Here is a 55,827-nt window from a genome sequence, read left to right on the forward strand (position 1 = left end):
ACAAGATCGAAATGGCCAAGATGGATATGGAACACGACGACCCGAACCGAATCCGTCTCGATGCGGGCGCTTCGGGTGAGGTCGTCTGGACGTTCGCGAATGCTGGTACGTTCGAAGCGGCGTGCCTAATTCCGGGTCACTACGAATCCGGCATGCACCGAGCGGTCTCAGTGGGGGACCAGATGGCTCAGGCTGACGTGGAATACACGAGCGGGACCATCAAGAAGATCGACGCCAAGGCCGGCAAGGTCACAATCATCCACGGCCCGCTGGTCAACCTCGACATGCCCGCGATGACCATGGTGTTCCGCGCCGACGAGGCAATGATGGCCAAGATGTCCGAAGGTCAGGACATCGAATTCGTCGCAGACCGCGTGAAGGGAAAACTGACCGTCACACAGATGAAGTGATGACAGTTAGTGGGGCCGGGGCAATCACCCCGGCCCCAACTTTTTGAGGCGTTACTCTGCAAGCAAGAATATCTCGTAAAATCAAGCGCTACGGAGGTAGCCGAGCATGATGAATTTCCTGAAAACCTGCACCACCGCCCTTATGCTCGTCTTTCCGGCTTTCTCAGTGAACGCTTCCAGTGGCAAAGGCCAGCAACCTCATGCGCGGGCCTTCGAAGTGCCTGGCCATAATCCGATCGGGAAACCCGGCGATGGCTCCACTTTCGACAGGTCGATCGAAATATCCATCAGGGAGACAGAAAGCGGATACATGCTTTTCGAGCCGGACGCGATCCAGATTGAAAAGGGATCGGTCGTTCGGTTTTTGATCGGCAATACGGGCGCTCTGGATCACGAGTTCTTTCTCGGCTCCTTTGACGAAATTGCGAAACATCAGCAGTGGATGCGCGAACACCCCGATATGCAACATGATCGCGCCAACTCGGTTTTGATCCCAAGTGGACAAAATGCCGAGCTGGTCTGGGAGTTCTCCGATATGACGAACCTGGAGTTCGTATGCTTGATACCCGGCCACCGGGAAGCGGGCATGTGGGGCGTCATCATCGTGCACGATCACCTTGCGCCGAAATCCAAGGGTTAGAATTTTTGATGTCACTCCTGGACAGGTATCACGTGCTTGTACACAACGTATCTGCCGCGTTCGGGTACGACTACAGCGATGCGACGCCAGACTGGGTTCACCCGTTCATTCATCTGATACTGGTCTTGGCACCAGCGCTGCTGATCACTGTCGGCTCATATCTTGCTATTCGCGGCATTCTCAAGCTTTGGAAGCGCCGTCACACCCCCACGTTCCACCCTGAACCCATACGGGGGCTTGAAGGCAGTCTTTTCAGCACGGTCCTGCGCTACTCCAGAAGGCAGCAGGCATTGATGATTGTAGTCAGCCTCATCGCGATGCCTATTCTATATTTGACCCTCGAACTGCCAAAGCAGATCGTAAACAACGCTTTGGATTCTGATCATTTCCCCGTTGCCGTTTTGGGACGAGACGTCGATCAGGTCGTTTTCCTAATGCTTCTCTGTGGTCTCTACCTTTTGGCGATCATCCTGAATGGGCTAAACAAATATGGCCTTAACGTGTTCAAGGGATATGTAGCTGAGCGTTTTTTGCGGCGCTTCCGGCTGCTGGTCTATCGGCAATGGCGCAGCGATCCCGACTCCCGAAACCAGAGCGAAATCGTCCCTATTCTCGCACAGGAAGTTGAGCCCATAGGTGGCTTCGCGGCAGATGTCCTCACGCTGCCAATCCTACAAGGTGGTACACTGTTGACGATCCTGTTTTTCATGTTCGTTCAGGACCCTGTGTTGGGTGCCGCCGCACTGACCGTGCTGCCAATCCAGCTCGTGCTGCTGCCCAAGCTACAGCGGCGAGTCAACGCCCTTTCACGTACAAGAATCAAGGAAGTCCGACAGCTCGGCAGACAGCTTAGCGAACAGCTGCATGAACGGCAGGTCAATCCGACCGGACTGCTACCGGCCGGAGCGAGTTTTAGAGAGCTTGAGCACGTCCGCAGGAAGATTTTCCGCCTGAAGTTCTTCATCAAGGCCCTCAACAATTTTCTAACCGCGCTGACCCCATTCCTGTTCTACTCATTGGGAGGATATTTCGTCATCGAAGGGCGTATTACACTCGGTGCCCTGGTGGCCGTCCTAGCCGCACACAAAGACTTCTCGGCACCGCTTAAAGAACTCTTCAATTACTATCAGACGCTGGAAGACACGCGGATCCGGTACCACGAAATCACGACCTTTTTCAACAAATCGATCCAGCAATCCGCAATTGTTCAAGCAGACAACACCATGCCGCAGGAGGTCAGTCAATTCGAGCAAGCCCAACTGAGATACCCGGCTTCGTCTCTAAAAAGGCAGGGGGCCATCGCAACATCACGAGAGAGTTTGATAGTATGAAATGGGCAGCGATATTTTTTGCTCTGGTCGCCGTCGCTGCAGCAGTATGGTTCATTGTGCAACCGAGCCACACTCGGACGGGCGCCCAGAGGCAGGACAGCATCGCGCTTCCCGCGGGTGCTCTCGCTACTGTCAAGCTACCAAACAGTTTCACAGAGCAGGAGCAAATCGGCGCAAGCGCTTATGATGCGGTCTGTTCCGCTTGCCATGGCCGAAACGCGCAGGGCCAAGATGGCGTCGCTCCTCCGCTTGTTCACAAGATCTATGAACCCAGCCACCACGGCGACATGGCGTTTGTCCTCGCAGCGCAGAATGGAGTTCGGGCGCACCACTGGGAATTTGGCAACATGCCAGCGGTTGAAGGCGTGACGCGCTCAGACATCCTTGCTATCGTGGCGTACATTCGAGCTTTGCAGCGGGCCAACGGAATTGACTAAGCATTTTCGTCGGTCAAAAGAATGGGAGTTGGCGCACGGTCAATCAGCATTTGGTTTGCCACAGAAAAGCAATAACGGTGGGAAAATTCTGTTCATGATTAAATATTCTGCTGCGTCGACTCTGATCCTTGGTGCATTGTTCGCTTCGTCCACCGCATCATACGCGGAGGAAACCGGATTATTCAGATTGACCGACCGCGGATCACCTGTTGGCATCAATGCTCGCGAACCATCACTCGCACCCTTGTCGGATGGCAGGGTTTTGCTGAGCTGGACCGAAGAAAGCGGAACCGAAGCGGAAGTTCGCATGGCCATCCTCAACGGCAGTGAGTGGTCGGACGTCCGCACAATTAATGTATCGTCAAAGACTTACATCAACTGGGCCGACTTCCCTTCGGTAGTGGCGCTTGCTGGTGGCGGTTTGGCGGCACAATGGCTAGGGTCAGGATGCATTGATTTCAGTTGCGCTGCGTGATTCACGCCTCCGAAAACGGAGCGATGACATGAGCGATCTCTTCTGGCTGACCGACGCGCAGATGGCACGTTTGGCTCCCTTCTTTCCCAAGTCACACGGGAAGCCCCGGGTTGATGACAAGCGAGTGCTGAGCGGGATTATCTTCATCAATCGCAATGGCTTGCGTTGGCGTGACGCTCCTGCTGCATATGGTCCTCACAAAACACTTTACAGCCGCTGGAAGCGTTGGAGCGAAAAGGGGATCTTCGCGCGGATGATGGCCGGACTGGCGGCGGAACACGGTGAGAAGACGACCGTGATGATCGACGCGACACACCTCAAGGCTCACCGAACGGCGACCAGCATGGCCGTCAAAAAGGGGGGCGTGGTCGCCTGATTGGTCGCACCAAGGGCGGCATGAACACCAAGCTGCACGCCATCTGCGACAGTCAGGGACGACCGATCGACCTGTTCGTCACCGCTGGACAGGTCAGCGACTACATCGGCGCACGGGCGCTGCTCGGTGGCCTGCCAAACGTCAAATGGCTACTCGGGGATCGCGGCTATGATGCTGACTGGTTCAGAGAAGCGTTGCAGGACAAGGGGATACGTGCCTGCATCCCAGGACGGAAGAAACGCAAGACGCCGGTCAAATATGACAAGCGGAGATACAAACGGCGTAACCGCATCGAAATCATGTTCGGCAGGCTCAAGGACTGGCGGCGCGTCGCGACCCGCTATGACCGATGCCCCAAGGTGTTCCTCTCAGCCATCGCCCTCGCGGCTCTCGTCATTTACTGGTTATGAATCCTGACCCTAGCGCAAGATTTCACCATAGAAATCTTCCTCTATCACCTCCCTGCGGAAGATTTCCTGGCGGCGCCGGCATAGCCGGTGCCGCCAGCGTTTGGTCGATAATCCAAGAAGAGTTCGCCGGTATCCTTCATGGCGACACTTTGCGGACGAAACCCATCATCGCCCTGACCAGCTTTGCCCGGCTCTGTCGTCTCCAGCACTTGTTGGTAGTCGTAAGCCGCGGCTCGCGCATCATCTCTGATCCGGCCCGACGTTTCGTTCAGACAGTTCAGATAATCCTCGACCTCGCTGAAGTAGCGCCGAAACTCCGCCCGTACCTCAGCACCGGAAAGCCCGGCATCGAGAAGGTGTGCAGCCTCTGGCCTGATAGGCTCGATACACAGTTCTTGGGCCGTCCCAGAAACCGTGAGAGCAGCCACGATGGCCGCCGATAAGATGAGCGGTTTCATCAGCGCCTCCTGCTCCGTTCATTCAGCCCGATCAGGCTTCCCATGATGTTCAAAGAACCGGTCCGCTGCGCCCGCACCATACCGCGCAGATACGCCCCTGCCGAAAGGATGGTGATCTCCGGATCGGCAACCTTGGCATCGGTGATCAGAACACAAAGCATCGCTGCATCCTCCTCAAGCACGCCCACGGCCTCATCCCAGGCAGATTGGTGGATACCCAACTCAGGTAGACGCTTCTGCGCGGCGATCACGAAGGAATGGAAATCCAGCCTGCCGCGCTTCTGTCGCTCGATGTCGAGCCACATCTTCATCTCTTCGGAACAAAGGCCGTACAGACGGTCACAGCCAAGTTTCTGAATGAATTTGGACTTGTGCGCCTCGCTGGCCACCCCATCCTGTCTTTCTAAGCAACGGACGCGGCCGCTAGGCTGCGGCCCAGAAACGGTGGATCGCGTGGGCTTGCCCACGCTCCGCGTATCGTTATGGTCGTTACAAGGTACTTCGTTAGAATCTTGAGTTGTATCTTGTATATGAGAGCGCTCGTTGTCGAGCGATCGATCATGCGTTTCGTGCAGCAAGTTAGACGCAGAAATCGTCAGCGCTTCGGCTTCAGCCTCGTGGTTCTGAAGCTCTTCGAGCGACATCCGATGAAGCGCCTGGCCTGACGGCCACCCTGCGAAATTCTGATGGATGCGCTCGACCTCTGCTGCCAGCCTATGACACCCGACCAGCTCGCGCAGGATACCTTTTAGGTGCCGCTTATGCGAGCTGCGCTGCCCTCGCAGGCGGGCATGAGCCCTGCGATCTGCCTCGATCTCGTCGCGCAGAGACAGAAACTCTTCGACGCGCGCGATCGCCACGCCGAAGAAGACGCCGCAACCGGAGAAGCCGGACCGCGCCCCATTGGCCATGGTCCGCTTCTCGATGAGCCCCGCGCGGACAAGCGCCGCCTCGTGTTGCCGGATACGACAGGCCGTGACGCCACGCTTGTGCGCGATCTCGTTCTGGCTGAGGTAACAGCAGGGTTCATCTACGCCGCACTTGAACGCGCTCGGCCTGGTCGACGCAATCATGGTGCGAAAGGTCATCATCGCGGCAGCACCGACGCCAAGGCAGGAAGCAACCGCGTCCACAAGCGCGACAAAGCCGTCACGCTCCATGCCGCGTGGAAGCGTTGGTTTGACGGCCTCGCACCGTCGGGCAGGCAAAGATTGGGGTACATGCATCTCTTCGTTCCTCGTTCGTCTGAAGCGAGGCGGCGGCAGGCAAACGTCTACAGGTCGCAAAAATGCGTTTTGACTTGCCTGCAAGGTTGGGAAGCTGATAGGCTAAATCATGATTACGGATGATTACGGGCTTGCCGGCCCTAAGTCCCTCAGCCCCCGTGGAAGGTTGCCGCCTTCGCGGGGGTTTTACGCTCTAAAGTCCTTGCTGCTCCTCTTTGTCACGGCCTTCCTGGCCGCATTCTTGCGCCCTTGGCGTACCCAGCATCGGCGATGCCAGCACCTGCGGTGATCAGTAATTCACCTGCTCGTAGCCATAGTTTCCCTGGTAGTCGGTCCACTCGATGAAGACGGCCCTCCGGTAGAGGCTCGGACAGCTTTCGCCCCAACTGGTGAGACCTTCGAATGCGTCCGGCAGTGACGTCACCGACCCGCTGTACCAGCTGAAGTCGCCCTGCACCCCATATGTGCCGACGCGGACCTTTTCGCTTTGGCGACAGTCGCCATCACCGCTTTCTCGTTGCCGGGCATACTCTACGTTGTAGACGCGGATGGAGCGAACGAAGTCATACTCAGCCCCGCTGATGTCGACATCGGCCACGCCGTTGTCATCGGCATAATCCGCGATCAGGGACAGCATCTCGTCCCGCTCCGACCTCGGGGGAAGCACCCCCTCGACAACTGCCGAGAATGGCGGCGGAGCCGAAGGTCTAGGCCTGCCGAACGCCTCATGAAGGAGCGGCAAAGCCCTCTCATCTTCAGGTGGGCGGTAGCCCACGCCCAAGGGGCAATTCCAGATCTGCAGGGGCGGCTCCACCGGCCAGGGCGTGATCCTGCTGATGAAGACAGATCGCGCCTCGTTGCACTCGGTGCTTCCGGGCCAGCCTCCCGCCAGACAGATCAGGATCGCGCAGTCTACTTGGTAAGCTTGCGCAGCGGGAGGTGCCGCCAGGAGTAAGCTCGTACAGGTCAGGGCGGTCGCGGCACCGCGCTTCATCGCGTGTCCAAAATATAACAAACCTTCTGGCTCCCTCGGAACTTCACTCGGCATGTCCCCGCCGTCGCTCCGCTCTCGGGATGGTCACAGCTGGGTGATCATCCTATAGCCGAGGGAGGCAAGGATAGCGCCAAACTTCCAGAGGAAGCGCTATTTGTCAAATACGCTTGATGTCACCTAGGCGCTTGTATCAGCTATAGGCGAATTTATGTCTTTTGGCGCTTTTTTCAAATTTGGGCTTTAACGTTGAAAAAAGTCGTGATTCAAGGATACGCAGCACCTGTCCAGAAAATCCCAACGACAGGTGTCAGCCAATGTGGAACCCACGCGTGATTACGACTGATGCAGTGCAAAACTTCCTCGAGAAGGGTGGCAAGCTCGACTACCGCCCGATTCACACCCCAAAAGGATGGAACTGGGAGCTCTGGGCTGTTCAGACGAACGGCGCGGCCAGCCCGGTCATTTCCTCGAAGACTGGCGAAGCCCGCGTCTTCAAGTCTTCCGACGCGCTGGTCAGCTTCCACATGCGCATCTTCCCCGACGCCGAAGGCGTCTGGGTGCCTGCCCCGAAATCTGGACAAGACGAAGACACCGAGTGATCGCCTCGGCGCTGCGCGCTGGCTGATCCTCCGACCGCTCTGCGGTTCTCTCCTCTCCCTCTCGATCCTTTCCGCATTCACCGTCGGCTCACCGCGCCTTGCGCTGGCTGAGCCCATGAATGCCACCGCGTTCCGGGCCGTCGCCGAAAACTGCGCGCCCGGTGTCGCCCCCTCCATCATGGAAAAGCTCGTCGCCGCCGAAAGCGGCTTCAACCCGTTCGCCATCGGCGTAAACGGACCGGATCGGGCGTCCTATGCGCCGCGCTCCGCCAATGAGGCCGCACAGATCGCCGCCCGCTTGATTGCCGAGGGCAAGTCCATCGACATGGGCCTCGGGCAAATCAACAGCGCCAACCTGTCCTGGCTCGGGCTGACGCCTGCCACCGTGTTCGATGCCTGCCGCAATCTGACGGCGGCGGAAACCGTGCTGCGCGACGGCTATGACCGGGCGCGCGATGCCGGAGCGGACCAAACGCAGGCCCTGTACCAGGCGCTTTCTTCCTACAACACCGGCTCTTTCACGCGTGGTTTCCACAACGGCTATGTGGCCCGCGTGCTGGGAGAGGGGTCCGTGACCGCCCCCTCGTACGACAAGCGGTCACCCTCCCTGAGCGACGACAAGGACAGCGCGAAACGATGGGACGTGTTCGGCGCGGCCACCGGATCGAACGCCTTGGTTTTCCAATAGAAGGACGCAACCATGAAGACCTTTCTGACCCGCCACCGGCGCATCGGCGCCCCGATGTTCCTGGCTGCGGTCCTGACCGCAGCGGCGCAACCCGCCGCTGCCGCAGGCTTCACCGACTTCCTGAACAACATCCTCGACGAGTTCGAAAGCGCCAAGCAGCCCATTGCCCTGATCGCCCTCATGTTCATCGGCGCGGGCTGGCTCTTCAACTTCGTCGACCTGCGCCGCGCCGCCTGGGCCGTTGGCGGTGTCGTCCTGATCTACGCCTCCTCCGAGGTGCTGAGCATGATCACTGGCTGACCGGCAGGAAGGGCACCACATGGAAAAGGTGAAGATGAACGAGGACGTGCTGTTCCTCGCCCTCACGCGCCCGGCGATGATCTTCGGCATCCCTGTCGAAGCCTTTGCCATGTGCTGCGGCATCGGCGGTCTGGCGATGATCGCCGCGGACTCGATCTTCTACCTGCCCATTGCGGTCCCCCTGCTCGGCGTCTCTCGCCTGATCGTCGAGCGCGATCAGAACGCTTTCCAAATCCTGTTTCGCTGGCTGGACACAAATGCCCGGTGCCGGAACCGGAGCCTTTGGGGGGGATCATCGACATCCCCCCTGCGTCTCCGCCGCCTCTACAAGATCGAGGAGATCGACTGATGGGCCTGCTCGACAAGATCAAGACGGAGAACACGGCAGACCGCTACCTTCCCTTCATCCGCCATTCGGACGCGCACACGATCATCACCCGCAACCGGGGTGCCTTCCAGATGCTGAAGCTGGAGGGCGTGTCTTTCCGCACGGCGGATACCCAGCTCATCAACACGCTGCACAACCAGCTCAGCCACGCCCTGCGCAACATCGCCGACGACACCGTCATGGCCTATGTCCATGTGGTCCGGGCCACCGATGACGACTATCCGTCCGGCACCTTCCTCACCGACCTCGCCCGCTGGATCGACGAGAGCTACCGCCGCCGCATCGAGGCCAAGCGCCTCTTCCGCAACGATCTGTATCTGACCGTCTACATGCAGCCCCGCAGCCTGCCCGGTGGTCGGCTGGCGAAGGGCGTCCGTCGTGCCCGAACCAGCCAGATCGAGGTGGACCAGGATCTTCTGGACGATCTCGATGACAAGACCACGCAGCTAACCCGCAGCCTCAGCCGTTTTCGGCCCCGGAAGCTCTCGATCATCAGGGACCATCGCGACCTGCTGATCTCCGAGCCTGCCAGCGTCCTGAAGCAGCTGATCTCTGGCCGATATGAGCCGGTCCCGCTGGTTCACGGGACCATTGGCAATGCGATCTACACTGATCGGGTAATCTTCGGGCGGGAGGCTCTGGAAATCCGCCATGCCGCCGCCAGCACCTATGGCGCGATGTTCGGCATCAAGGAATACCACGCCCGCACCCGCCCGAACATGTTCGACAACTTGCTGACGGCCCCCTTCCGCTTCGTCCTGACCCAGTCCTTCCGCTGCACCGCGAAGAACGAGGCCATGCGCCAGATGACCCTCAAGGAGGGGCGGCTGCGCAACGCGAATGACCCCGCCGTGTCTCAGGCGGACGAGCTGCGCGACGCCCGCGACGACCTGATGTCGGGCGAGTTCGTGATGGGCGAGCATAACCTGTCGCTGACGGTCCTGACCGAGGACGCGAAGGAGCTGAAAGCCCGCGCCGCCGATGCGCATAACCTGCTGTCGGAATCCGGGGCTGTCGTTGCCCGCGAAGACATGGGGCTTGAGCCGCAGTTCTGGGCGCAGCTTCCCGGCAACCACGCGCACCGGGCGCGGGTCGCGATGGTGACCAGCCGCAACTACACGGCCATGTCGCCGCTGCACAATTACCCGACCGGCCACCGGCACGGCAACGAATGGGGCGATGCGGTCAGCAAGCTCCAGACCAGCGCCGGAAGCCCCTTCTACTTCAACTTCCATGTCGGAGATCTCGGCCACACCTTCATCTGCGGCCCCTCCGGCTCCGGCAAGACGGTCGTGCAGACCTTCCTGCTGTCGCAGCTGGAAAAGTTCGGGGCCAAGCGCGTCCTCTTCGACAAGGATTACGGCGCCGAGATCTTCGTCCGCGCCTCGGGCGGCTCCTATCTCGATTTCCAGTCCGGTCGCCCGACCGGCTGCGCCCCGTTCATGGCGATCGAGCTTGATGCCGACGGCCAGGCTTTCATGGTCGAGCTGGTCAAATCCATGCTGGGCGGCGAGCGCGTCACCTTCTCGGCCGAGGACCTCCGGCGGATCGAGATGGCCGTCGCGAGCCTTGCCAACCTGCCGCGCACTGGCCGCACCGTCTCTGCCCTACGCGAATTGCTGGGGTTCGGCGGCGGCGCGGAAGATATCGGCAACCGGCTGGATCGCTGGCTCAGCAACGAACGGCTCGGCTGGGTCTTCGACAACTCCGAAGACACCATCGCCTTCGATGCCGACCTGGTGGGCTTCGACATCACGGCCTTCCTCGACGATCCGGAAATCCGCAACCCGATCATGATGTATCTCATGCGCCGGGTCGAAAACCTGATCACCGGCCAGCGCATCGCGATCTTCATCGACGAGTTCTGGAAGGCCCTGTCCGACCCCTACTTCTCGGACTTCGTGAAGAACAAGCTGAAGGTCATCCGCAAGCAGAACGGCATCATCGTGGCCGGGACGCAGTCAGCCTCTGACGTGGTGAACAGCCCCATTGCCCGCACGATCATCGAGCAATGCGCCAGCCAGATCTTCTTCGGCACCGACCGCGCCAGCCGCAAGGACCTGGTCGACGAGTTCGGCCTGTCCGAACGCGAGTTCCAGATCGTGCGCGACGAGCTGCCCCTCGGCCATTTCCTCATCAAGCAGGCGCAGAACTCGGTGGTCTGCGACCTCGATCTGTCGGGCCTCGATGACGTGCTGACAGTCCTGTCGGGCCGCACCGCCACCAACGCCATCATGCACGCGCTTATGCAGGACCACCCGGCCCCGAAAGACTGGCTCCCCCGCCTGTTCCAGAAAAGGAAGGACCTACGATGACAAGGCTCTCCATGCCCGCCGCTGCGCTGGCGATCTCCCTCTCGACTGCGGCTCATGCCCAAGGCGTGCCCGTGGTCGACACGGCGGCCATCGCCAACGCCAAGGCCGAGTTCGTCAAGGAAATCGCCCAGATGGTCGAAGAGCTGGAGCAGGCCAAGGCGCTCTATGCCTCGATCAACGGCCTGACCGACATGGATTCCATCGTCAGCGCTCTGAACTCGCCCGATGTTCGCGAACTGCTCGGGCCGGATGCCATGCAGATCGCCAGCGACTTCGACATTGATCTCGATGACCTGGGCGATCTGGCAGGCAAGGCGCAGGACGCGGCTGACTTCTCCGCGCTGGATGGGGCCAATATCGACGCCGACGATTTCTACCAGAGCGAGCTGGACCGCATTCGCAACCAGTCGGCCCGCGACACCGCTGTCGGGGATCGGATCGTGTCGCTCTCCGATGACCGGCTGGCGGGGCTTGAGCAACTGCGCAGCAAGATCGGCTCTGTCTCCACCCAGAAGGAGGTGGACGCCCTGAACGCCCGGATCGCGGTGGAACAGGCCATGCTCCAGAACGACACCAACCGCATTCAGGGCCTCGCCATGCTCCAGCAGGCCCAGGCCAAGGTCGAAGAGCAGCGCCAGACCGAAATCGCCGTACAGCGCCGCATGAGGGAAGAGGCCGCTTTCGAACGCCTCTATGGGCCCGACGCATTTTGAAGGAGATCACCATGACGCCCCAGAACCCCATTCTCGCGGCCTTGACCGCCACCGTCCTGCTCATGGGCTGCAAGGAGGAGGAGAACCGGACCGTCGACTATTATTCGTCCAACCCGGAAGAACGCGCTGAGATGCTGGCAACCTGCGAAGTCTCTGATCGGGCATCTGAGGACGCGAATTGCGTCAATGCCGATTTGGCGGAGCAGCAGGCCAAGCGAGACCAGGATCGCGAAGGCTTCCAAAAAACATTCGGGGACCCTTCGTTCGACTGAACCGGGACACGGAAGGACCGCCACCATGCTGCAAGCGCTCTACGACAATTTTGCTGACAGTCTCACCGACAAGATGAACGACATCAGCAGTACCATCTCTTCCGAGCTGACTGCACCGCTGACGGCGGCCCTGACGATCTACCTGTTTCTCTACGGCTGGGCGATCATCCGTGGCTCCATCCACGAACCGCTGATGGATTTCACCCTGCGCGGCGTGAAGCTGGCGATCATCTGGACCCTCGTGTCCAGCGCCGGCGATTACTCGTCCTGGGTCGGGGACACGATCCTCAACGGCATCCCCGATTTCGTGGAAACGCTGACCGGCGGCTCGACCGACCTGCCCTCCGATCCCGTCATGGCGATGGCCGGTAAATTGAGCCTCGAGGTTCAGGAGCATTACGGTTCCGGCCTTGCCGGCTCCATCTACGGATATGTCCTCTCCATCGTTCTGATCCTCATTGCCGTGCCGTTTGCCGCGTTGGCGTTTGTCGTCAGCTTGGTCGTGCACTTTGGACTGGCCTTGATGGCCGCGATTGGTCCGATCTTCATCGCCTTCGCCCTGTTCGACGTCACACGTGGATGGTTCTTCGCCTGGCTTAGCCAGTCGCTGAACTTCACCCTCCTGAAGCTCTTGGTGACGGTTCTCATGATGACGATCACGGCCTTCGTCGGGGACGTCTACACGAACTTCAACATCAACGACGGGGCCGCTTCGATCTCAGCCTTCATGGTCACGATGTTCTGCGGCACGATCTTCTTCTTCCTGCTTCCCTCCATCGCGGCGGCGCTGAGCGCCGGGGCCGGTGCCTCGACCGGCGCCGCGCAGCGCTTCGTGGAGCGGAAGCTTCTGGGAAATGCGGCACCCCGACAGGGAGGCAGCACCCCCCCCGCCAGTGGCTCCGCGACACGACAGAGCTGAGGCGGACAAATCCACCTCTTCCACGATTAGACTCCAAGGTTACGCGATGAAGAAACTTGTCCTCCTGATGGCCGTCCTCAGCATTTCGGCCTGCGCCACGACGACGCCGCTGCCGGATGTGAAAGGCTCGGTCGTCCGCCCTCTGAACCCGACCAAATGGGATTATCAGGCCGCCGTCCTCGATAAGCAGAAGGAAATCGGCGTCACGCCCCAAATCGCGGACACGCGGGAGGGAGACGACGCATGACGGTATCGCAGGATAAGGACCTTGCCGCCTATCTGAAGGAGGCCCGCAGCTTCGATTATGACAGCCGCCTCGCCGCCGAACGCTCCAAGCGGACGGCCTGGATCATCGCCGGGGCCGCCAGCGTCATGGCGCTGACCAGCGTCGCCGCTGTCGGCTTCATGGCTCCGCTCAAGGAAGTGGTGCCCTTCGTCATCCGGGTCGATCAAGCCAGCGGTGTGCCCGAGGTCATGACCCGGCTGAGTGACGGCGAAACCACCTATGACGAGGCCGTCACCCGCTATTTCCTCGCCCGTTATGTCCGCGAGCGCGAAGGCTACACCTATGCCGAACGGGAAGCGATCTTCCACGAGGTGACGCTGATGTCCTCGCCCGAGGAACAGGCACGCTTCTCGACCTATTACAACGGCTCTAACCCCAAGAGCCCGCAATACGCCTATGGCACCGACACCAAGGCCGAGATCAAGATCCGCTCGATCTCCTTCCTGAACGACGGACTGGCACAGGTCCGGTTCTACAAGACCGAGAGCAACGAGCGGGAAAATCTGACGACGCAAAGCCTCTGGGTCTCGACCATCGGCTTCGATTTCGACGCCGATGCGGAGATCAGCACCGAGGATCGTACGATCAACCCCCTGGGCTTCATCGTCAGCACCTATCGGGCCGACCCGGAGGTGACGGAATGATCCTGCGTACAGCCCTCATCACCTGTCTGGCGCTCAGCGCCGCCGCGCCTGCCTTAGCGCTCGACATTCCGAACCCGTCGCGTTCCGACAGCCGCGTCCGCTCTGTCAGCTACAACGAATGGGACGTGGTCCGTGTCGTCGGCACCCTGCGAACCTCCGTACAGGTCGTCTTCTCCCAGACCGAAGAAATCATCGACGTGGGCAGCGGTGACACCGTCGCCTGGGAGATCGTACCGCGCGGCAATATTCTCTACCTCAAGCCGCGCGAGGCCAACCCGCCTACCAACCTCCAGATCGCGACCATGCGCGAGGATGGCACCACCCGGACCTATTCCTTCGAGCTGATCGTCCGGGACGGCGCGATCACCAACAACTCCAAGGATGTCTATTTCCAGATCAGGTTTGCCTATCCGACCGACGAGGCCAACCGCCGTCGCGCCGAAGCCGCAGACCAGAAAGCGCGGGCGCAGGAAGAGGCCGCCAAGGCAAGGCTGGCGGAATCCGTGGCAACCTCCGGCTCGAAGAACTGGCGCTATCTGGTCGCCGGGTCGCATGACCTCCAGCCGTCGCAGGCCTACGACAACGGGGAAATGACGGTTCTGTCCTTCTCGCGGATGAACCGGATGCCCTCGGTCTTTGTCGTGGACAGCAGCGGCACCGAGCGCATGGCGAACACCACGGTCCGCAAGAACCAGATCATCGTGCATGACGTGGCCCCCGAAATGCGCCTGCGCCTCGGGAACCAGGTCACCGCTATCTACAACATGGGTCTGGGATCTTCGCCTGGTGGCTACACCGGCACCGGCACCACCAGCCACTCCGTGCAGCGCGAAATCATCGGACAGTGATCATGACGACTGAAGAGCAAGCACCGCAGGATGGCACACACGAACCCATGGACAACGGCATCGAGGGCGAGCGCGGCATCTCCTCGATCACCAGCGCGAAATCCGCCGGGCTCAACGAGAAGAACAAGAAATTTCTCGTCGCGGCTGGCCTGGTCTTTCTTGGCACGATGGCCTTCCTCCAATGGCCCTCCGACGAAGAGCCTGCGCCGCCCGAGGAAACCGAGCGCCAGCAGACCACGATCCGGCCTGGGCAGAATTTCGAGCCTGCGGAATTGCCCCAAGAACAGGAGCAGCAAGCCCAGCCGGAAAAAGCTGAACCCGAACCAGACGCGCCGGTCGGCCCGATCGAGCGCGTGCGCCGGGAAGAACAACTGGCCCCGTCCGAGCCGAGCGAGGCCGAACAGCTTTACGAGTCCTCGAAGCGCGCGCCCGTCATGGCCTATCAGGGAAACCTGACAGGGCTCGCCGGATCGGCTGCCCAAGCGGGCACCGATGCCGGGGCCAATCTCTTTGGCGGCTCGACCGAAGGCGCGGGCGGCAAGCTGACCGGCCTCGCGGCCGAGCTTGTCACCAGCGACCGGCAATCGGAAAAGGCCACCGTTCTCGCCCATCCGAACCTGACCGTGACACAGGGCACGACGATCCCCTGTTCGCTCGACACGGCGATGGATTCCACGGCCCCCGGCATGGTCCGCTGCACCGTGACCGACGATGTCTATTCGACCACCGGCGCGGTGATCCTGCTGGATCGCGGCACCCGTATCGTAGGCGAGTACAAGGGCGGGATGCAGCGGGGCCGCAAGCGCCTCTTCGTCATCTGGACCCGAGCCGAAACACCGAACGGCGTGATCGTGAACCTCGGCTCGCCCGGTGCCGATGCCCTTGGTCGTACCGGCTTCGATGGCGATATCGACACCCAGTTCTGGACCCGCTTCGGCGGCACGATGATGCTGTCGATCATCGACGATGCCCTGATCGTCGCCACCACCTCCGGCGATGGCGATGATGACTCCAATGAAAATTCCCGCGCGGCGGCGCGCAGCCTCGCCCAGACGGAGTTGGAAAGCACCATCGACGTGCCCGTGATCCTGCGAAAGAACCAGGGCGAGGAGGTCTCGGTCATGGTGGCCCGCGATCTCGACTTCTCCGACGTCTATCGGCTGAAATGATGAGTACGCCCGTCCTGCCGCAAGACAGGCCCGTGCCCCCGGCGCTGGCCTCTCACATGGCCCCGCTGTCGCCCTTCCTAGACCGCCATGACGTTCTGGAAATCTGCATCAACCGCCCCGGCGAGGTCTTCGTCGAATATGCCCAAGGGACATGGGAGCGGGTCGAACTGCCCGACCTGACCTACGCCTTCCTGACCGGCCTCGTCGCGACCGTGGGGACCTTCTCCCGACAGAAGGTCAACGAGACGACGCCACTCCTCTCCGGTTCCCTGCCGCAGGGCGAGCGCATCCAGATCGTGCTGCCGCCTGCCGTCCCGGCGGGCACTGTCAGCATTACCGTCCGCAAACCGGCGCAGCGGACCTTCACGCTCGATGAGCTTCTGGGTCAGGGCATGTTCGAGAGCGTCACCAACGCCCCTTCTGCCTTGTCTGGCGAGGATGAAGCCCTGCTTGACCATCACCGCAACGGCGACTGGAAGACCTTCCTGAACGCCGCCGTGCTGGCAAAGAAGAACATCCTGGTCTCGGGTTCCACCGGCTCGGGCAAGACGACCTTCTCGAAGGCGCTGATCCCGCTGATCCCGAACGATGAGCGGCTGATCACCATCGAGGACACCGTCGAGCTGGAGCTTCCGCAGCCCAACGTGGTACGGATGATCTATTCCAAGGGAGGTCAGGGCGAGGCCAAGGTCACGGCCCGCGATCTGCTGGAAAGCGCGCTCCGGATGCGGCCCGACCGCATCTTCCTGCAGGAGCTGCGCGACGCCTCCGCCTTCTACTACCTGCGCAACGTCAATACCGGGCATGGCGGGTCGATCACCACAATACACGCCGACTCCGCCGCGCTGGCCTTCGAGCAGCTGGCCCTTCTGGTGAAGGAAAGCGAAGCCGGGCGCGACCTCAAGCGCGAAGAGATCAAGGACATGCTCACCCAGATGGTCGACGTAGTGGTGCAGATCAAAAAGACCGCCGCCGGGCGCAGGGTAACCGAGGTCTATTTCGATCCCCACAGAAAGCTGGGGGGTGCCACATGATCGTCCAGAACTGGCATCGCCTTGGCACACCCGCGCGGGCTGCCGCCATCTCGGCCGCGGTCGTGTTCGCCGTGGCCGGGGGGCTCATCACCGCCGCCTATGTCATGCAGTGGGGGCTGAAGGTTCCGCTCCACCTGCCCCGCGACCTGTTGCTCTGGCCGCAGGCTGCGCTGGCCGGATACACCGATCCCGAGACGGTCAAATGGATCAAGCTCTCCGGCTATGCCGGGCTGCTGCCGACCATCGTCATCGCTGCCGCCATCCTTAAGGCGCAGCCGAAGCCGGACGTGCATGGCCGCGCCGAGTTCGCACGCGCCCGCGACATCCGGCAGGCGGGCATGAGATCGAAGGCAGGCCTCATCGCGGGCTTCACCGGCTCTCTGCCCTCCCGTCACTATGGCAAGCGGATCGACAAATGGGGCCGCGCAGTCGAGCAAGGCGGCGCGGTCAAGATCCAGAAGGCAGGGCATCTGACGCACAAGAACCTGCTGGTGTATGGCGGCGACGAACACGTCCTGCTCTATGCCCCGACCCGCTCCGGCAAGGGCGTCGGCGTGGTGATCCCGAACCTCCTCAACTGGCCGGACTCTGCCGTGGTCCTGGACATCAAGAAGGAAAACTGGACCCTGACCGCAGGCTTCCGCAAGGCAGGCGGCCAAGAGGTGTTCCTGTTCGATCCCCTAGACCCGGACGGTCGTACGCATCGCTGGAACCCGCTTTCGACGGTTCGGCGCGGCACCGATTACCAGATCGAGGATCTTCAGCGGCTGGCCGATCTGTTCATTCCGGTGGCCTCGAAAGACCCGTTCTTCGACCGGGCGGCACAGACGGCCTTTGTCGGCGTCGGCGGCTATCTGGCCGAAACGCCGGAACGGCCCTTCACCTTGGGGGAAATCTATCGCCAGCTCACCCTGACCCCGGACTTCGTCCAGACCTTCCGGAAGCGGATCGAAGTCAGGAAGGCCTCCGGGCGTCCGCTGTCGCTTCAGACCGTCTCGACCCTCAACGACTTCCTCTCAAAAAGCGAAAACACCTTCGAGAGCGTGAAATCCACCATCACCGCCAATCTTGGCGTCTTCGCCAACCCGATGCTCGACCGCGCGACCGCCGCCTCGGATTTCGCCTTCGCCGATCTGCGCCGCAAACGGATGACGATCTATGTCGGCATTACCCCCAACAACCTCGGTCGCCTCGGGCCGCTGATGAACCTCATCTTCCAGTCCTGCGTCGATGCGAACATGCAGGAGCTGCCCGAGCACAATCCGGCGCTGAAACACAAAATCCTGCTCTGCATGGACGAGTTCGCCTCGGTCGGGGAGCTTCCGGCCTTCAAGCGCGGCATCGGCTATTTTGCAGGTTACGGCATGAAGGTCCTGACCATCGTCCAGACCCCGGCCCAGCTGGCCGACATCTACGGCCAGGACGGCGCCGATGCCTACATGGACAACTCCGGCGTCAGCATCGTCTTCACCCCGAAGGGGGTGAAAGAGGCGCGCAACCTGTCGGAACGGCTCGGCACGCATGGCGTAGAGGCCCGCAGCGAGTCCAAGTCCAAATACCTCGCCAACCGCAAGGGCACGACCGTCAGCCACAGCGAGCAGAAACGCTCCCTCATGCTGCCGCAGGAGCTGCTGCAAATGGACCAGAGCGAGGCCCTGGTTTTCGTCGCCGGACACCCACCGATCCGGGCGAAGAAGATCAGGTTCTATGCCGAAGCGGCGCTTCTCGAACGCTCCAAGGTGCCGCCGCCCGTGGTTCCCAAGATCGACCGCAACGCCTTGGCTGAAGCTGTGGCTTCCCTGAGAGACGAGAACGCGATGCTGCGCGAGAGCGTCTCCACCCTGCAGACCAACTTCGACAAGCTGGCCGGTCTGAAAGCCTTCCAAGCCGCGAACGTCGCCAATGGCGAACCTGCCGAAGTGCCGATGACCGACGAAGAGATCGCCAACCCCGACGGCATCTCCTTCGACCGGCTGGCACTGAGCGGGCAGAAGGCACAGGCGAAAATCAAGGAGCTGAACAAGGCCGGACAGGTCGGAACACGCAAGGGCGCGGCGGACATCCTCGCCGCCCTCGGCTGTGACGTCGCCCCCGCCAAAGCCGAAAGGAAACGGAATGCCTGAGACGGACAAGAGCACGAGCTTCACGCTCTCCTATGCGCATATCGACAAGGAAGAGCGCTTCACCTCGGCCGCCGCCGCAGGGCGTGCCTTCGCGGATGCCGATGCCAGCCAGCACCCGCGCGTGATCGAGGCCACGGATAAAGGCGCGCGCACCGTCGCCCACACGGTCACCATCGGGAGGGACATCCAGAAGTCCGTGCCCACGCTCGACAGCGTCCGCAAGGATCTCACCGACCTCAACCGCGATGGCGCGGCCCCTTCCCGCATGACGCAGACCAACATGGACTTCTGGACCGGCTATCATGATCAGATCGCGGAGAAGGCCAGCCCGGAAAAGCAACCCAAAGACCACGGCTCGATCACGCCAAACGAGAGACCAAAGGCCAAACCGGATCAGGATCGCTTTGACCTGCCCGTCAGCTACCACGACAGGTTTCTCGTCACGAAGGCGAAGGGGCAGCAGGACCTCTACCGTTCCTATGATGACGCCCGGCCTGCGATCATCGACAAGGGCGACCAGCTCAGCACCCGCAATGCGGATCGCGGGACAGCAATGGACATGATCGAGCTTGCCTCGCATCGCGGCTGGCAAGGCCTGAAGGCGAAAGGGCCGGAGGAGTTTCGGCGCGAGATGTGGGTTGAAGGCACTGCCCAGGGCCTGAAGGTTCAGGGCTATCGTCCCACCGAAAAGGACCAGGAAGAAGCCAACCGCCGGTCCCAGATGATCGGAGAACGCGCCATCGAGCGGACAGACCGCGCGCCCATTTCCGCCAATGGCAAAACGCCCGACCGCGAAGACCAGCATGCCGCGCCACGCCAAAGCTACTCTGACGGCATCTCCGGCAAGATCACCGACATCGGCACCACTCCCTATCGCAACCGCGAAGGGGCGGACCCCGTGCCCTTCGTCGCCCTGACCAACACGGCAGGCAAGGAAGAGCATATCTGGAGCGTCACCCTTCCTGCTGCGCTCGAAAAACATGACCTGAAAGTCGGCGACCGCGCGACCTTCTTCTCTCCCGGCGTCGAGCCCGTGACCTACAAGACCAGGGATCAGAAGACGGGAGAGGAAGTCGAACGCCAGGGACACCGCCGCCTCTGGGACGCCAAAGACATCGAGCGTGAAACACCGCCGCAACGGGCGTCACAGGGAAAATCTGCGGCAAAGGCAACCACTGAGGAAACACCTATGGCCGACAAGCAGCGCGAGCAGGACACCAAATCCGATCGGCTAGAAGACCGCATCAAGCGCTACGAACCGGGGGATCATGCCGCCAAAGGTCCGGCCAGCGTTCTGGCCCAAATGGACGCGCGGCTCCGGGCTGAAGGGGTTTCGGAAAAGGACCGTGAGACTGCCCGCGACTATGCTGCCAAGCTGCTATCTCAAGGCATGAAGGCCGGAAGGCATATCCCCGTCCAGAGGCTCGCCAACGTCACCAAGGAGCAAGAGGCCCAAGTACACGGAGCGACCACCAAAGAGGCGAGAGTTGTTCCTGAGCGCAAGATATTGGATCAAACCAAGGGTAGCCGCTCTAGATAGAGCGAAGTATCGACTTCACATAGTCGTCAGCTTCCAGCAACTGGAGGGCTTCTTCCTACTTGACGGCCGACCGCCGGGAAGTGTTTATCGTCGATGGACGAAAGGAAACTGTGTGCTCGGTAGGGTCTTCATCATTCTTGTTGCATTGCAGCTCGTTGTGACGAGTGCATTTGCGCATGTGATGCCGATGGCCGAACATTGTGCAGAGCCTGCGGCTCAGCACGTGCATGGTGACGAAATATCCGTTCTTCAGGATCAGGTGGTCGACACTGCATTCGAGACTGAGCAGCAGCCCAAGCCAATGGGACTGCTTCATTGTGCCAGCGTTGCTTGCACAGATCAGTCTGGAAATACGTCTGCTGTCGACCTGCACAAAGATTTCCGGATCGCGGACCTGAATCCAGCCGAACCGAGCATGCCTCTGCAGTCCGTTCTTCGTTCCTTCCTTCGGCCTCCTCTGGCCTGAGCGCGCCTGTCCGGCGTTGATTGCGGCGTGCCCGAGCGGCTATGTCTGGCAATCCGATCATTTGCGGCCTTCTTCAGGTTCTAACCTCTGGCCCACCTGATCCTTCTCCCTCCCTTCGCTGCTCGGCAGTGATCTCCTCTTTGCGAGGCCATCTTTTTGGTCCGCGCTCACGGAAAACACATGAAACACACGAACTTCCTGCGGCCTCTCGCCGTAGTGCTGGGGCTTGCCCTCGGCCTGCCCGCGCAGGCTGGCACCTATGACATCACTGTCGACAAGGTCCGGATTGACACCGGAACCTTCAAGAAGAACGGCATCGGCTACAACAACAGCCAGACCCCGACCATCCTGCACTTCCAGGAAGGCGAAGACGTCGTCATCCGCGTGAAGAACAATCTGCGCGAAAGCACGTCCATCCACTGGCATGGCCTGATCCTGCCGTTCCAGCAGGACGGCGTGCCGGGCATCAGCTTTAACGGCATCAAGCCCGGCGAAACCTTCACCTACCGCTTTCCGATCGAACAGGCCGGCACCTACTGGTTCCACAGCCATTCGGGTTTCCAGGAGCCCGACGGCGCCTACGGCGCCATCGTGATCGCCCCGAAAGGCGGCGAGGCCGTGCCGACGGACCGCGACTACGTGGTGCAATTTACCGATAAGCATCCGCATAGTGGATCGCGCATCTTCCGAAACCTGAAATCTTCGGCAGACTACTACAACCGTTCGCAGCGTACGGCGCAGGATCTCATCAAAGACGCAGGTGCGGAGGGTCTGAAAGCCGCCCTTCAGGATCGGAAGATGTGGGGCGCCATGCGTATGATGCCCACGGATATCGAGGATGTTCAGGGCTTCACGCCGCTGATCAACGGGGCCAGCACCCAGCAGAACTGGACCGGCATCTTCAAGCCCGGCGAAAAGGTGCGCCTGCGCCTGATCAACTCCTCGGCGACGACCTATTTCGACGTGCGCGTGCCCGGCCTGAAAATGACGGTGGTGCAGGCCGACGGCAATGACGTGAAGCCGGTCGTGGTGGACGAGCTGCGCATCGCCGTGGCTGAAACCTATGACGTGATCGTCCAGCCGCGCGAGGCCAAGGCCTATTCGATCATCGGCGAAAGTGCGGGCCGCACCGCGATGGTGCGGGGCACCCTGGCACCGTCCGCAGGCATGGTCGGACCCTACTACAAGATGCGGCCACAGCCTCTGCTCACGATGGCAGACATGGGGGGCATGATGTCCGGGATGGATCATTCGGGAATGGACATGGGCGGCATGGACATGTCCGGGATGGACCACTCAGGCATGGACATGAGCGGGTTCGACATGTCCGGGATGGATCACTCCGGCCATGACATGAGCGGCTTCGACATGTCGGGCATGGACCATTCCGGGATGGATATGGGCGGCATGGACATGTCCGCTGGCATGCCCGTCGTTCCTTCTGAAGGCGCACCGGGCGCTGCCTTCTATGCACCGGGCAGCGGGCTGATCCCGACGGCGGCCAATGGCGGCAAGTTCCTTGGCTACGAAGACCTCACGGCGCGCAAGCCGCTCTACCGCGATCGCCCCGCCACCCGCGAGATCGAGATCCGCCTCACTGGCAACATGGAACGCTACATCTGGTCGATCGACGGCGTGAAATACGAGGACGCCGATCCGATCCGCCTGAAGTATGGCGAGCGTGTCCGCTTCAAGTTCGTCAACGAAACCATGATGGCGCATCCGATGCACCTGCACGGGATGTGGTCGATCATCGACACCGGCAAAGGGGCATACGACCCAGTGAAGCACACGGTCAGCGTCGCACCCGGAACGACGCTCTACACCGAGACCGAAGTCGATGCCCCCGGCCAGTGGGCCTTCCATTGCCACCTCTCCTATCACATGGCCGGCGGCATGTTCCGCAAGGTCATCGTCGAAGGCGGCCCGTCCTGATGGGCGCGTATTCCAAGGAAACCAATCACATGAAAAAACGACTGCTTGGAATGGCCCTCGGGCTTCCGCTCGGGCTGGCTTTCACAACTTCTGCGGTGGCAGAGCCGGGAATGTCACCGACCGTCTGGGGCGTGCGGACCGACAAGCTCGAATACCGGATGGGCAATGAGGAGAACTCCTTTGCCTGGGAGTTCGAGGCCTGGACGGGCAATGACGAGCTGCGGCTCGTCTGGAAGAGCGAAGGCGCGAAGATCGAAGGTGGCGATTTCGAAGAGATGGACAACCAGATCCGCCTCCAGAAGCCGATCACCGATTTCTTCGATGGCTTCATCGGGGTCGCCGCCTCCACGCCGGACGGCGCGCCCGAGCGCTACTATGGCGCTTTCGGCGTCACTGGCCTCGCGCCGCAATGGTTCGAAGTCGAAGCGGCGCTCTACGTTTCCGAATACCCCTACCTCGGGGCGGAGGTGGAGTATGAGGCTCTGCTGACCAACCGGCTGATCCTGACGCCGTCTCTCGAAGTCAGCCTGCCGCTGGCGGATGATCCCGCGCGCGAAATCGCGGCGGGCGGCGGCTCTGTCGAGCTGGGACTGCGACTGAGCTACGACCTGATCGGCCGCAGCGTGTCGCCCTATGTCGGCGTGAACTACGAACGCGCCTTCGGCGGCACAGCCGACATTCTGCGCGATCATGGCCATGAAGTCGACGAGCTGACCGGCGTCGTCGGCATCAACTTCATGTTCTGATTTTTCTGCGCCCTCTCGGCTCCTCCGAAGCCGCGGAGAGGGCGCAGCCTTTTCAACCTGAACCAACCAAGGGAGCACCCCAATGAAACTTCGTACTATCCTGACGTCCGCCGCACTGTCGGTCGGTATGGCCCTGAGCGCAGGCGCTGCATTGGCCCACGGCAAGGGCATGATGACCATGCCGGGCAACGGCCAGACGGTCGGCGCGGACACCAAGGTCATGCACCTGATGTTCACCGATCCCATGCAGATCACCACCGTCACGATGGCCGCACCTGACGGTAAGACCTACAAGATCAACGGTCCTGCCGCGAACCAAGCCGTGAAGACCTGGGAAGGCCAGCTGCCCAAGCTCGCTCCGGGCACCTACAAGATCGACTGGCGCGGTATGTCGCCGGACGGCCACCCGATGAATGGCAGCTTCGCGTTCAAGGTCGCGAACTGATCATGGGCGGAGTTCTTGCCGCACTGGAACCGGTGCAGATCGCCTCGATCCTCGTCAAGGCGGGGATGTATGTCAGTGTCCTGCTTGCGGCGGGCTCCGTGATCAACCTCTGGCTCCTGACGGAGCTGGATGCCGCTGCAAGCCGTCGCCTCAGGCGGCTTGCAGCATGGTCAGCCGTCGTTGGCATTGTGTTCAGCGCGCTGAACATTCCGCTGCGGGCGGCTTTCTTCTACGGGGGCTTCGGCGGCGCGCTTGATCCGATGATGCTTCAGGTCGCGCTCTTCAGCCCGCTCAGCCTGTCGGTGGAGGCCGACATTCTCGGCCTTCTGGCCATCGCGACCATCGCGCTCAATCGCGGTTGGACACGACCTGTGGCGGTCCTTGGCGTCATTCTTGTTGCCATCAGTTTCGCGCTGCGTGGTCACGCGACCGGAGATCCGAGGCTGGCGCTTTCGACGCTTTTCGTCATCCACATCCTGGCCGCGAGCTTCTGGATCGGGGGCTTCTATCCGCTCCATGACATGGCTGGCCGCGGCAACGAGGCAGCCGTGCGCACTGTCGAACGGTTCGGTCAGGCAGCGCTTGTCATGGTCGGGCTGCTTGTCGTGGCGGGCGTCGTGATCCTGGTGATCCTGGCGGGCGATCCGATCGCGGTCCTGACCCAACCGTGGGGGCAGTTCCTGACGCTGAAACTGGCAGTCGTGGCCCTGCTTCTCGGCCTCGCTGGGCTGAACAAGCTTCGGCTGACCCCGGCCCTGGCCGAGACCGGAAACCCCGGCCCGCTGAGGGCGTCAATCCGGTGGGAGGTCGCGGCCTTCCTCGTGATCCTACTGGTCACTGCCACCTTCACATCCACGGTCGCGCCGGAGCACGTTGGCTAAGCCAGAAAGACACCGGGGGCGTTGCGACGACGCCCCCGTTTCTCATCTCAGCCCCCGAGGGCGCGCAGGCCCATCCAGAGGCCCATCACGATCATCATCAGGTTCTCGGTCAGGGAAATGAAGCCGAGCGGCACGTTGGAGTTCCCGCCGACGCAGGCACATTTCAACTCTCGCTTGTCGATGTAGACGGCCTTGAATACGCTGACCGCTCCGACGGTCCCGATGAACAGCGCAACGGGCGCGGAAATCCATGTCAGGACGCCCGCAGTCATCAGGATGCCAGCCAGCGCCTCGCCGTAGGGATAGACCTTGCCGTAGGGCACCCAACGTTTCGCCAGCAGGTCGTAGTTCAGGAACATGGTCGAGAACTGCTCGACGTCCTGAAGCTTCTGGATCGCAAGCACGGTCATGGACAGCGAGATGAACCACTGGAAGCTCTGCCAGGTCAGGATGGTCCCGTACTGATGCCACGCCAGCCCGAGCGCCAGCAGGGCACAGACTGCAAAGATAGCGATGACAGGTCGATACGTCGTGTCGCTCTGGTCTTCCTTGGGCGGATCGATCCCGAGGAAAATGCGCAGGTCGTCATGACCTCCGATCCGTTCCCCGTCGATGAAGGTCTGCGGCGTGGTCTTGACGTCATGCTCGCGCTTGAAGGCCTCGGTCTCGTCCTTGGTCTTCAGGTGGTGATCTTCGACGGTGTAGCCCTTGCGCTCCAGCAAATCTTTAGATTTTAGACCAAAGGGGCATGTGTGCTCAGGCATGACCATGCGGTAGAGAACGGCGGTTTTCGTGGTATCTTTTGGCATGATCATCTTCCTCAATTCGTGCAGGCGTACTGACCGCGGAAACCGGCTTCGTAGTCAGGACCCGCGCTGATGACGAAGTCCTGGAGGCCATCATCTTCCGTGTCGCGCACCTGTATCGTGATCGGGTCAGCCGTGAAGCTTTCTCCCGCACCATCGAGGCGGACAAGATCCCCGCTGATCTTGACCAGGGCAGTGTCGTTGCCGGACGCGAACACCGGCGGGCTCGTTTCAGTGTAGGTGAAGCTGCACGCGACCCCATCCGGGAAGACCTGGGCGATATCTGCCTGCGTCAGGAACTCCGGATCGACCTTGGAAACGACCTCGCTGGACAGGGCGTCTTGAGCGGATTTCAGTTCGGCAGCCGGTTCCTCCCCGGCGGGGGTCGCCTCTCCATTCGCCGATATATCCGCGATCAGATAACGCATCTCCGCGATTTCCTTATCCTGGGCGTAGATGATGTCATCGGCCAAGGTGCGCACTCTGGGATCGGTGAGTTCTGCACGGGACGACGTCATGATGGCGATTGAATGGTGTGGGATCATCGCCCGCATGTAGGCGCGGTCCTGCACAGTTACCTGACTGCGCACCAGCCAGAGCGCCCCTGCGAAAACGATGATGGAGCCAGCAAAGATCGCAATATTGAGCGTGCGGTTCTTGTACATGCCGAGCATGAAGGCCAGCATGACGAAGGCCATGACCGCCCCCATGACGATGGCCATATAGGCGCGTGTTTCTGACCAAAAGATATGGCTGACCAGATACGTGTTCAGGTACATCAACCCGAACATCAGGACCGTAGACACGGCAATCATCAGGAAAAAGCGGGAATAGGCCATCGTCACCTCCGAGTTCGTTTAGGGGAATAACAACCTTCCAGTGGGTGGATGTTCCCTAAAAGTTGACTTTTTTCGGCCTATTCCTGCTGAGTTCTTTCACGTTGATAGGCGCGTTCGCGCTCGGGCCAGGTGGATTTAATGTAGTCGAGGATCGCTCGGATCTCCGCATCGGTCAGCGCGTCGCCAAAGCCGGGCATGTCACTTGCATAGCCCCCGCCGACCACCGCGGCAGTCCCGTCCCGCGTGATGCGGAACAGGATCTCGTCGCCATGATGCCAGGTGTGGCCCGTTGCATCATGGGGTGGCGCGGGAAGGCGGCCGTCGGGGCCGGGGCTGTGCCAGTCCGGCTGCCCCTGAAGTTCTGCCCCATGGCAGGATGCGCAGTTCTCCTGATACAGAGCTGCGCCATCCATGCCTTCCTCTGCCGCAACGGCCTGCGCCCAGCTTGCAAGAATTGCTGCAAGTGCGATCAGGCCCTTCATGTGACCATGATCCAGTTCGTCATGCCCGACGCTGCGTGCCCCAGCATGTGGCAATGCAGCAGCCACTTTCCCGGATTGTCGGCAACGAAGGCAATCTCCGTCGTCTCGTCGGGCATGACCAGAACCGTATCACGCAAAGGGCCAAGGCTGCCGTCCGCCTTGCGCACCCGGAAATGCATCCCGTGCATGTGCATCGCGTGCGGGAAGATCGTGTCATTGGTCATGCGGATGCGGGCCGTTTCTCCGCGCGACAGGGTGGTAAAAGGTGTCTCCCCCAGCCCAGCCTGTCCAGCAAGGGCCCAGAACTGTCCTTTCTGAACCAGCTCCTGCCAGCCCAGCCTTTGCCCGTTAAAGGTTGCGCTCTCCACGCCGCGCATCGCACCGCCCTGTAGCGGCATCTCAAGGACAGACGCGGAGTCGATGCCTGTGACCTCCATCCCCGGATTGCGCGGCAAGGGCTGAGGCGCACCGCGCGGCACTGACGCGGCACGTCCTTCGACAGAAACTTCAGCCAGTACGCGCCAAGTATCATCCGCTGAGGCAAAGAGAAGTCCTGCGGTTTCCCCTTCCTCGGCGGTGACATCGACAATCAGATCCATGCGCTGTGCCGGCGCAAGCACAAGCGTATCCGTCACCGGTTCTGGCGTATCGAGAGGCATACCGTCTAGAGCCACCGTCCAGCCGGTCAGCCCTTCCAGTTTCAGACCGAAGATCTGGGCATTGGCCGAGTTGATCAGCCGCAGCCTCAGCCGCTCGTTCTGCCGGGCTGGAAGCCTGTAATCATAGCGCCCGTTCACGCCCACGAGGTTGCCGATCTGGCCTCCGTGGCTGCGCGTCATCGGCGCTGCGAAATCATCGACAAACAGGCCCGTGTCGGGGTCCAGCAACCAATCGTCGATCATCAGGACTTCGTCCCGATCCACATCAGGCGGCGTCGCCTCTTCGATGATCAGGGCTCCGGAAAGCCCCCGCGCGACCTGTTCCATCGAATTGGTATGGGCGTGATACCAGTAGGTTCCCGCATCGGGCAGATCGAAGGCATAGTGGAAACTCTCGCCGGGCGGCACCGCGTTCTGGGTCAAACCCGCGACACCATCCATGGCGTTGTCGATACGGATGCCATGCCAATGAACCGAGGTCGGAACCTCCAGCGTGTTCACAAGTCGCCGCTGCAACCGGCTGCCCTGAGCAGCGCGGATGACCGGGCCAGGGATCGTCCCGTCGTAGCTCCAGACCGGCGTCGCCGGATAGCCATCCGGGGCAAGCTGCACAGTAGCTGCCCTGGCGGTCAAGAGGGGCATGTCCTGAGCCTGTACAGGGCGTGCCAGCGGCGCCAAGGTCAGACCTGCGCAGAACGCACGTCGCGTCATTTTCATTTCAGTTGATCCCGTTTGCGCGCTGTACTTCGCGGATGTAGGCGATGATCGACGTCACATCCGCACGGGTCACCCCGGGCTGCGGCGGCATGTCTCCGAATTTCCAATGGTGCGCGCGTACGCCATTCGCAGCCGCCATCTGGAAGGCCATGTCGCCATGATGCGACGGTTCGTAGATCTTGTGAATCAATGGCGGAGCGAACCCCATTTTCCCGGCGGCATTGTCACCATGGCAATCAGCGCAGACCGCATCGAAAGCCCGCTTCCCCATCGTCCCCTCGGGCGACAGCGTATCGGGAAGAGTGACGGCAACCATGGGCGCGCCCTCCGCTGGCGCCATGGTTTCCTGCACGGGGGCGGTTTGCTCGGAGGAGCGAGTGACTGCATAAGCACCAAGCGCCACGACAAGAATCGCGGCCCCGGCGAGGGTGAATTTGTTCATGATAGTATCCTGACCCTGCACGGCTTTGCGGGCCGCGCGCTCTGATGATGGGTCGATCGGAAACGACCCAGGTTCAACTGGAGCTGGCTCAGGCGCGAGGAGGCGGGAGGTCAAGGGACAGACTGATCGTCGTGCCACTTCGTGGCTCCGGCCACGCATGACGGAGGCGTGGCGGGTTGGCGCTATGGAGAGGCTGACTGGTATCGACAAGGGCCCAGCCTGCGCAGGTCGCCATGTCAGAACAAGGCGCGTCGACCTGGTGCCGGTGCGCCGGGGCCTGCTGATTTGCATCGATGATCGCCTCTGGGCAGGCCGCGCATTCATGCATCGCGGGCCCAGCCGCAGACATTTGCGGGAAGGCAGCCAGCATCACGAGGCTGGTCAGGACGATGATGGCGAGCAGGCGCATGGGGACCTTTCGTCGTCAGCCAGCAAGATGGGATCTCGCGACACAATGGTCACTACTGTCCCCCGTACACTGCGTTTTCCAGGCGTGTACACCTATCCCGCAGACTGCGGTCTGCCGACTATAACCTTGTTTCAGGACTACGTTATTCATCATTCATCGCGGTTGCCATACTGCGGAGCGAGCCAATTCGATAGATAGCTCCTCTCGAAGAAGAAGACAGTGAAGATCCCCGCGCCGGCGAGGATGACGATCATGGGATCGCTCTGCAACTTCATTGCCGTAAATGCAGTTAGCACGATGGCGTCGAAGCACAATGCCGCTATCAAAATCGGACTCCGGGCTCCGATGTCTTCCCGGCGGAAACGCCATACGCCCCAATGGACCACCATGTCCATGACCAGATAGAAGAACGCACCGAGTGATGCGATCCGGCCTAGGTCAAAGAACACTGCCAGCCCTGAGGCAACCACCACCGTATAGACAAGGGTGTGGCGCTGGATCGGGCCCGTCATGCCGAAATGGCTGTGCGGGATCATCTTCATGTCAGTCAGCATGGCCAGCATTCGCGACACCGCGAAAACACTGGCTAGGACGGCCGAAGCAGTGGCCACGACCGCGAGCAAGACGGTCAGGAGGAACCCCGCCTCGCCAAGGGCGGGCTTAGCGGCCTCGGCCAGAGAATAATCCCGAGCGTCAACGATTTGGTCGATGGTCAGGCTCGAACCGACGCCGAAGGCCACTAGGAGGTACACCACGACACACAGCGCGATCGAGATGGCGATTGCCCGGCCGACGTTACGATGGGGGTCGGTGATCTCAGCGCCGCTATTGGTGATTGTCGTGAAGCCTTTGAAGGCCAAGATGGCGAGTGCGACGGAGGCCATGAACCCAGTGGCGCCATGGGCACTGATGTCTTCCGTGCCCGCAGCGAAGTCAAACCCGCTTGACCAAAGAGCTGCAAACCCGAAAATGGCAATACCGCCGATCTTGATCGCAGCCATCACCAGAGAAAAAAGACCAATCGAACGGTTTCCCGCGATATTCACCAGGAATGCGAATAGGATCACGCCTACCGCCAAGATCGGCACCAGTGGTCCACCGTCAATGTTGAAAGGACGCAGAAGGTAGGCAGCGAAGGTCCGGGCGACTAGGCTTTCGGCGATGACCATGCTCAATGCCATCAACAGAGCAGCACCAGCGGCCACTGCTCCGGGGCCGTAGCACTTCTGCAGGATCATCGCGATGCCCCCTGCCGAGGGCCAGGCATTCGACATCTTTACATAGCTGTAGGCACTGAAACCGGTAACAATTGCGCCGACGATGAAGGCGATTGGGAACAGGGTCCCTGCCAACTCGGCAATCTGGCCAGTCAGGGCAAAGATGCCAGCACCGATCATGACCCCAGTACCCATCGCAACCGCGCCGCCGAGTGTGATCGAGCCAGCCTTGTAGTCGCCGCCCCCATGGTTGTGTTTCATGATGACACCTCCGTTATCGGGGAGCGCTTCAGCGCCTTGTCGCCGAGGTGGGATGTTGCAATCAACGCGGCGAGGGAAATCGCGGCGTTAGTGAAGAAATCGTTCATGTTTTCGCCCATTTCTGGCTATTGAAATCGTCAGATAGCAGCAACCACGCCAGCCAGCCTGTCACGAACCTTGCCCGCTACGGCGGAGAGTTCGGTGTTTTCGATGGCCTGCATCGATGCCTGCGGATCGACGGCCGAGACTTCGACGCCGCCGGGTATTTTGCGCAGGATCACATTGCAGGGCAGCATCGCACCCACCTTGGGTTCCAGCCCGATTGCCTGCCGAGCCATCCCGGGGTTGCAGGCACCAAGGATCAGGTAGCCATCCATGTCCTTGTCGAGCTTCTTCTTCATTGCCGCCTTCACGTCTATCTCTGTCAGGACGCCAAAGCCCGCGTTGGCCAGCGCCTGCCGTGTGCGAGCTTCAACCTCGTCTAGGTTGGCGCCCTCGAAGAAACGGTCGATTGAATAACTCATCTGACTTCATTCGGCTATTTGCGCAGGTACTTCACAAGTGCCGCGATTGCGAGCACAACCAGGATCAAGATCAGGATCATCCAGATCCCGCCAATTCCCATTCCGAATCCGCCCATCATGTTTCACCTTCCTTTGAGCCCCGAACTCGCGAGCTTGATCTACTGGGGGGAGCAATTTTTTGGGGAATGAATGCAGGGACGCTTGCAGCATAGCGCTCCCAAGCTTCGCCGAAACTGGCGCGACTGTCGGCTTCCTCGCTCCTCGCCAGGCGCACATACATCCACACCAAAACCGGAAACATCGCGAGCGTCAGCAGAGTCGGCCACTGCACGAGAAATCCAGCCATGATGAGAATGAATGCTGCGTACTGCGGATGGCGAATCCTTGCATAGGGTCCTGTCGAGGCCAGGCGTCCTTGCCGCTGCGCCGTCCAGAGATGATGCCAAGCCACAGAGAGCAGCCAGAAGCCGGCACCGACCAGGAAAAAACTTAGGAGGTGAAATGGTCCAAAGTGTGGATTGGTGCGCCAGCCCATGATCATCTCTGGCAAATGCCCGCTGTCGTGAGCGAACCAGTCGATACCGGGCCAGTGCGATTGCAGCCACCCGGAAAGCACAAAGATCGTCAGCGGGAAGCCGTACATCTCAGCGAAGAGCGCGACAATGAACGCACTGAATGCACCGAAGCTTCGCCAGTCCCGCGCAGTTTGCGGTTTGAAGAAGCTAAGGGCGAAGATGATAAACACCGCCGAGTTGACGAAGACGAGGAACCAAAGACCATAAGAGGCGCCGGTATCTGTCATGATTTGTCATCTCCGTGGCCGTGGCCTCCGTGCCCCCCATGCATAAAGAAGTGCATGCCCACGCAAACGAGTAGCGGCAACCAGAGGAGCCAATCGCTCGCGAGTATGTGGACCCGATGTTCGTACCCCAGAAGCACCCCGGCAATCCCCAGGGCAACGATGAGATAGACTCCGCCTCGCGAACGCCAGAAGGAAGGAGGTCTCGCCTCCTCATTGCTTTTCTTCTCGTCGATGTGCTTGGTATGTAGTGCCATTTCCGCACCTCTCTCGTTCAGATACTTGTCTTGCGAAGTCGCAAGGAATTGAGCACCACCGAGATCGACGATGCGCTCATGGCGAAGGCGGCAAACATCGGACTGATCAGGATGCCGAATAGCGGGAAAAGCACACCGGCAGCGATCGGCACGCCGGCGGCGTTGTAGATCAGCGCAAAGAAGAGATTCTGACGGATATTGCGCATGGTTGCGCGGGCGAGACGGCGAGCCCGGACGATGCCGTCTAGGTTGCCCTTGACCAGCGTGATCCCCGCGCTCTCGATGGCGACATCCGCTCCGGTTCCCATCGCGATCCCGACATCGGCCTGAGCCAACGCGGGGGCGTCGTTGACGCCGTCTCCTGCCATCGCGACACTCCTACCCTCGGACTGCAACTCCCTGATGATCCGCGCTTTGTCTTCGGGCAGCACGTCCGCCCGGATTTCGTCGATGCCGAGCCTTGAGGCGACGGCTTTTGCCGTGCGCTCATTGTCGCCAGTCGCCATGATGATGCGAAAGCCAAGGTCGTGAAGCGCCTTCAGTGCCTCTGACGTCGTCTCCTTCACCGGGTCGGCAACACTGACCATACCCGCCACCCTGCCTTCTACGACCACGAACATGACCGTTTCGCCTTCGTCACGTCGTGCGTTCGCCTTATCGGCCAGCTCGCCAGCGTCGAGACCGAGATCCTGGATCAGCTTGAGGTTCCCGAGCGCGATGCGTTTTCCGTCGACCGTTCCCATAACCCCCTTGCCGGTGACGGCTTCGAAATCCCCGGCGTCGCCAAGTTTCATACCCCGCTCTTGCGCGCCCTCCACGATGGCCTCGGCGAGCGGGTGCTCAGAGCCCTTTTCAAGCGTGGCCGCCAACCGTAGCACCTCGGCTTCGTCATGGCCTGCTTCCGGCAAGATGCCGACCAGCCGCGGTTTGCCCATGGTCAAAGTGCCGGTCTTGTCGACGATCAGTGTATCAATCTTCTCGAACCGCTCCAGAGCCTCGGCATTCTTGATCAGCACCCCTGCCTGAGCGCCGCGCCCAGTGGCCGTCATGATCGACATCGGCGTCGCAAGACCAAGCGCACAGGGGCAGGCGATTATCAGGACTGCGACCGCTGCGATCAGGGCATAGGAGAGTGCTGGAGCTGGCCCCCAGATGGCCCAGCCGATGAACGAAAGGACCGCAATGCCGATGACTGCGGGCACGAAGTAGCCGGAAACCTGGTCGGCATACTTCTGAATCGGGGCCCGAGAACGCTGAGCATTGGCCACCATCTCGACAATCTGGCTCAGCATCGTGTCGCCCCCTACGCGCCGTGCTTCGATGATCAGCGATCCGGTCCCGTTAATCGTAGCGCCGGTGACCGGCTCACCTTCAACCTTTTCGACCGGGACAGGCTCGCCAGTGATCATGCTTTCATCGACTGCGGATCGGCCATCGAGCACAACGCCATCAACGGGAATCTTGTCGCCCGGTCGGACCCTCAGCCGGTCGCCGACCTGGACATCCTCAAGCGGGATTTCTTCCTCCCTGCCGTCCTCTCGAATGATCCGTGCGGTCTTGGCGGCGAGATCGAGCAGCGCTCTGATTGCCTTGCCGGTCCCCTCACGAGCGCGAAGCTCCATGAGTTGGCCCAAAAGAACCAGCGTGACGATGACTGCCGCCGCTTCGAAGTAGACCCCGACATGGCCCTCCGCACTACGGAACCCGTCCGGGAAGATATCAGGCAGGAGAACCGCAACGATGCTGAAGAGCCAGGCGGCCATGACGCCCATGGCGACCAGCGAGAACATGTTCAGCTTCATCGTACGGAAGGACGTCCAGCCACGCTGCAGGAATGGCCAGCCGCACCACCAGACCACCGGTGTGCCGAAGAACAGTTCGATCCAGAGCGTGGCTCGCTCGCCAAACACCTCGCGCACGCCCGGGGCCCCCAAATAGGGGCCCATGGTGAAGACCAGCAAAGGGACTGTCAGCCCGGCTCCGATCCAGAAGCGCCGGGTAAAGTCGATAAGTTCGGGATTCGGCTCATCGGCAGTCATTGTAGCCGATTCAAGCTCCAGCCCCATGCCGCAAATTGGACAAGAGCCAGAGTGAGTCTGGCGCACCTCAGCATGCATGGGACACGTATAGACCGGACCGTGATACCCGGCTGGCACCGTATCGTAGGAACCACCCGAGGCAGCCAATCCGACATACGTTTTGCGCCCTATGTGATCAGGGCCTGCCGTAGACGCATGGTGATGACCACTGTGCGACTTGTGGCTGTGGCTGGCGTGCGCCGTCGCCTGACCTTCAGGCACCAGATGCATCCCGCATTTGGGGCAGTCACCCGGTTGGTTTTGCCGGACTTCGGGGTGCATTGGGCAAGTCCAGAATTCGTCTGCGGTCTGGTTCTGATTGTGATTGTGATTGTGACTTTGGCTGTGGGGCATGTGGAAGACTATACCTCGTGAGGGTGATAGGTGATGCTATTGGGCACCTGCAGTTCGCGAATAATCGGTAGTCTGATCGGGATCCTGGTGGCCCGAAAGACGATATTTCTGGCGGACTAGAGGGCTAAGGATGGCGCTGTCGGCCTCAACAAAGGTGAGCGGCGACATTGCCACGTTCTCTTTCCCGGTTTGCTGTCCTGTGCGGTGCGAACCTCGCCCCGCACAGGGCCCAGAGGCGCTTTCAGTTGCCCGAGGATCCGGAGCCATCCATCATCCCCATGGGCCCGTCCATCGTATTTCCGGTACCGCTCATCGGACCGCCAGAGCCGTTCATCTCCATCCGAAGTGCGGGACGACCCATCTCGGCTTCGGAGATCTTCGCATCGCCGTCAGCGTCAAGATACTGAAAGCGGCGGACCATGACCTCCCGGGTCATCGCCAGGTAGAGGGCTTCAAATTCAGCGAGTGACAACGTGCCATCGCCGTCCTTGTCGAACTCCTCCAGCCGGGCGAGCATAGTCTTGCGCCCCGTCTCCGGGGTCATGGCTCCCATCATGTCCGGACCCATCATCATGCGCATCATTGCGCCGTCCATCATCTCCATCTCGCCGGGGCCGACGCCCATCATGGCACCATCCATCGCGCCCATGCCGCCTGGGCCAGAACCCATCATTGCACCACCCATCATCTGAGCGTGCATGCGCAGCATCATCGGCATCATCTCCTGCATCATGTTCGCCTTACCTGCGGCCGCGGGATCTTGTTCCATGCCGATCGGGCCGGCAAAACCATGGCCGTGATCGCTATCCGCGACGGCGAGTCCCGCGCCGGCCATGGTCAGAACCAGCGCAGTGGCGATCGTGTTGTACAGTTTCATTTTGTTCTTCCTTGAATCCCAAAGGGGGGGGGAAGCGGCTGAAAATGCGCATCGCGTCCCTTTTCGATCAGCTATCGTGGCTGTTCTCTTGCTGATAGCCGTCGATGGAGAAGTTCTGGGACCGGTGCTTCAACCGCTAAGAATCCTGTAAGCGCCAGAAGTTCAGTGGCGTTACATGTTCACTGATCGTGCATCCGTTGACCCAGAGAGGGCCGTAATCTTCTCGATACACGACAAAGGCCCTGTTAGGATTTGGGAGGGTGATCGAGCCTAAAAACCAGCGCCGACGTCCCGCTGCGCTGTTCGATGGAAAAGGGCCCGCGACAAGTACTCGGCACAGAAAACGGTATACAATCCGGCACAATCGCGCTCAGGCACGATGTCCCCGAAGCGCAATGTCCATCGATAATTGCGGCCCTTGGCGCATGAGCGCCGACGTGATCTACGCCTGCATATACGATCGTCTGAGATGATGGATAAGAGAGCGTATCATGCGCATGAGCTGCATGAGGAATAGAACTAAATCCGACAGTTAGTGCCACGACAATCATTGCGACTGTTCGCAAGACCACAACACACAGATTTTTTGATCGATTCCAGCGCAAGGGGAACTCCTTTGGTCAAAGCTACCCGACCATCGCCTTCTTTCCTTGATCTAAATCAACACTGATGAATCCAGGAGCTTTCGCCAACTCTTGACCCTGGACTGGAGCGCATATTCAATATGCGGCGATTTCTGCGGTCATGTCGATCCTTGCTTGCGCAAGGTGGTAGTAGCTGATGCCAGAGTGGTGGCCGTACCAGCCCTCCAGAACTTCTGGTGGTGCCCGCATAGCCGTCCATCAAGCCGCTTATGGCCGCTTCCGTGGAAGAAAACCCGTTCGCTTGTGCAGAAACAGGCCACTTGGAAAGGGCGCGAGTGCCCTTCCCGTCAGGGCTGATCGATGGAGCGAAGCAGGTGGCTCTGTGGTGTACGATCCTCGAGTGAGAACTCGCAAAACAGCGCTGGCTGCACCTTCTGCCCCGGCCCCATCCTTGCCAGTTCCTTCCACACTATACGGGAAGTGAAACATATCCAAAGGGTCTTAAATCAGGGGCGATTTTTCACCAACATGGGCTCAAATTTGCCGTTCGCCGCAGATCGCCCGGACGGCCGATTCTTAAATTTGCGAGGCCGTCGAAGTGCTTCGTAGTCCTCGCATGCCGCAACATCCTCTATCTTTGACGCCCACCCCTGTCAGGACTTCCTTTTGACAGGTCCTGCTGACGCTCTGGGCTATCGGTCGGTTTTCCGCGCTCGCGAGGCGCAGAACGCGCTGCATCCTGCCCCGCTAGAGAACGGGCCATCTCGGCACGTTGCGTCGTCGTCTCGGTCAGCCGCGCTGCGAACCGTTTGGTTTCCCGCGCCAGGTCACGGTCGTTCGGGTCCGCTGATCCTGCCAAGATCGTTGCGGCTTGGTCATACGTTGCCATCACCCTGTTGCGCCGCGCGATCAACGCGTCATCCCATGCCTTCTGCGGCAGACGTCCACCGTTGTCTTCGAGATCGCGCCGAACTTGGCGCATCTTCCGGGCATCGGCCAAGGGCTTACCGCCCCGTTGCCTGATCTTGTAGACAGGCGTGACCTCTCCCCGGCGCGTCACGCCTCGGGCATGGCGCGGGGTGGATTCCGCCTCGATCCCGCGGGTCCGGAGCTTCTCGGCGAACGTGTCCCGCAGGCGTTGCAGATCAGCTTTCCGCAGATTCAGCTTCTCGCCGTCCTCGCCCACGGTGCGAAGCGTCAGGTGCACATGGGGATGATGCGTATCCGTGTGCAGGGCCATCGCGTAGTCATGCCGCCCTTGGAACTCCTGCCTTGCCAGCGCCCTGACCGCGTCTTTCACCGCTTCCGCATTCGCCGTACCGGGCATCGAGAACACGATGCTGGTCGTGATCCTCGTCCGGTCCGTGGCAGAGCCTTCGCGTCGATCCTCGTCGTGTTTCTCTATCCACTCGCGATAGATCGCGCCAACCTGCGTACGGCCGTTGAAGGCCTCCCCGCGATCATTCTCGACCTCAATCTTGCCGTTTCGGCTGATATAGGCGAGATGCTCCGAGGCCCTGACCGCTTCTGATGCTCGGCTGACCTTGATCGGATTGCCGGACTTGTCGTTCTTGGCGGGCTTGGACACCTTCACCATGACCTCCGGCGCGCCTTTGACGATACGGGCCAACCGCGCCTTATCAGCCGCCGAAATCGTCTGCGCCTGCGCAGTTGCACGATCCGCATCCTGGGCGCCAGCCTTGCGCTTTCTGCCCCCGCTGTCGACGGATCCTCCAGCCGGCTTATTCAGCTTTCTGTTGGCCTCTGAATCCCAGCAATCCTGGAACCCCAGCTCCGACTTGAAGTCGCTCATGACTGATCATCTTCCCCTGACTGAAACCGGAAGCGACCTTCTGCATAGACGCTGAGCGCCATGCGCAACTTGGCGACGTCCTGGCGCAGGATCTCGACCTCAGCCTTGGTCAGTTCTGCGCCCGCGCCCGTGAGCACACCTCGGTTCAGCGCATAGGCAATCTGGTTGGCGTTGACGGCCAGGCCGCGAAGCTGGCGGTAGGCCGCGCGAACGCCCCGTCTCTCGCCCGCAACCATCTGCGGTGCATTGCGCATCCGGGCCGACAGCAAAGCGGCAGCCCAAGTGGATGCCGTGACGCCTTGGGACTGCGCCTCTTCCTCCAGATCCTGCCGCACATCGGCAGCCAGTCGCACAGTCACCTTGCCCTCTCGCCGCGCGCGGGAAGTCGGACGGCTGGGCGGCGGCGCGGCCTCGTCCCCATCCAGCGCCAGACTGATCAGGCGCCCCAAAAGGACCGACACTGTTTGCCCTTCTGATGCCGCCAAGGCCGCCAGCTGCGCATGGCGATCAGGCGGCAGATAGGTCATCGCGGCTTTCTTCTTTGTCGGCATTCTAACTCAAAGGTACATTACGTGCTGGCGCTTAGCCTATCCTGCATTAGTCACAACCCTAGCCCCAAACGTGGTCCGGGACCACGTTTTCCGCGCTCTTCGTCAAGGCTGGGCAAGATGCCGCCGCGGGCGCGAGATGCGGTCCCAGACCACATCGAAAGCACCGTGATCCGACGCTGGTCGCAAAGAAAAACGCACCGTCCGGAGGCGGTGCGTTTCGATCCGTCAGGCCCGCGTTCCGAGGGCTAGCCCCAGAGGAAGAGCAGTCGATTGCGCGGGGTGACACGGAAGACGAGGCTGTCGAGATAGAACGACAAAGCGCTCAGGACGACGAACACGCCGGCCATCAAAACCGGCGCGATGACTCGATAGACGAACGGGATCTGATCGGCGGCAGCAACGCCGTAGCCGGTAAAGATCATCACGGCCCCGGCCAGCGCGGCGACCAAGTGCAGCACCATCAGCACCGTGAGAGCCGCCTGAACCGGCGTGCGGATCAGCAGCATTGCGTTCCAAAGCGCGATCTTCACCATCTCTTTTCCTCCTCAGTTCCGGAGCAGTTCCACTAACTCGACCTCGGCCAGCGGCACCTCCGCCAGCCGCCCCTCCCCCTCGAAACGGATCAGGACAGACTTGGTGTTCGAGGCAGGCTGATCGAGCAAGGCCCTGCCAACCTGTCCCGCGTGACGGACCAAAAGGGCGGGCGAGGCGCTAACGTCGCGAGGCCGGGGCGCGGTCTGAGAAGCTGCCGCAGTCGCTTCACCTGGCTCGCTTCCCTGCCCTTCCGCGTCCCTCCTCTCGGCGCTCGCATCAGAGGTACCTCTCGGGGCTTCCACTTGAGGTCCGAAGGGTTCAGGCGGTGCGGTCGCACTCATGTCGTGCGCGGCCTGTTTGGCTTCGATCTCTCCCCGCAGACGCTCGACGGTCACGCGAGAAATATCCCCCGCCTCGGTTTCACTGAGAAACTGCCGAACGGCGGCTTCGTCCTTCTTCCAGAGCGTGTTCAAGTCCGACAGGGCGCGGATCGGAGCGTTCCGGGCGGCTACATCTCGCAACGCATCCGGCATCTTGGCCAAGGCGGCGAAGCGCGACACCTCACCTTCGTTCCAGCCAAGCGCCTCGGCAATCGCGCTGCGCGACTGGCCCGCTGCCCGCATCGCGGCAACGGCCTCCGCGACCTCCAAAGTCGTCAGGTCGGCCCGCTGCACGTTCTCGGTCAGCTGCGCCATGCGCAGCGCGTCCGTCATCTCGCGAACAACGGCGGGGATCCTGGTCAGCCCGGCCAGCTTCGCAGCCTGAAAACGCCGCTCACCCATGATCAACACGTGCTTCCCGGCGGCGTCGGCCGGCTGCACCGTGATCGCCTGAAGCACCCCCTGGGTCCGGATGCTCTCCGCCAGCGAGGCCAGCTGATCCTTGTCGAAATGCCGACGGGGCTGCTCAGGGTCAGGTACGATGGCGTCGAGCGGGATGTCACGCTGCCCGGCCTGCGCCGGTTTGTTCTTCCGCGTCAGGGCCGCGAGATCGCCGCTCTTCTTGAGACGGTCGAGCGTCTGCATCGTGCTGCCAAATTTCTTCTCGGCCATGGCTCAATCCTCCTTCTCGATAGCCTCGATGAACCAGTCAAAGAAGGCGCCGAACTCGGCGGCGGCCTCCTTGCCGCTGGCGGTCGGCACCTCGAACACCGGGATCCCTTCCGCTTCTGCCGCTTCGTACCCGACCCGGTTCCGGATGGCGTGCGGCACCAGAAGGTTGGAATAAGACTCCGCAACGGCCAGCAGCGTCTCGCGCTCGCTCTTCTTTACGGCGTCGAAGCGCGACGGCAGCAGGCCCAGGAACTGGATGCCCTCGTTGATCTCCTGCACCTGCACGAAGGCTTTCAGAACGCCCTCGACGCCATCCAGCGAGAACCGTTTCAACTCGATGGGCGACAACATGAAATCCGCCGTCAGAAGCGCGCCGTAGACCAGCGCCGAGAATGTCGGCGGCGTATCCACGATGCAGAAGTCCGCGCCGTCCAAGCCGTCCAGCGCCGCAACGGTGCTTTGCAGCACCGCATCGTCCGAGCTGACAGGCACGTCGCGGTCCCCTTCGATCAGGACGACCTCGCCGGGGTCGACGGAAAAACTCGGTGCTTCGCCACCCTCCAGCATCTGTAATGCGTTTCCGACGACCCGCGTGCCGCCCAGGGCGCTGGTGAGGTTGCGTTGCCCGTCCAGATCAACGGCGATCACCGAATAGCCTGCGCGACCAAGGTAAAAGGCAATCTGGCTCGCTACGGTCGTTTTGCCGACGCCGCCTTTGTTATTCGCGATGACGATCGTCTTCACGGTCTGCTCCTTCCTCGTCAGTCTTCTGGCGCAAGCCCCAAAGCTCAAGCGCCTCTAGGACGATCTCGCCCATCGTCGTTTCCCGCTCGAAGGCCTCGCGCTTCAGGGCGCGATGCACGTCAACGGGCATATTCATGGAAAACATGCGTGTTGGATTGCGCATCGACCTCTCCGCAAAACGCAGTCGGATTTCGGCTGACATATGCGCGGCACCCTGATGCAGGGCGACTGACCTCGGCCCTGGGTCGCCGCGGCGAGACGTCTGTCTCGGCGCGGCAAATTTTTCCTGGGGCCAGGCCGCGTGCCTGTAGTGGCGTCCATAGAGTCATACATGTGTATGGACTTCAAACAGGTGGGGCCCGCGAATGCGGGCCCCTTGCGAAGTCTTGCCGATCTGCTCAGGCGGCGCGTAAAGCCCCGCCGACGGCGGCGGCCTCCAGAACAAAGTCTGCGGCCTTCTGCGCGGCGCTCGCGGCCTTGAAGATTGCCCGCTTGTCCTCTTTCAGCACCCCGAGCCAGCTATCGAGGTAAGATGCGGCTTCATCGATGGTCGGCTCGACGCCGATGCGCGCGCCAAGGAAGCAGCTGCCAATTTCGGCAATCAGCTCTTCGCGGGCATAGTCGGCCTTGGTGCTACCGACCTTGAAGCGATCCAGCCGCGACCGATGCCCTGTCCAATGCGTGACCTCGTGGCAGAGCGTTGCCGTGTAGTGCTGCGCCGAGATGAACGCGGACACGGGCGGCATCTGGATCCGATCCTCCGCCGGGATATAGCACGCCCTTACACCGCCATGCGTGACATTCGCCCCGACCGCTTGGAAGAAAGCATCAACTTCCGGCAGGGGACGGGTGCCAAGATCCTCCTGCACCTCCGGACGGGTGTAAAACTGCTCGGGCAAGCCTTCAATCTGGTCCGCGTTGAAGACGCGATAGGCGCGCGCATAGGGGATCGCGACCGCCTCGCCGTCATTATTCTCACGCTCGACGGTCCCGTATTTCACCACCGTCGAGGACTTCTGCCCCTTGCGCACATGCGCGCCAAGGTCCTTGGCCTGCTTGAAGGTGAACCAATGCGCCGAAGCAAACCCGTTGGCATGGGCGGCAAGCCAGAGCATCAGCACATTGATCCCCCGATAGGGTTCGCCATTTGCCCGCAGCGGGAATGTGCCGCCCTGCTCGCCGCCGGTCCACGGCTTGCGCCACGGCGAAACGCCCGCCTCCATCGCCTCGATGATCTGGTTGGTGACGTGCTGGTAGATGTCGAAATCCGATTTAGCCATTTGTGGCCTCCTGACTGGTGGGACGGGGAGGCTTGGAGCCCTCCTTCCGCCGATGGGCTGCGCCTCGGCCACCTGATCCGACCGAAAACGCATGTTTTCGGCGGAACAGAGTGGGAGAGGGCGAAGCCCGACCCACGGGCCTGAACCGGAAAGTCAAAGGATCGGAGACGAGGTTGGTGCGGCCCGCAGGCCGGAGGCCGAGGACACGGTCCTCGTCGGAGACGACGCGTCTGCGCGGCGCTTGTCTTTTGACTTTCCGGGGCAGGTCTGTTGGGCGGACCAGACCAAAGAAAACTGCCAGGGCGGGGGTGAGCGGGCGCAAGCCCGTCGATCCCCTGTCCTGACCTCTGAACACATGTGACCCGCGCAAACTGCGCGGGTCTCTTCTGATCTTTACGGGAAGTTCAGCTAGCCGAGGCCGGCGGCCGCCATCAGCCCTCCTCCGGAGGCCGATCCAGGTTGCGGGAGTAGCTGACCTCGACCTTGAGGAAACCGGGGACGCTGAGCGCAACCGAGATCTTGAGGTTCGCTTTGGTGGTGAGGCTTCGCAGGATTGAGCGCAAACGGGCGATGATCTTGTTCATTGTGGTGCTCCTTTCGGTGCTGGATGATTTCGGGAGATCACAGCGACGGCCCAGACCGGACGGGTGCACCGCCTGCGGTCGCAACGAAGCGCAGCACAGTGGAGAAGGGCTTGCCCTTGCACCGGGACGTGGCCGGCGCACGCTCTCCCAATCAAATCGCCACACCGCGAAGGCGCTTTCGCACACTGACGGATGCCCGAACCTGCGCGTTCCTTCCTACGAGGCCTTGCCTCCCGAACCGACCGCGAAATGCGGGCCAGACCTTTGGCCGAGACGGAGGCCCCTGAGCGACCATTCGGCCGTGCTGAGGGCTGGCTCGGAGAGACTGACCGCAGCGCCCTTGGCCGAAGGGAGCGCGGGGGTGTCCGGCTCGGGGTGGAGGGCGGCGCCGCCGACCGGAACCTCGGCACGCGGTCCCGCGCCCACGCGGGATTCGCCCAGAACCGACGTCCCGCCGCGGTTTCCCACAGGCCCCTCTCTCGAGACTTGGGGTCTCGTTCGGGGCCTGCTCCGGCCTGGAACTCCGCTCCCAAGGTCGCTCCGTTCCAGGCTGGAAAACCGCTCGCCCCCATCCGTCCGTCGCACATAGCCCCGGCGGAAATTTGGAGCTGAATTGCAGTCGCAGCGCGCGCTCCAAACGAGGAATACACGGAGAAGCTGATCTTCAGCCTTTCCCAGAGCTGAGACACATTCAAAAACATATCGACTTTCAGTGGCTTGCCCTGACGTTGATTGGCGTCTTTCCGCGCAACGATGGAACAGCGAGGTTCAACCTCAGACTGTTTCAAAGTAGCAATTCCGGGCTTGGTTCTTGGTGGTGAATGCCCAGGATGACCGCTTTTCGCGACTGCCTCAGTGAGGCCGCGAAGACCGGCGTCATGGGCTCCTGACCGAGAGCCAGCATGACGTTCTCAGCCAACCGCGTCTTCCCGAGCGGCGAGCCGACACGACCCGTTGCGCCGCCGGGTACCCAACCTGTGGCACGACACAGACGAACCAAGAAGGAGGTATGAATGGACCAATCGAGCGAGTCTGTCCGACAACCGAAGCGCGCCCTGCTACTCGGCAACAGGGTGCGCCAGTTCATCAAACGCGGGGGCCGCCTGCGCTACGAACCCCATAAGGATCCTGCGAACGGCAAAACCGTCTGGGTCGTCATGGGCGTCTTCCCCGACGAGACGGAAGAGCCGGTGTTCACGACGTCGTCCGGCGAGCACAAGCACTTCCGCTCGGCCGATGCCATGATCCAATATCACCGACAGATGTGCCCGGATGAGGATGTGCTGATCGTTCCGATGCCCACGAGCCATTAGCTCACGGATTGGAATGGCCCCTCCCGGGGCCATTTCGCCGCGGCAGCGGCTCCCGCGCGGACAGCGCCAGTCCTGCCGGGACAGGGCCTCGGGCCCTGACGCGGCAGGACACCAAAGGGCCGCCTCAAACGAAATGACCCCACCGAAGCCGAGCCGGAACGCCCTCTCGCCGGTCAGGGAAAATCATCCTCAGCCCATCTCTTCCAACGGCTGGCAGGCAACGCGAAAGGGCCGGAAGGAAGGGCCGCCCGAAGGCGACCCTCTCTCGGTCATTCATCCGATGCCTTCTTCGCAGGATCGGCGACCCGCATCACGGTCAAACCCTTCGCCTCGGCCTTCTGCCCGAGGTTCAGCGCCACCCCGTTGCCGCCGAAGAGCACAACACCCGTCGCGGCGAACTTGTCGTCGAGCATCTCATCGTTGCATTTGAACGGCGCCGCCCGTCCATGTGCGGACCAGCGCGGATCGAAGCGCGCCTGCGCGACGCCGCGCGCCCGCGCCCACCGTGCCGCGATCATCTCGGCACCATGCTTGCCGCCCTTGTGGCAGAGGAAGATCTCCTGATTGCGGTTCTGCCGGATGCGCTCCCGAACCTTGTCGAGCGTGTTGAAGATGACGTCGATATCAGTCCAGTCGGTGGCACCCGAGACGATCAGGGGCACCCCCTCGACCTTCGACTTCGTAGCCGTTTCGCGATCATGCTGTTCCAGGAGCTGCTGTGCCTCGAAGACCGCCCCGGTCTCCTGCGCCCGGACGCTCGCCCGCGAGCCTGCGGCCGGGATGAAGGCATGGCCGGTCTCGACCTCGTAGCATTCCGCCGCCGCCTCGGCCATCGTCTCGACGGCTCCGACGATTTCCCTCAGCTGCAGGAAGCGGACCTGGGCCTCTTCCAGCGCAGTCTCCGCAATCTCCGATCCGTCGTGCGATTTTGCGAGTGCTCCGATCTTGTCGGCGGTGCGGTCAAGCTCCTTGCCGAGGGCGACCTTGCGACGCTGCAGGATCGTGGCGAACCCATGCGCGAGCGGTTCGATCTCGCCCTCGAGCCCGGTGCCGCGCAGCTGCCCGAGCAGCGCCTCGAAGGTCTCGCGGGTGATGCTGTCCCTCAGGATGTCGTCTTCGGGGATCGGCAGGACGGCGCCCTTCTCCGTCAGCCCGAAGAGTTCGATGGTCTCGTAGGCGGTTGCGTTGTCGTAAGCCATGTCGCTATCTCCAGATGGTTGTGGAGCCACCACGTGAGTGTGGGGGCATGGCCGTACGTCTGGTTCACCGAATCTGTCCGGGTCAGGGACGGCGAAGCCGCCGGCTTGCCGGGCGCAAAAGTTTTCCGGGCGCGCCGCCAACCACGGGCGCGCCGTCGATCACTGGGCTGACACCTCCGCGCGCACCGCCCTTGCCGAAAAGTTTTGCGATCCTTGAGGCGGGCTGATTTGGGGGCCATCCGGAGGATATGCTTCCGCGCTCATGTGTGTGTGTTTGACGGTAGGTTTGCCCGACACGAGCAGGCAAACGCCGCGACCGGACGCGGGAGACGGATGAAGCGGAGGGATGGTTTTGGCCTCTGGCCAAAACAGACTGGAGCGCAATCCGGCGGAGCGGCCGGGGCGCGACGTGCTCGCGAGGCGGGCAAACCGGGATGCCGGGTGCGACGCCGCGGTGAGGCCGCATGGCCGAATGCGCGATCGGCCAAGGGCCGATATCTCCCCTGCGACACGCGAAGCCGAGCAGGGGAGGCCGTCAGGCATCTGGCACCACATTCGGAGCGATGACCGCCGCTCGTATTCTGTCCCGAGCTGATTTCGGTTGTCCAAGCGAGCCAAGTGAACCAAGACGCAAACAAAGAGGAAGGGTATGTTCCATGACACCGAAGTGGCCTGAAATAACGGAGGGCCATCGGGACGGTTTTACATTGCTCTGTCCTAAACTTCATAAGCACTGCGTCTGACCAGATTACCACGCCGCAGCGGACGTTCGCTGCGGGAGGCGCGAGCGTCGTTAGTGCGGACTTTCCTGACTTTCGCTGCGACTGCGCGGTGTGAGGTTTGTGCAGTGGCCCCACAGCGATCCTGAGATCGGCGCCGTCAGGCAGCCTCGTAGCTGGAGAAGATTTCCGTCCTGCCATCTCCGAGGATCAGGAACACGTCGTAGGCTTCCCGCTCATCCTCTGGCCCCATGCCCGGTGATCCGTAAGGCATCCCAGGCACGGCGAGACCGACGGCATCGGGGCGCTCGGATAGCAGCCGTCGAATGTCGGCCGTCGGCACGTGTCCTTCGATCAGGTAGCCCTCGATTTCGCCGGTGTGGCAGGAGGTCATGTTCTGGGGGATGCCGTTCTCGAGCTTGTGCCGGATCAGGAGGGTGCCGAAGCTGCGCTCGGTGGTGACCTTAAATCCGTTCTCTTTGAGGATCTCGATCCAAGCTGTGCAGCAGCCACAGTTCGGGTCTTTCAGAACGTGGATCGCGGGAGAGCTTTGAGACAGTCCGGCGGTCGGTGCCGTCGCGGCGAAGCAAGCGGCGGAGGCCATCACGGCGCGGCGGGTGAGGGTCATCAGGGTTCCTTTCAGGTCTTTGCGGCGGCGCGATCGGGGCGTGTCTCAGCGGTCAGATCGACGTGACCCGCAGGTTCAGGCGTGCCGGTAGGACGGAAGAACAGCAGCCGCAGGGCGTTCATCGTCACCAGCAAGGTGGCACCGGTATCCGCGAGGATTGCGATCCAAAGGCCGGTGATCCCGAGCACGGTAGTCACGAGGAATATCGCCTTGAGGCCGAGCGCAATCGCGATGTTCTGGCGGATGTTCGAAATGGTCGCACGGGAGAGGCGGATCTTGCCCGGCACATCGGTCACACGGTTGCGCAGGATCGCCGCGTCGGCCGTCTCGAGCGCCACGTCGGTGCCCGAGCCCAAGCGTGCTGTCGATGCCCTTTGCGGATGGAATGCTGGACATCGATTATTTCCCCGTAACGTTTTCTTCTCGGTGGTTACGTTCGGGCTTGTTCTGCGCCGAGCGGAAGCTGTCCCAGAACAGCAGGGCCGCACCGCAGAAAATCGCCACATCCGCAAGATTGAAGGACGGCCAGTGGTATGTTCGGTAATGGAAATCCAGAAAATCCGGGACGGCCTGATAACGCAGCCGGTCGAGGACATTGCCGAGCGCGCCGCCGATGATCAGACCGAGAGCGGCAGCCGTCAGCCTGTCCGGCGCGCGCCACAACCAGATCAGCAGCCATGCCACGATCACGCCAGCAAGCGCGATGAGACCCCACCAAGGCACGATCCCGCCCAGCATACCGAAGCTGACTCCATCGTTCAGAACCCGCACGAGATTGAGAAAGGGTAGAACCTCGACGCCGCGCTCAAGCGCCGGTGTGTTCAGCGCAAGCGCCTTGGTACCCTGATCGAGGCCGAACGCCGCGATCGCGCAGAGCCCGCCCAGAACGCGGCTGTTCATGCCGCTGCCTTCAGATCGGCCCGCGCATCGCGGATGATTGCCCAAGACGAGTGCAGGAACAGTCCGGCGATGCCGAAGGCGACGATGAGGTCCGGCCAGGCGCTGCCCAGCCACGCCACGAGACCGGCGGCAACGACAACCGCCGCATTGCCGATGGCGTCGTTGCGCGAGAATAGCCAGACGGCCCGCATGTTCGCGTCGCCCTTGCGGAACCGCAGCAGCGGCAGAACGGAGATGACGTTGACGACAAGGGCGATCATGCCAAGCAGGCCCATTAGACCTGCATCCGGCGTCGTCCGTTCGAAGACTCGCACGATGGTCGTGCCGAGGACGCCAAGGCCGAGCAGGCCGAGGAAGATGCCTTGGATCAAGGCCGACCGTGCCCGCCAGGCGAGGCTCCAGCCGATGGCCAGCAGGCCAAGGAAGGTGATCGCGCCGTCGCCGATGAAATCGAGCGCATCGGCCTTCACGGCCTGCGATCCGGAAATGAAACCGCCGATCATTTCGAGGACCCCGTATCCCACGTTCAGGATCACGACGATCCAGAGGGCACGGCGGTAGGCCGGGTCCTGATGGGCGGGATTCGGCGGAATGTCTTCATCGCCCTCGATCCGGTCGAAGCCATAGCCTGTCACCGCGACTGCCTTTTCGATGTCCGGCAGGCGCACTTCGGGTGCAGTCAGTGTCATGATGTGCGTCGCGGCCGACACTTTCACATCGCCGGGCGCGACCCCGGCTGCCTGTGCCGCCCGCTCGATCTGCGCGGCATCCTTGGCGCAATCCATACCGGAAACCCGGTAACGGACGGGCGGGACATCTGCCGTCGATCCGGCATTTTCGGTGTTGGCCATGGTCGCGCTATTCCTGCTAGGATGAATCGAAGAACAACATATCAGCGAGGAGTGATATGGCGCAATTGGTCGATGACCGCAAGAGCGCAACCATCGAGCGACGGGCGAAGCTGTTCCGCGGCTTCGCGGACCCGAGCCGCCTGGCCATCCTCGGTGCACTTTGCAACGAGCCATTGGCCGTTCACGAGCTCGTCGAGCGGACCGAACTATCGCAACCCAACGTCTCCAACCATCTGAGGTGCCTGCTGGACTGCGGGCTTGTCGCCAGCGACCGCGAAGGGCGCTTCATCCGTTACCGTATCAGCAACCCGCGCATCACGGTCCTTCTGAACGATGTGGACGCACTTCTCGACGTGGTCGCAAAGGGTGTTGAGGCGTGTGACAATTATCGTGAGGCGTGAGTCAGAACGGACGGCCGGTCGACTCGGCGCAGATCGGTTGGAAAGATGTTGTCCGTGTGCAGGGTCCGACCGGAATCCTGCTGAGGTTCGACAAGCTGGCTTCGGAAGAGACACCATTCATGTATCACTGCCACATCCTCGAACACGAGGATGCGGGCATGATGGGGCAGTTTACGGTCACATAACAGGACCCCACCCGCTCGACACCGGGCGTCGTCAAGAGCTTACGTCTTCTTGCGGCGTTCTATCAGGTGCCGGTGTCGCCTTGTTGAAACGCATTACGGAGTATGTCTAGACCCGAACGGAGAACACCTCGCTAAGCTGCGGGTCCGCCGAAGCGGCCGTCCAGTCGCTCGGCAGCATTCGTCAAAAAGGGCTCGGACCCGGCCTTCGCCGTAGGCTACCTGAACGGCGGCTTCGGCGCTAACGAGACAATCTCGGCGCGAAATCGAGCTTCCGCTCCCTCGTGCAACCCGCCAACCACGTCCTGAAACGCCCGCGACCCTAATCGTCCAACATCCCCGCCGCGCGCATGCTGAACACAGCCTGCTCCCGCCCGAAGCCGACGATGAGGTGATCGTGGACGGTGATGCTCATCACCCTGCAGGCGTCAACGATCTTCCGTGTCATGTCGATGTCGGCCTGGCTTGGCTGCGGATCGCCAGAGGGGTGATTGTGACAGAGGATGAGAGCAGAGGCATCAAGCACGAGAGCCGAACGCATGACCTCGCTGACATAGACCGGGACGTGATCGATGCTGCCCCGTGACATGATCTTGTCACGGATCAGCTTGTTCTTCCGGTCCAACAGCAGCACCCGGAACACCTCGACCCGTTCGCGGACGGCGTTCAGAGCCAGATAGTCGGTCAGCATCGTCCAGGACTGCAGCGCGGCGGTGGCCCGGGCATGCCTGCGCAGGATATCGCGAGCGGCGTCGATGGTCGCGATTTCGGCCTCCGACAAACCGGGCGCAGGCGGATCGATGATGTCGATGGGATCATGTCGTGTCATGTCGGTTCCAATGGTTTGAGAGTGGCACGGCGGGCGGCATTCAGATCATCCCGGAGATGACGAGGCCGGATTTCATGGAAGCGCGGCCGCAGGCCTCGCAGAAGCCGGCGCGCTGATCTGGTTCGAGATCGGCGGTGTGATCGCAATCGGACGCCACGCAGATCGCGGGCACGATGCTACCGACCGCATGGTCTTCCAGGAAGTCCGCGACCTCGGCGTAGCCTTCGGCCTCGGCGAGCTTGACCAACTTGGGATGGGAGAGATTGAACATCTATCTATTCCTTTGATGGGATGAAACGAAAAGAGGGGAGCCGCGCTGCTGCGGCTCCCCTCACGGGGCGTGCCTCTTGGGGACAGGGGGCACGGGTTTCAGGCGCCCCGATTGCTCGGGACGCCCTTTCGCTAGAATACTGCGGTTTGTCAGCTCACCAGGGCGAGGCCGGTGTTCTCCGACCTCTCCTGGCCAGCGCTCTCGACGAACGGGATGATCGAGAAGGTCTGGCCGCCGCGCTGCTCCTCATTCTGCACCGCGTTCACCCGCAGGTCGCCATCCGGCGTGTTGATGAGGAGCGATACGTAGTCGTTCCCGGTGCGATTGCTCTTCGCCATCCAGGCCGATCCGACCCGGATCGGGTGGCCCTTCGGCGAGCTCACCTCGATGCGGTAGTCGGGATGGGTCTCCTCGGTCTTGAAGCTGTTCTCGATGAGCATGAAGTCGAGATCGAACATCATGTTGGCGACGTAACCGGCGAAGGCGTTGTCCGCATCCATCGCCGTCAGCTCGCCCGAGATGGATCCGGATTTCATAGTGCAGTTCGAGACCAGCGGGATGATCTCGTAGTCATCGCTCTGCGCCTCCCGCGCCACCTTGCTCTGCACCGCATTGACGCGGAACGGGCCGAGGCCCACGTCGATCTGCATCGAGAGGTAGGGATTGCCGGTGGTATTGCCGGTCTCGTTCCAGGCCGTGCCGATGCGCACCTTGCGCCCGGACTTGTTGACGGCCGTCACGTCGAAATCCGGGCTCCGCTCGGACATCTTGGTCCGGGCCTCAAGCTGGATCGCGATGTCGAACCGGGTGGAGTGGATCATGCCGGTAAAGGCTGCGGCTGCGGTGTCGGCGGATTTGGTCAGAGTTCCTGCGAACATGGGTCTTCTCCTTGGGATTGCCGCTGCCCGGCTTCCTGCCTGAGCGCGCGGGATTGCTTTTCCGACCCCTCATGGGATCGCAAAAACCCAAAGCCTCCTCTCCTTTCTCTCCTGCCCGTCAGCCCGTCCCGGCGTCAGGATGGCCCTCCGACGTCGCCCCTCGCACCTCCCTTCCCTGCTCCCCGTCTGCTCCACGCGTGGACACCGATATGAAGAAGTCGGCCTCGGCCCCGTTCAGACGACGGCCACTCCGGTCGGTCAGACCGATTGTGCTGCCGTTCGACACATAGGTGATGAGGTATTGGCCGAGGGTATCGCGGTGCACCCGGTAGCCTTCGTTCGCCCAATGGACGGATTTGCCGGCATCCACGGCGGCCTTGATCTGCGTGACGTTCATTTTGATCTCCAGTTCCAGTTTTGACCTTGGCAATGCGGCGCGCTCAGCCCGCTATGTCGGCATCATGCCCGCAACGCTGGCCCGGCATCGGTGATGTGACGACGCCTCGCCTCCAGGCCGGGGCGAGGCGCCCGGGACAAAAACCCGTCGCGGCGCGCGGGCGTTAATGCCGCCGTCCACGTTCGATTGACCGGCACCGCTCAACCGCTTAGGCGGCGCGATCTGCCACCCTCGGAGAGCCCGCCCCCACGATCCGGCCGAGGATCGCGGCGGTCTCGACACCCTCCCCGTGCGGCACGAAGACCCGGAGCTGGTAGGCGATAATGTCGGTGAAACAGCCCAGAGCTTTCAGCCCGTCGATCGCACCCCGATCGGCCCCGTCGATCTCGAGACGGGCCGCGCCCGCGACCCGGCGGCGGGTGAGCGTGAGGCCCCGGCCCAGGTCGACCGGCGCGGTGGAGCCGAGCGCCGCCGTCAGCATCTCCTGCGGGGTCTTCGGTGTCCCCACCATGAACCGGGCACGCAGCGCGGCCGCACCGTCTTCGCTGACGGTCCGGCCGATCATGCTGCCCTGCCCTTCCGGCGTGACCCGGTAGATGCGCTCGTTGCCCGAAGGGATGTCCTTCCAGATCGGCAACAGGAGCCCGGTGAGGAGATAGAGCTTCGTCGTGGTGGTTTTCGGCAGGCTGTCGGCCTCCGCGTCCCAGAGACGCAGGAACTCGGGACGCGCGATCTCCTCCCAGGCCGAGGCCTGGTACTTCCCCTCCTCGACATAGGTCGATCCCGTCGGCCGCGTGACCTTGCGCATCAGCGTGACGATCTCCTCGTCATAGATCTGCATGGGCCGCGACGAGATCAGCGCCGCGCGCCCCGAGGCGCGATTGACCATCGGCAGCTTGTCGTGGTTTCGCTCCATCGCGTCATCCCCCGCGAGGACATGGACGGGGTCCGTCACCTCGAGCCCGATGATCCGCGTCACAGCCCCGGACCGTGGACAGGTCCAGAGGTCTTCGGCAGAGACCTGCTCGATCCTCTCGCCGCGCAGGGTCTCGACCCCGAGGTCGAGCGTGCCCGCGGCCCGCGCCCGTTCGGTCTGATTGGCAATCCGGGTCATGAACTCGGCGAAGAGCGCGTTCTGCATATGGATCGGCAGTGCCAGCACCCGGTTGAGGAAGCGCTGGATTGGCGGCAACTCTTCCAGCAGCACGCCGTCCTGATCAAGCAACCGAAGCGCGGTCCAGTCCGCGAAACGCTCATAACTCATCGCCCCGGCACGGCCAGCGGCAAGATCGGCGTAATAGCCGCGCAGTGCGGCCCGCGCGATCGGGCTTTCGAGATTATCCTCCTCGCGGAACATGCCCTGCGAGCCGGTCTCGCGCTGCCCCTTGGTGAGCGCCCCCAATTGGTCGAGCCGCCGGGCGATCGTCGAGGTGAAGCGCTTCTCGCCATGGACATCCGAGGTGCAGACCCGGAAGAAAGGCGCGCTGACCTGGGCCGAGCGATGCGTGCGGCCGAGCCCCTGGATCGCAGCATCGGCCCGCCAGCCGGGCTCCAGCAGGTAGTGCCGCCGCCGCTTCTGGTTCTTAGCCGATCTAGCGGCATGATAGGACCGGCCCGTGCCCCCGGCGTCCGAGAAAATCAGGACGTCCTTCTCGCCCTCCATGAAGGCCCGGGTTTCCGAGGAATTGCTGCTGGCGGACCGCTTCTCGGTGAAGAGCGCCCCGTCCGGCGACTTCAGCGGCCGGACTGAACGCCCCGTCACCTCGGCCACCGCCTCGTCGCCAAAGGCCCAGAGGATCTGATCGAGCGCGGAGGGGATCGGTGCCAGGGCCATCAACTCCATCATCGCCGCATCGCGCAGGGCTTCGGCCTCGCGCGAGACGACCAGAGCGCCATCGGCGTCGCGAAGCGGCTCTGCCACGACATTCCCGTCGATCTCGACGAGTTTCTGGGCGTGAATCGGAAAAGCCTGTTCGAGGTAGCCCAGGACGTAGTCGCGCGGGGTCAGCGCGCCCTGCGTCAACTCATCCTCGGGGTCCATCGCCTCCAGACGCCGCTTCAGGAGGCTCTCGCCGGTGGAGACCACCTGGATGACACAGGCATATCCATCCGCCAGATCCTCGCCGATGGCGCGGATGATGCTCGGGGCCTTCATGCCGAGGAGCAGGTGGTTGAAGAAGCGCTGCTTGGTGCTCTCGAACCGTGATTTCGCAGCAGACCTCGCCGCAGAGGCGTTCGTCTGACCGGAGGCGTCGTTGACGCCGGTCGCGGTCAACGCCGCCTCGAGATTGTGATGGATCGTCCGGAAGGCACCGGCATAGGCGTCGTAGATCTCGATCTGGGAGGGCGTGAGCGCGTGTTCGAGCACGTCATATTCCACGCCGTCGAAGCTGAGCGCTCGAGCTGTATAGAAGCCGAGTGTTTTAAGATCGCGCGCCACCACCTCCATCGCTGCCACCCCGCCGGCCTCCATCGCGGAGACAAAGCTCTCGCGGCTCGGGAAGGGATATTCCGGTCCCTGTCCCCAGAGACCGAGGCGGGAGGCATAAGCCAGATTGTGCACGCTCGTGGCCCCGGTCGCAGAGACGTAGAAGACCCGTGCCCGGGGCACTGCCAACTGCAAGCGCAGCCCGGCGAGACCCTGCTGGGAGGGTTTGACGCCCCTGCCCGCCTCAGACCCAGCGGCGTTCTGCATCGCATGTGCCTCGTCGAAGGCCAGCACGCCGTCGAACCCCTCGCCCATCCAGTCGAGGATCTGGCCGAGGCGCGTCGTCCCACATTTGCCCGCCGAGCGCAGCGTCGCATAGGTGACGAAGAGGATGCCGTCGCCCATGGATATCGGCTGGTCCGGCTTCCATTTCGAGAGCGGCTGGATATCTGCGGGCGAGCCGCCAAGATCGGTCCAGTCGCGGATCGCGTCCTCGATGAGCGTGGCGGATTTAGAGATCCAGACCGCCTTGCGCCGCCCCGCGAGCCAGTTGACCAGGATGAGCCCCGCGCATTCCCGGCCCTTGCCACACCCCGTCCCGTCGCCGAGGAAATAACCAAGGCGATAGGCCCGTGCGTCCGGATTATCGTCGGCGCGGGTCATCCGGGACTGGTCTTCGTCGATCGTAAACCTGCCCGGCAGGTCGCGTTCATGCGCGTCGTTCGCCATGAGGATGGTGTCGAGCTGAGCCTCGGAGAGATGGCCCTCCTCGATCAGGCGACCGGGAAGGCGCAGGTCAGCAGCGGCGGCGATCGACGGCACCGGCGGGGCCACCGAGGCCATGGCGATACTCTCAACCAGCGGCGTGGGATGCTCCTGCGCGCCCACAATCTCGATCCGCTGGGGACGATAGCGGGCATAGATATCCGAAACCGGGGTGTTTTCGCGGGGGGTGTCGAGGGCGGTGAAGGCCAGCGGGACGGCTGCCTGGGCTTTGGGTTTGCAGGTAGAGCTTGCGACAACCCGTCGATTGCGCGCGCCGGAAACGCCGACCTGACGCGGGATGGCCCGGACCTGTGCACGCGACTGAAGCGGAGCGTCAGATCGGGTCGCGGCGATATCATCGACGATGTGCTGCGCCGCCTCCAGATCGGCCGCAACCGCGCGGACGAACGCGACCTCCTCCTGCACCTTGTCGAACACCATGAGCTGGGTCTCAGCCGTGGTGCCGAGTTTGCGGTAGACATGACCCGGGATCGTGAGAGCGAGACGCGGCTTCGCGATGGCCGTGGCCCGCGCCCAATGGGCCGCATCCCGCTCCGGCGAGAATCCCGTCGGCATGATCGCCACGAGCCTACCGCCGGGGGCGAGCCGCTTGGCGGCGGCGATCATATGCTTTGCCGCGACATGCCTGTCGCGCGACCGATCGACCGAGGAGGCGAAGGGCGGGTTCATCACGATGACGCCCGGAAGATCAGCCGTGGCCAGAAGATCGTCGATATGCTCCGCGTCGTGACCGGTCACCTCGACCGAAAAGACCGCCTCGAGAAGCGCGCGGCGGAAGGGATCGATCTCGTTGAGCATCGGCTTGCCGCCCGCGCGCAGGGCAAAACCGGCCAGCGCGCCGGTGCCGGCCGAGGGTTCGAGGAAGGTCTCACCAGAACGTATGGCCGCAGCGCGAGCAACCAGCGCGGCATAGGACAACGGGGTGCTGAATTGCTGCAGACGGATTTGCTGCTCAGAGCGCCGCGTCTCGGTCAGGAGCCGCGAGGCCAGCAGTCCGGCAGAGCTCAGCGCGTCTTGGCCAGTTCTCTGCACAACCTGCAGGACCGCAGCGGCCTGCATCGCGTCATAAGCCATGCGCCAGGACCAGACGCCACCGGCATCGCTGCCGCCGAAG

Annotated in this window: 60 protein-coding genes and 1 pseudogene (2 of these 61 running past the window's edge); 29 read left to right on the forward strand and 32 right to left on the reverse strand. The window is 61.9% G+C overall.

All coding sequences use genetic code 11. The features are described from left to right. The 6 genes from CVM52_RS02565 to CVM52_RS02590 form a co-directional block, all read left to right on the forward strand. Positions 1-410, forward strand: partial view of a copper-binding protein gene (locus CVM52_RS02565; RefSeq protein ID WP_100161036.1) — the 3' portion only. 307 nt of this gene lie to the left of the window's left edge; the window shows 410 of its 717 coding nt (coding positions 308-717); its start codon lies beyond the left edge, outside the window; the stop codon is at positions 408-410. A 106-nt stretch (positions 411-516) separates the two neighbouring features. Next, positions 517-1,050: a cupredoxin domain-containing protein gene (locus tag CVM52_RS02570; protein WP_100161037.1), complete on the forward strand. Its 534-nt coding sequence runs from the start codon at positions 517-519 to the stop codon at positions 1,048-1,050. Positions 1,051-1,058: 8 nt separating this feature from the next. Further along, positions 1,059-2,381, forward strand: a complete 1,323-nt coding sequence (locus CVM52_RS02575; RefSeq protein WP_100161038.1) for an ABC transporter transmembrane domain-containing protein — start codon at positions 1,059-1,061, stop codon at positions 2,379-2,381. Continuing rightward, positions 2,378-2,818: a c-type cytochrome gene (locus tag CVM52_RS02580; protein WP_100161039.1), complete on the forward strand. Its 441-nt coding sequence runs from the start codon at positions 2,378-2,380 to the stop codon at positions 2,816-2,818. The genes CVM52_RS02575 and CVM52_RS02580 overlap by 4 nt, the downstream gene beginning before the upstream one ends. A gap of 28 nt (positions 2,819-2,846) precedes the next feature. After that, positions 2,847-3,293 carry a hypothetical protein gene (locus CVM52_RS27585; protein WP_240620839.1) on the forward strand — a complete coding sequence of 149 codons (447 nt, stop codon included), beginning with the start codon at positions 2,847-2,849 and terminating at the stop codon, positions 3,291-3,293. A gap of 28 nt (positions 3,294-3,321) precedes the next feature. Next, a protein-coding gene (locus CVM52_RS02590) for an IS5 family transposase (protein WP_100161040.1) occupies positions 3,322-4,079 on the forward strand; the annotation gives its coding sequence in 2 pieces (ribosomal slippage) (positions 3,322-3,643 and positions 3,643-4,079; 759 coding nt in all). Positions 4,080-4,123: 44 nt separating this feature from the next. On the opposite strand, the gene CVM52_RS02595 is transcribed toward CVM52_RS02590, so the two are convergent. From CVM52_RS02595 to CVM52_RS27590, 3 genes are all read right to left on the reverse strand, one after another. Beyond that, positions 4,124-4,537 (reverse strand): hypothetical protein, encoded by a 414-nt coding sequence (locus tag CVM52_RS02595; RefSeq protein WP_100161041.1) that lies wholly within the window; start codon positions 4,535-4,537, stop codon positions 4,124-4,126. Beyond that, positions 4,537-5,763, reverse strand: coding sequence for a replication initiation protein RepC (gene repC / locus CVM52_RS02600; protein WP_100161042.1), 1,227 nt, complete (start codon positions 5,761-5,763; stop codon positions 4,537-4,539). Before repC ends, CVM52_RS02595 begins: the two co-directional genes overlap by 1 nt. 289 nt (positions 5,764-6,052) lie before the next feature. Then, positions 6,053-6,400 (reverse strand): hypothetical protein, encoded by a 348-nt coding sequence (locus tag CVM52_RS27590; protein ID WP_240620840.1) that lies wholly within the window; start codon positions 6,398-6,400, stop codon positions 6,053-6,055. A gap of 686 nt (positions 6,401-7,086) precedes the next feature. On the opposite strand from CVM52_RS27590, the gene CVM52_RS02610 reads away from it, so the two are divergent. The 20 genes from CVM52_RS02610 to CVM52_RS02705 all read left to right on the forward strand — a co-directional run bounded on the left by CVM52_RS02610 (position 7,087) and on the right by CVM52_RS02705 (position 25,068). Beyond that, the gene (locus tag CVM52_RS02610) at positions 7,087-7,356 is read left to right on the forward strand and encodes a hypothetical protein (RefSeq protein ID WP_133119769.1); all 270 of its coding nucleotides are present in this window, start codon (positions 7,087-7,089) and stop codon (positions 7,354-7,356) included. 115 nt (positions 7,357-7,471) lie between these two features. Further along, positions 7,472-8,044 (forward strand): lytic transglycosylase domain-containing protein, encoded by a 573-nt coding sequence (locus CVM52_RS02615; protein WP_100161044.1) that lies wholly within the window; start codon positions 7,472-7,474, stop codon positions 8,042-8,044. Between the two features lie 12 nt (positions 8,045-8,056). Continuing rightward, positions 8,057-8,344: a TrbC/VirB2 family protein gene (locus CVM52_RS02620; protein ID WP_100161045.1), complete on the forward strand. Its 288-nt coding sequence runs from the start codon at positions 8,057-8,059 to the stop codon at positions 8,342-8,344. Positions 8,345-8,363: 19 nt separating this feature from the next. After that, positions 8,364-8,693 carry a VirB3 family type IV secretion system protein gene (locus tag CVM52_RS02625; protein ID WP_100161046.1) on the forward strand — a complete coding sequence of 110 codons (330 nt, stop codon included), beginning with the start codon at positions 8,364-8,366 and terminating at the stop codon, positions 8,691-8,693. Beyond that, the gene (locus CVM52_RS02630) at positions 8,693-11,047 is read left to right on the forward strand and encodes a VirB4 family type IV secretion/conjugal transfer ATPase (protein WP_100161047.1); all 2,355 of its coding nucleotides are present in this window, start codon (positions 8,693-8,695) and stop codon (positions 11,045-11,047) included. The genes CVM52_RS02625 and CVM52_RS02630 overlap by 1 nt, the downstream gene beginning before the upstream one ends. Next, a complete protein-coding gene (locus CVM52_RS02635) occupies positions 11,044-11,760 on the forward strand; it encodes a type IV secretion system protein (RefSeq protein WP_100161048.1) in 717 nt (238 codons plus the stop codon). The genes CVM52_RS02630 and CVM52_RS02635 overlap by 4 nt, the downstream gene beginning before the upstream one ends. A gap of 11 nt (positions 11,761-11,771) precedes the next feature. Continuing rightward, a complete protein-coding gene (locus CVM52_RS02640; RefSeq protein ID WP_100161093.1) occupies positions 11,772-12,032 on the forward strand; it encodes an EexN family lipoprotein in 261 nt (86 codons plus the stop codon). Positions 12,033-12,057: 25 nt separating this feature from the next. After that, positions 12,058-12,951, forward strand: a complete 894-nt coding sequence (locus CVM52_RS02645; RefSeq protein ID WP_100161049.1) for a TrbL/VirB6 family protein — start codon at positions 12,058-12,060, stop codon at positions 12,949-12,951. A 46-nt stretch (positions 12,952-12,997) separates the two neighbouring features. After that, complete coding sequence (locus CVM52_RS02650) at positions 12,998-13,198, forward strand: hypothetical protein (RefSeq protein ID WP_100161050.1); 201 nt, start codon at positions 12,998-13,000, stop codon at positions 13,196-13,198. Continuing rightward, positions 13,195-13,881, forward strand: coding sequence for a VirB8 family type IV secretion system protein (locus tag CVM52_RS02655; protein ID WP_100161051.1), 687 nt, complete (start codon positions 13,195-13,197; stop codon positions 13,879-13,881). Before CVM52_RS02650 ends, CVM52_RS02655 begins: the two co-directional genes overlap by 4 nt. Next, the gene (gene virB9 / locus CVM52_RS02660) at positions 13,878-14,729 is read left to right on the forward strand and encodes a P-type conjugative transfer protein VirB9 (RefSeq protein WP_100161052.1); all 852 of its coding nucleotides are present in this window, start codon (positions 13,878-13,880) and stop codon (positions 14,727-14,729) included. Before CVM52_RS02655 ends, virB9 begins: the two co-directional genes overlap by 4 nt. Positions 14,730-14,776: 47 nt before the next feature. Continuing rightward, entirely contained in the window at positions 14,777-15,898 is a 1,122-nt protein-coding gene (virB10, locus tag CVM52_RS27595) for a type IV secretion system protein VirB10 (RefSeq protein ID WP_240620841.1), read from the forward strand. Continuing rightward, on the forward strand, positions 15,898-16,932 hold the full coding sequence (virB11, locus tag CVM52_RS02670; RefSeq protein ID WP_100161054.1) for a P-type DNA transfer ATPase VirB11: 1,035 nt from the start codon (positions 15,898-15,900) through the stop codon (positions 16,930-16,932). The genes virB10 and virB11 overlap by 1 nt, the downstream gene beginning before the upstream one ends. After that, on the forward strand, positions 16,929-19,055 hold the full coding sequence (locus tag CVM52_RS02675; RefSeq protein WP_100161055.1) for a type IV secretory system conjugative DNA transfer family protein: 2,127 nt from the start codon (positions 16,929-16,931) through the stop codon (positions 19,053-19,055). The genes virB11 and CVM52_RS02675 overlap by 4 nt, the downstream gene beginning before the upstream one ends. Next, positions 19,048-20,595, forward strand: coding sequence for an LPD7 domain-containing protein (locus tag CVM52_RS02680; protein ID WP_100161056.1), 1,548 nt, complete (start codon positions 19,048-19,050; stop codon positions 20,593-20,595). The genes CVM52_RS02675 and CVM52_RS02680 overlap by 8 nt, the downstream gene beginning before the upstream one ends. Positions 20,596-20,707: 112 nt before the next feature. Continuing rightward, a complete protein-coding gene (locus tag CVM52_RS02685; protein ID WP_100161057.1) occupies positions 20,708-21,061 on the forward strand; it encodes a hypothetical protein in 354 nt (117 codons plus the stop codon). Positions 21,062-21,241: 180 nt separating this feature from the next. Continuing rightward, positions 21,242-22,996 (forward strand): copper resistance system multicopper oxidase, encoded by a 1,755-nt coding sequence (locus CVM52_RS02690; protein WP_100161058.1) that lies wholly within the window; start codon positions 21,242-21,244, stop codon positions 22,994-22,996. 29 nt (positions 22,997-23,025) lie between these two features. After that, positions 23,026-23,742, forward strand: a complete 717-nt coding sequence (locus CVM52_RS02695; protein WP_240620842.1) for a copper resistance protein B — start codon at positions 23,026-23,028, stop codon at positions 23,740-23,742. A gap of 82 nt (positions 23,743-23,824) precedes the next feature. Continuing rightward, positions 23,825-24,187: a copper resistance CopC family protein gene (locus tag CVM52_RS02700; RefSeq protein WP_100161059.1), complete on the forward strand. Its 363-nt coding sequence runs from the start codon at positions 23,825-23,827 to the stop codon at positions 24,185-24,187. 2 nt (positions 24,188-24,189) lie between these two features. Next, positions 24,190-25,068 (forward strand): CopD family protein, encoded by an 879-nt coding sequence (locus tag CVM52_RS02705; protein WP_100161060.1) that lies wholly within the window; start codon positions 24,190-24,192, stop codon positions 25,066-25,068. A gap of 47 nt (positions 25,069-25,115) precedes the next feature. Here the strand turns inward: CVM52_RS02705 and CVM52_RS02710 are convergent, their stop codons facing one another. The 19 genes from CVM52_RS02710 to CVM52_RS26770 all read right to left on the reverse strand — a co-directional run bounded on the left by CVM52_RS02710 (position 25,116) and on the right by CVM52_RS26770 (position 42,931). After that, complete coding sequence (locus CVM52_RS02710; protein ID WP_205964852.1) at positions 25,116-25,877, reverse strand: glutaredoxin family protein; 762 nt, start codon at positions 25,875-25,877, stop codon at positions 25,116-25,118. 11 nt (positions 25,878-25,888) lie between these two features. Then, positions 25,889-26,713: a DUF6692 family protein gene (locus CVM52_RS02715; RefSeq protein WP_205964853.1), complete on the reverse strand. Its 825-nt coding sequence runs from the start codon at positions 26,711-26,713 to the stop codon at positions 25,889-25,891. A gap of 77 nt (positions 26,714-26,790) precedes the next feature. Then, positions 26,791-27,195: a c-type cytochrome gene (locus CVM52_RS02720; RefSeq protein ID WP_133119770.1), complete on the reverse strand. Its 405-nt coding sequence runs from the start codon at positions 27,193-27,195 to the stop codon at positions 26,791-26,793. Further along, complete coding sequence (locus tag CVM52_RS02725; protein WP_100161061.1) at positions 27,192-28,571, reverse strand: multicopper oxidase family protein; 1,380 nt, start codon at positions 28,569-28,571, stop codon at positions 27,192-27,194. Before CVM52_RS02725 ends, CVM52_RS02720 begins: the two co-directional genes overlap by 4 nt. 1 nt (position 28,572) lies before the next feature. Then, positions 28,573-29,013, reverse strand: coding sequence for a c-type cytochrome (locus tag CVM52_RS02730; RefSeq protein WP_100161098.1), 441 nt, complete (start codon positions 29,011-29,013; stop codon positions 28,573-28,575). 558 nt (positions 29,014-29,571) lie between these two features. Beyond that, the gene (locus CVM52_RS02740) at positions 29,572-30,900 is read right to left on the reverse strand and encodes an APC family permease (RefSeq protein ID WP_007803526.1); all 1,329 of its coding nucleotides are present in this window, start codon (positions 30,898-30,900) and stop codon (positions 29,572-29,574) included. Between the two features lie 137 nt (positions 30,901-31,037). Further along, positions 31,038-31,424 carry a DUF302 domain-containing protein gene (locus CVM52_RS02745; protein WP_100161063.1) on the reverse strand — a complete coding sequence of 129 codons (387 nt, stop codon included), beginning with the start codon at positions 31,422-31,424 and terminating at the stop codon, positions 31,038-31,040. Positions 31,425-31,539: 115 nt separating this feature from the next. Beyond that, positions 31,540-32,226, reverse strand: coding sequence for a methyltransferase family protein (locus tag CVM52_RS02750; protein WP_100161064.1), 687 nt, complete (start codon positions 32,224-32,226; stop codon positions 31,540-31,542). Beyond that, complete coding sequence (locus tag CVM52_RS02755; protein WP_007803536.1) at positions 32,223-32,480, reverse strand: DUF2933 domain-containing protein; 258 nt, start codon at positions 32,478-32,480, stop codon at positions 32,223-32,225. Before CVM52_RS02755 ends, CVM52_RS02750 begins: the two co-directional genes overlap by 4 nt. 17 nt (positions 32,481-32,497) lie before the next feature. Beyond that, complete coding sequence (locus CVM52_RS02760) at positions 32,498-34,840, reverse strand: copper-transporting P-type ATPase (RefSeq protein WP_370741353.1); 2,343 nt, start codon at positions 34,838-34,840, stop codon at positions 32,498-32,500. Between the two features lie 313 nt (positions 34,841-35,153). Then, complete coding sequence (locus CVM52_RS27600) at positions 35,154-35,789, reverse strand: EF-hand domain-containing protein (protein WP_240620843.1); 636 nt, start codon at positions 35,787-35,789, stop codon at positions 35,154-35,156. Positions 35,790-37,004: 1,215 nt separating this feature from the next. Next, positions 37,005-38,186, reverse strand: coding sequence for a relaxase/mobilization nuclease domain-containing protein (locus CVM52_RS02770; RefSeq protein WP_100161066.1), 1,182 nt, complete (start codon positions 38,184-38,186; stop codon positions 37,005-37,007). Continuing rightward, positions 38,183-38,713, reverse strand: a complete 531-nt coding sequence (locus tag CVM52_RS02775; protein ID WP_100161100.1) for a MobC domain-containing protein — start codon at positions 38,711-38,713, stop codon at positions 38,183-38,185. The genes CVM52_RS02770 and CVM52_RS02775 overlap by 4 nt, the downstream gene beginning before the upstream one ends. Before the next feature lie 269 nt (positions 38,714-38,982). Continuing rightward, on the reverse strand, positions 38,983-39,270 hold the full coding sequence (locus CVM52_RS02780; RefSeq protein WP_100161067.1) for a hypothetical protein: 288 nt from the start codon (positions 39,268-39,270) through the stop codon (positions 38,983-38,985). Positions 39,271-39,282: 12 nt separating this feature from the next. Further along, positions 39,283-40,323, reverse strand: coding sequence for a ParB/RepB/Spo0J family partition protein (locus tag CVM52_RS02785; protein WP_100161068.1), 1,041 nt, complete (start codon positions 40,321-40,323; stop codon positions 39,283-39,285). Positions 40,324-40,326: 3 nt separating this feature from the next. Then, on the reverse strand, positions 40,327-41,067 hold the full coding sequence (locus CVM52_RS02790; protein WP_100161069.1) for a ParA family protein: 741 nt from the start codon (positions 41,065-41,067) through the stop codon (positions 40,327-40,329). After that, on the reverse strand, positions 41,042-41,230 hold the full coding sequence (locus CVM52_RS26520) for a hypothetical protein (RefSeq protein ID WP_133119771.1): 189 nt from the start codon (positions 41,228-41,230) through the stop codon (positions 41,042-41,044). The genes CVM52_RS02790 and CVM52_RS26520 overlap by 26 nt, the downstream gene beginning before the upstream one ends. Positions 41,231-41,465: 235 nt before the next feature. Further along, positions 41,466-42,440: an ArdC family protein gene (locus CVM52_RS02795; protein ID WP_306372745.1), complete on the reverse strand. Its 975-nt coding sequence runs from the start codon at positions 42,438-42,440 to the stop codon at positions 41,466-41,468. Positions 42,441-42,778: 338 nt separating this feature from the next. After that, positions 42,779-42,931: a hypothetical protein gene (locus tag CVM52_RS26770; protein ID WP_172720886.1), complete on the reverse strand. Its 153-nt coding sequence runs from the start codon at positions 42,929-42,931 to the stop codon at positions 42,779-42,781. Positions 42,932-43,944: 1,013 nt separating this feature from the next. On the opposite strand from CVM52_RS26770, the gene CVM52_RS02800 reads away from it, so the two are divergent. Further along, positions 43,945-44,244, forward strand: coding sequence for a hypothetical protein (locus CVM52_RS02800; protein WP_100161071.1), 300 nt, complete (start codon positions 43,945-43,947; stop codon positions 44,242-44,244). Between the two features lie 269 nt (positions 44,245-44,513). Here the strand turns inward: CVM52_RS02800 and CVM52_RS02805 are convergent, their stop codons facing one another. The 5 genes and pseudogenes from CVM52_RS02805 to CVM52_RS02825 form a co-directional block, all read right to left on the reverse strand. Beyond that, positions 44,514-45,443, reverse strand: coding sequence for a DUF2493 domain-containing protein (locus CVM52_RS02805; protein WP_100161072.1), 930 nt, complete (start codon positions 45,441-45,443; stop codon positions 44,514-44,516). An 879-nt stretch (positions 45,444-46,322) separates the two neighbouring features. Further along, complete coding sequence (locus CVM52_RS02810) at positions 46,323-46,790, reverse strand: DUF411 domain-containing protein (protein WP_100161073.1); 468 nt, start codon at positions 46,788-46,790, stop codon at positions 46,323-46,325. Between the two features lie 11 nt (positions 46,791-46,801). Continuing rightward, a pseudogene (locus CVM52_RS02815) lies at positions 46,802-47,197 on the reverse strand (heavy metal translocating P-type ATPase); the annotation flags it as partial. Beyond that, positions 47,190-47,690, reverse strand: a complete 501-nt coding sequence (lspA, locus tag CVM52_RS02820) for a signal peptidase II (RefSeq protein ID WP_100161074.1) — start codon at positions 47,688-47,690, stop codon at positions 47,190-47,192. The pseudogene CVM52_RS02815 and the gene lspA, both read right to left, overlap by 8 nt. Next, the gene (locus CVM52_RS02825; protein WP_036708216.1) at positions 47,687-48,541 is read right to left on the reverse strand and encodes a cation efflux transmembrane domain-containing protein; all 855 of its coding nucleotides are present in this window, start codon (positions 48,539-48,541) and stop codon (positions 47,687-47,689) included. The genes lspA and CVM52_RS02825 overlap by 4 nt, the downstream gene beginning before the upstream one ends. A 56-nt stretch (positions 48,542-48,597) precedes the next feature. Between CVM52_RS02825 and CVM52_RS02830 the strand changes: the two genes are divergently transcribed. Together CVM52_RS02830 and CVM52_RS02835 are read left to right on the forward strand one after the other, a co-directional pair. Further along, positions 48,598-48,942 carry an ArsR/SmtB family transcription factor gene (locus CVM52_RS02830; protein WP_054522777.1) on the forward strand — a complete coding sequence of 115 codons (345 nt, stop codon included), beginning with the start codon at positions 48,598-48,600 and terminating at the stop codon, positions 48,940-48,942. Continuing rightward, positions 48,939-49,127 carry a multicopper oxidase domain-containing protein gene (locus CVM52_RS02835; RefSeq protein WP_035746442.1) on the forward strand — a complete coding sequence of 63 codons (189 nt, stop codon included), beginning with the start codon at positions 48,939-48,941 and terminating at the stop codon, positions 49,125-49,127. The genes CVM52_RS02830 and CVM52_RS02835 overlap by 4 nt, the downstream gene beginning before the upstream one ends. A 319-nt stretch (positions 49,128-49,446) precedes the next feature. Here the strand turns inward: CVM52_RS02835 and CVM52_RS02840 are convergent, their stop codons facing one another. From CVM52_RS02840 to CVM52_RS02860, 5 genes are all read right to left on the reverse strand, one after another. Continuing rightward, positions 49,447-49,953 (reverse strand): JAB domain-containing protein, encoded by a 507-nt coding sequence (locus tag CVM52_RS02840; RefSeq protein ID WP_240620844.1) that lies wholly within the window; start codon positions 49,951-49,953, stop codon positions 49,447-49,449. A gap of 40 nt (positions 49,954-49,993) precedes the next feature. Then, entirely contained in the window at positions 49,994-50,224 is a 231-nt protein-coding gene (locus tag CVM52_RS02845; protein ID WP_100161075.1) for a hypothetical protein, read from the reverse strand. A gap of 149 nt (positions 50,225-50,373) precedes the next feature. Beyond that, a complete protein-coding gene (locus CVM52_RS02850; protein WP_100161076.1) occupies positions 50,374-51,102 on the reverse strand; it encodes a DUF736 family protein in 729 nt (242 codons plus the stop codon). Positions 51,103-51,220: 118 nt separating this feature from the next. Continuing rightward, a complete protein-coding gene (locus tag CVM52_RS02855) occupies positions 51,221-51,499 on the reverse strand; it encodes a hypothetical protein (RefSeq protein ID WP_100161077.1) in 279 nt (92 codons plus the stop codon). Positions 51,500-51,707: 208 nt separating this feature from the next. Then, positions 51,708-55,827 carry the 3' portion of a strawberry notch family protein gene (locus tag CVM52_RS02860; RefSeq protein WP_100161078.1) on the reverse strand. It continues 137 nt past the right edge of the window, so the window shows 4,120 of its 4,257 coding nt (coding positions 138-4,257); its start codon lies beyond the right edge, outside the window; the stop codon is at positions 51,708-51,710.

Origin of the sequence: Pseudooceanicola lipolyticus (genome assembly GCF_002786325.1) — a bacterium.
Classification (GTDB): domain Bacteria; phylum Pseudomonadota; class Alphaproteobacteria; order Rhodobacterales; family Rhodobacteraceae; genus Pseudooceanicola_C; species Pseudooceanicola_C lipolyticus.

Bases quoted from the DNA above. Each gene is read 5' to 3' on its own strand.
- CVM52_RS02630 (WP_100161047.1), top strand. From the start codon at position 8,693: ATGGGCCTGCTCGACAAGATCAAGACGGAGAACACGGCAGACCGCTAC.
- CVM52_RS02635 (WP_100161048.1), top strand. From the start codon at position 11,044: ATGACAAGGCTCTCCATGCCCGCCGCTGCGCTGGCGATCTCCCTCTCG.
- CVM52_RS02810 (WP_100161073.1), bottom strand. From the start codon at position 46,790: ATGACCCTCACCCGCCGCGCCGTGATGGCCTCCGCCGCTTGCTTCGCC.
- CVM52_RS02580 (WP_100161039.1), top strand. From the start codon at position 2,378: ATGAAATGGGCAGCGATATTTTTTGCTCTGGTCGCCGTCGCTGCAGCA.
- CVM52_RS26770 (WP_172720886.1), bottom strand. From the start codon at position 42,931: ATGAACAAGATCATCGCCCGTTTGCGCTCAATCCTGCGAAGCCTCACC.
- CVM52_RS02725 (WP_100161061.1), bottom strand. From the start codon at position 28,571: ATGAAAATGACGCGACGTGCGTTCTGCGCAGGTCTGACCTTGGCGCCG.
- CVM52_RS02570 (WP_100161037.1), top strand. From the start codon at position 517: ATGATGAATTTCCTGAAAACCTGCACCACCGCCCTTATGCTCGTCTTT.
- CVM52_RS02575 (WP_100161038.1), top strand. From the start codon at position 1,059: ATGTCACTCCTGGACAGGTATCACGTGCTTGTACACAACGTATCTGCC.
- CVM52_RS02645 (WP_100161049.1), top strand. From the start codon at position 12,058: ATGCTGCAAGCGCTCTACGACAATTTTGCTGACAGTCTCACCGACAAG.
- CVM52_RS02840 (WP_240620844.1), bottom strand. From the start codon at position 49,953: ATGACACGACATGATCCCATCGACATCATCGATCCGCCTGCGCCCGGT.
- virB10 (WP_240620841.1), top strand. From the start codon at position 14,777: ATGGACAACGGCATCGAGGGCGAGCGCGGCATCTCCTCGATCACCAGC.
- CVM52_RS02775 (WP_100161100.1), bottom strand. From the start codon at position 38,713: ATGACCTATCTGCCGCCTGATCGCCATGCGCAGCTGGCGGCCTTGGCG.
- CVM52_RS02640 (WP_100161093.1), top strand. From the start codon at position 11,772: ATGACGCCCCAGAACCCCATTCTCGCGGCCTTGACCGCCACCGTCCTG.
- CVM52_RS02695 (WP_240620842.1), top strand. From the start codon at position 23,026: ATGAAAAAACGACTGCTTGGAATGGCCCTCGGGCTTCCGCTCGGGCTG.
- CVM52_RS02690 (WP_100161058.1), top strand. From the start codon at position 21,242: ATGAAACACACGAACTTCCTGCGGCCTCTCGCCGTAGTGCTGGGGCTT.
- virB11 (WP_100161054.1), top strand. From the start codon at position 15,898: ATGAGTACGCCCGTCCTGCCGCAAGACAGGCCCGTGCCCCCGGCGCTG.
- CVM52_RS02785 (WP_100161068.1), bottom strand. From the start codon at position 40,323: ATGGCCGAGAAGAAATTTGGCAGCACGATGCAGACGCTCGACCGTCTC.
- CVM52_RS02710 (WP_205964852.1), bottom strand. From the start codon at position 25,877: ATGCCAAAAGATACCACGAAAACCGCCGTTCTCTACCGCATGGTCATG.
- CVM52_RS02620 (WP_100161045.1), top strand. From the start codon at position 8,057: ATGAAGACCTTTCTGACCCGCCACCGGCGCATCGGCGCCCCGATGTTC.
- CVM52_RS02805 (WP_100161072.1), bottom strand. From the start codon at position 45,443: ATGGCTTACGACAACGCAACCGCCTACGAGACCATCGAACTCTTCGGG.
- CVM52_RS02650 (WP_100161050.1), top strand. From the start codon at position 12,998: ATGAAGAAACTTGTCCTCCTGATGGCCGTCCTCAGCATTTCGGCCTGC.
- CVM52_RS27600 (WP_240620843.1), bottom strand. From the start codon at position 35,789: ATGAAACTGTACAACACGATCGCCACTGCGCTGGTTCTGACCATGGCC.
- CVM52_RS02720 (WP_133119770.1), bottom strand. From the start codon at position 27,195: ATGAAGGGCCTGATCGCACTTGCAGCAATTCTTGCAAGCTGGGCGCAG.
- CVM52_RS02615 (WP_100161044.1), top strand. From the start codon at position 7,472: ATGAATGCCACCGCGTTCCGGGCCGTCGCCGAAAACTGCGCGCCCGGT.
- CVM52_RS02800 (WP_100161071.1), top strand. From the start codon at position 43,945: ATGGACCAATCGAGCGAGTCTGTCCGACAACCGAAGCGCGCCCTGCTA.
- CVM52_RS02745 (WP_100161063.1), bottom strand. From the start codon at position 31,424: ATGAGTTATTCAATCGACCGTTTCTTCGAGGGCGCCAACCTAGACGAG.
- CVM52_RS02850 (WP_100161076.1), bottom strand. From the start codon at position 51,102: ATGTTCGCAGGAACTCTGACCAAATCCGCCGACACCGCAGCCGCAGCC.
- virB9 (WP_100161052.1), top strand. From the start codon at position 13,878: ATGATCCTGCGTACAGCCCTCATCACCTGTCTGGCGCTCAGCGCCGCC.
- CVM52_RS02655 (WP_100161051.1), top strand. From the start codon at position 13,195: ATGACGGTATCGCAGGATAAGGACCTTGCCGCCTATCTGAAGGAGGCC.
- CVM52_RS02760 (WP_370741353.1), bottom strand. From the start codon at position 34,840: ATGCACCCCGAAGTCCGGCAAAACCAACCGGGTGACTGCCCCAAATGC.
- CVM52_RS02680 (WP_100161056.1), top strand. From the start codon at position 19,048: ATGCCTGAGACGGACAAGAGCACGAGCTTCACGCTCTCCTATGCGCAT.
- CVM52_RS02780 (WP_100161067.1), bottom strand. From the start codon at position 39,270: ATGGTGAAGATCGCGCTTTGGAACGCAATGCTGCTGATCCGCACGCCG.
- CVM52_RS26520 (WP_133119771.1), bottom strand. From the start codon at position 41,230: ATGCGCAATCCAACACGCATGTTTTCCATGAATATGCCCGTTGACGTG.
- CVM52_RS02750 (WP_100161064.1), bottom strand. From the start codon at position 32,226: ATGACAGATACCGGCGCCTCTTATGGTCTTTGGTTCCTCGTCTTCGTC.
- CVM52_RS02705 (WP_100161060.1), top strand. From the start codon at position 24,190: ATGGGCGGAGTTCTTGCCGCACTGGAACCGGTGCAGATCGCCTCGATC.
- repC (WP_100161042.1), bottom strand. From the start codon at position 5,763: ATGCATGTACCCCAATCTTTGCCTGCCCGACGGTGCGAGGCCGTCAAA.
- CVM52_RS02730 (WP_100161098.1), bottom strand. From the start codon at position 29,013: ATGAACAAATTCACCCTCGCCGGGGCCGCGATTCTTGTCGTGGCGCTT.
- CVM52_RS02740 (WP_007803526.1), bottom strand. From the start codon at position 30,900: ATGAAACACAACCATGGGGGCGGCGACTACAAGGCTGGCTCGATCACA.
- CVM52_RS02855 (WP_100161077.1), bottom strand. From the start codon at position 51,499: ATGAACGTCACGCAGATCAAGGCCGCCGTGGATGCCGGCAAATCCGTC.
- CVM52_RS02830 (WP_054522777.1), top strand. From the start codon at position 48,598: ATGGCGCAATTGGTCGATGACCGCAAGAGCGCAACCATCGAGCGACGG.
- lspA (WP_100161074.1), bottom strand. From the start codon at position 47,690: ATGAACAGCCGCGTTCTGGGCGGGCTCTGCGCGATCGCGGCGTTCGGC.
- CVM52_RS02795 (WP_306372745.1), bottom strand. From the start codon at position 42,440: ATGCGTTTTCGGTCGGATCAGGTGGCCGAGGCGCAGCCCATCGGCGGA.
- CVM52_RS02825 (WP_036708216.1), bottom strand. From the start codon at position 48,541: ATGGCCAACACCGAAAATGCCGGATCGACGGCAGATGTCCCGCCCGTC.
- CVM52_RS02770 (WP_100161066.1), bottom strand. From the start codon at position 38,186: ATGAGCGACTTCAAGTCGGAGCTGGGGTTCCAGGATTGCTGGGATTCA.
- CVM52_RS27590 (WP_240620840.1), bottom strand. From the start codon at position 6,400: ATGCTGTCCCTGATCGCGGATTATGCCGATGACAACGGCGTGGCCGAT.
- CVM52_RS02700 (WP_100161059.1), top strand. From the start codon at position 23,825: ATGAAACTTCGTACTATCCTGACGTCCGCCGCACTGTCGGTCGGTATG.
- CVM52_RS02715 (WP_205964853.1), bottom strand. From the start codon at position 26,713: ATGGCCTATTCCCGCTTTTTCCTGATGATTGCCGTGTCTACGGTCCTG.
- CVM52_RS02595 (WP_100161041.1), bottom strand. From the start codon at position 4,537: ATGAAACCGCTCATCTTATCGGCGGCCATCGTGGCTGCTCTCACGGTT.
- CVM52_RS02675 (WP_100161055.1), top strand. From the start codon at position 16,929: ATGATCGTCCAGAACTGGCATCGCCTTGGCACACCCGCGCGGGCTGCC.
- CVM52_RS02845 (WP_100161075.1), bottom strand. From the start codon at position 50,224: ATGTTCAATCTCTCCCATCCCAAGTTGGTCAAGCTCGCCGAGGCCGAA.
- CVM52_RS02625 (WP_100161046.1), top strand. From the start codon at position 8,364: ATGGAAAAGGTGAAGATGAACGAGGACGTGCTGTTCCTCGCCCTCACG.
- CVM52_RS02755 (WP_007803536.1), bottom strand. From the start codon at position 32,480: ATGGCACTACATACCAAGCACATCGACGAGAAGAAAAGCAATGAGGAG.